Source organism: Ramlibacter sp. G4-7 (genome assembly GCF_057784995.1).
In genome coordinates this window covers 110,240-164,399 of sequence record NZ_JBYNTT010000007.1, presented here as the reverse complement: position 1 = coordinate 164,399, position 54,160 = coordinate 110,240, and the positions used below count along the sequence as shown (strand labels likewise).

General features: G+C 70.6%; 54 protein-coding genes (2 of these 54 cut by a window edge). 25 read left to right on the top strand and 29 right to left on the bottom strand.

Features of this window, described 5'->3' with window-relative positions:
- Together AC3EGR_RS11785 and AC3EGR_RS11780 are read left to right on the top strand one after the other, a co-directional pair.
- Positions 1-333, top strand: the final stretch of a protein-coding gene (locus AC3EGR_RS11785) for a prohibitin family protein (RefSeq protein WP_488546767.1). Its footprint begins 864 nt before the window's first position; the window shows 333 of its 1,197 coding nt (coding positions 865-1,197); the start codon falls outside the window, past its left edge; its stop codon occupies positions 331-333.
- 2 nt (positions 334-335) lie between these two features.
- Positions 336-1,781: an SH3 domain-containing protein gene (locus AC3EGR_RS11780; protein WP_488546662.1), complete on the top strand. Its 1,446-nt coding sequence runs from the start codon at positions 336-338 to the stop codon at positions 1,779-1,781.
- Between the two features lie 21 nt (positions 1,782-1,802).
- Here the strand turns inward: AC3EGR_RS11780 and AC3EGR_RS11775 are convergent, their stop codons facing one another.
- Complete coding sequence (locus AC3EGR_RS11775) at positions 1,803-3,536, bottom strand: RecQ family ATP-dependent DNA helicase (protein WP_488546661.1); 1,734 nt, start codon at positions 3,534-3,536, stop codon at positions 1,803-1,805.
- A gap of 4 nt (positions 3,537-3,540) precedes the next feature.
- Positions 3,541-3,885 (bottom strand): hypothetical protein, encoded by a 345-nt coding sequence (locus AC3EGR_RS11770; protein WP_488546660.1) that lies wholly within the window; start codon positions 3,883-3,885, stop codon positions 3,541-3,543.
- Positions 3,886-4,019: 134 nt separating this feature from the next.
- Between AC3EGR_RS11770 and AC3EGR_RS11765 the strand changes: the two genes are divergently transcribed.
- The 7 genes from AC3EGR_RS11765 (at position 4,020) to AC3EGR_RS11735 (ending at position 11,470) form a co-directional block, all read left to right on the top strand.
- A complete protein-coding gene (locus AC3EGR_RS11765) occupies positions 4,020-5,549 on the top strand; it encodes a class I adenylate-forming enzyme family protein (protein WP_488546659.1) in 1,530 nt (509 codons plus the stop codon).
- Positions 5,550-5,620: 71 nt separating this feature from the next.
- Complete coding sequence (locus AC3EGR_RS11760; RefSeq protein WP_488546658.1) at positions 5,621-6,115, top strand: MarR family winged helix-turn-helix transcriptional regulator; 495 nt, start codon at positions 5,621-5,623, stop codon at positions 6,113-6,115.
- Complete coding sequence (locus tag AC3EGR_RS11755) at positions 6,112-7,536, top strand: efflux transporter outer membrane subunit (protein WP_488546657.1); 1,425 nt, start codon at positions 6,112-6,114, stop codon at positions 7,534-7,536. Before AC3EGR_RS11760 ends, AC3EGR_RS11755 begins: the two co-directional genes overlap by 4 nt.
- 25 nt (positions 7,537-7,561) lie before the next feature.
- Positions 7,562-8,818 carry an EmrA/EmrK family multidrug efflux transporter periplasmic adaptor subunit gene (locus AC3EGR_RS11750; protein ID WP_488546656.1) on the top strand — a complete coding sequence of 419 codons (1,257 nt, stop codon included), beginning with the start codon at positions 7,562-7,564 and terminating at the stop codon, positions 8,816-8,818.
- A gap of 8 nt (positions 8,819-8,826) precedes the next feature.
- Complete coding sequence (locus AC3EGR_RS11745) at positions 8,827-10,395, top strand: DHA2 family efflux MFS transporter permease subunit (RefSeq protein ID WP_488546655.1); 1,569 nt, start codon at positions 8,827-8,829, stop codon at positions 10,393-10,395.
- A gap of 174 nt (positions 10,396-10,569) precedes the next feature.
- Positions 10,570-10,827 carry a hypothetical protein gene (locus AC3EGR_RS11740; RefSeq protein WP_488546654.1) on the top strand — a complete coding sequence of 86 codons (258 nt, stop codon included), beginning with the start codon at positions 10,570-10,572 and terminating at the stop codon, positions 10,825-10,827.
- A 103-nt stretch (positions 10,828-10,930) separates the two neighbouring features.
- Positions 10,931-11,470 (top strand): DUF3617 domain-containing protein, encoded by a 540-nt coding sequence (locus AC3EGR_RS11735; protein WP_488546653.1) that lies wholly within the window; start codon positions 10,931-10,933, stop codon positions 11,468-11,470.
- An 82-nt stretch (positions 11,471-11,552) separates the two neighbouring features.
- Here the strand turns inward: AC3EGR_RS11735 and AC3EGR_RS11730 are convergent, their stop codons facing one another.
- On the bottom strand, positions 11,553-12,257 hold the full coding sequence (locus tag AC3EGR_RS11730; protein ID WP_488546652.1) for a YggS family pyridoxal phosphate-dependent enzyme: 705 nt from the start codon (positions 12,255-12,257) through the stop codon (positions 11,553-11,555).
- A gap of 62 nt (positions 12,258-12,319) precedes the next feature.
- Here AC3EGR_RS11730 and AC3EGR_RS11725 point away from each other — a divergent pair, with 62 nt between their 5' ends.
- From AC3EGR_RS11725 to AC3EGR_RS11715, 3 genes are all read left to right on the top strand, one after another.
- Positions 12,320-13,363, top strand: coding sequence for a type IV pilus twitching motility protein PilT (locus AC3EGR_RS11725; RefSeq protein WP_488546651.1), 1,044 nt, complete (start codon positions 12,320-12,322; stop codon positions 13,361-13,363).
- Positions 13,364-13,375: 12 nt separating this feature from the next.
- Positions 13,376-14,512 carry a PilT/PilU family type 4a pilus ATPase gene (locus AC3EGR_RS11720; protein WP_488546650.1) on the top strand — a complete coding sequence of 379 codons (1,137 nt, stop codon included), beginning with the start codon at positions 13,376-13,378 and terminating at the stop codon, positions 14,510-14,512.
- A 132-nt stretch (positions 14,513-14,644) separates the two neighbouring features.
- On the top strand, positions 14,645-15,547 hold the full coding sequence (locus AC3EGR_RS11715; protein WP_488546649.1) for an NAD(P)-dependent oxidoreductase: 903 nt from the start codon (positions 14,645-14,647) through the stop codon (positions 15,545-15,547).
- Between the two features lie 129 nt (positions 15,548-15,676).
- Here AC3EGR_RS11715 and AC3EGR_RS11710 read toward each other — a convergent pair whose 3' ends face one another.
- A complete protein-coding gene (locus AC3EGR_RS11710; RefSeq protein WP_488546648.1) occupies positions 15,677-16,411 on the bottom strand; it encodes a BON domain-containing protein in 735 nt (244 codons plus the stop codon).
- Positions 16,408-17,007, bottom strand: a complete 600-nt coding sequence (locus AC3EGR_RS11705; protein WP_488546647.1) for a phosphoheptose isomerase — start codon at positions 17,005-17,007, stop codon at positions 16,408-16,410. The genes AC3EGR_RS11710 and AC3EGR_RS11705 overlap by 4 nt, the downstream gene beginning before the upstream one ends.
- Positions 17,008-17,299: 292 nt before the next feature.
- Between AC3EGR_RS11705 and AC3EGR_RS11700 the strand changes: the two genes are divergently transcribed.
- Entirely contained in the window at positions 17,300-17,653 is a 354-nt protein-coding gene (locus AC3EGR_RS11700) for a hypothetical protein (protein ID WP_488546646.1), read from the top strand.
- A 39-nt stretch (positions 17,654-17,692) separates the two neighbouring features.
- Here the strand turns inward: AC3EGR_RS11700 and AC3EGR_RS11695 are convergent, their stop codons facing one another.
- Positions 17,693-18,049 (bottom strand): YraN family protein, encoded by a 357-nt coding sequence (locus tag AC3EGR_RS11695; protein ID WP_488546645.1) that lies wholly within the window; start codon positions 18,047-18,049, stop codon positions 17,693-17,695.
- A 13-nt stretch (positions 18,050-18,062) separates the two neighbouring features.
- Here AC3EGR_RS11695 and rsmI point away from each other — a divergent pair, with 13 nt between their 5' ends.
- Positions 18,063-18,959: a 16S rRNA (cytidine(1402)-2'-O)-methyltransferase gene (rsmI, locus tag AC3EGR_RS11690; RefSeq protein WP_488546644.1), complete on the top strand. Its 897-nt coding sequence runs from the start codon at positions 18,063-18,065 to the stop codon at positions 18,957-18,959.
- A 27-nt stretch (positions 18,960-18,986) separates the two neighbouring features.
- Here rsmI and AC3EGR_RS11685 read toward each other — a convergent pair whose 3' ends face one another.
- Both AC3EGR_RS11685 and hemE read right to left on the bottom strand, forming a co-directional pair.
- Positions 18,987-21,032, bottom strand: a complete 2,046-nt coding sequence (locus tag AC3EGR_RS11685) for a primosomal protein N' (RefSeq protein WP_488546643.1) — start codon at positions 21,030-21,032, stop codon at positions 18,987-18,989.
- Between the two features lie 358 nt (positions 21,033-21,390).
- On the bottom strand, positions 21,391-22,494 hold the full coding sequence (gene hemE, locus AC3EGR_RS11680; protein WP_488546642.1) for a uroporphyrinogen decarboxylase: 1,104 nt from the start codon (positions 22,492-22,494) through the stop codon (positions 21,391-21,393).
- Between the two features lie 37 nt (positions 22,495-22,531).
- Between hemE and AC3EGR_RS11675 the strand changes: the two genes are divergently transcribed.
- Positions 22,532-23,620 (top strand): tetratricopeptide repeat protein, encoded by a 1,089-nt coding sequence (locus AC3EGR_RS11675; RefSeq protein WP_488546641.1) that lies wholly within the window; start codon positions 22,532-22,534, stop codon positions 23,618-23,620.
- A gap of 16 nt (positions 23,621-23,636) precedes the next feature.
- Here AC3EGR_RS11675 and AC3EGR_RS11670 read toward each other — a convergent pair whose 3' ends face one another.
- From AC3EGR_RS11670 to AC3EGR_RS11650, 5 genes are all read right to left on the bottom strand, one after another.
- Positions 23,637-25,001, bottom strand: a complete 1,365-nt coding sequence (locus AC3EGR_RS11670; protein ID WP_488546640.1) for an O-acetylhomoserine aminocarboxypropyltransferase/cysteine synthase family protein — start codon at positions 24,999-25,001, stop codon at positions 23,637-23,639.
- 5 nt (positions 25,002-25,006) lie between these two features.
- Positions 25,007-25,486: a CoA-binding protein gene (locus AC3EGR_RS11665; protein WP_488546639.1), complete on the bottom strand. Its 480-nt coding sequence runs from the start codon at positions 25,484-25,486 to the stop codon at positions 25,007-25,009.
- A gap of 86 nt (positions 25,487-25,572) precedes the next feature.
- Positions 25,573-26,178: a thioredoxin family protein gene (locus tag AC3EGR_RS11660; RefSeq protein WP_488546638.1), complete on the bottom strand. Its 606-nt coding sequence runs from the start codon at positions 26,176-26,178 to the stop codon at positions 25,573-25,575.
- A gap of 12 nt (positions 26,179-26,190) precedes the next feature.
- On the bottom strand, positions 26,191-28,326 hold the full coding sequence (locus tag AC3EGR_RS11655; RefSeq protein ID WP_488546637.1) for a protein-disulfide reductase DsbD family protein: 2,136 nt from the start codon (positions 28,324-28,326) through the stop codon (positions 26,191-26,193).
- A 41-nt stretch (positions 28,327-28,367) separates the two neighbouring features.
- The gene (locus tag AC3EGR_RS11650) at positions 28,368-29,111 is read right to left on the bottom strand and encodes an alanyl-tRNA editing protein (RefSeq protein WP_488546636.1); all 744 of its coding nucleotides are present in this window, start codon (positions 29,109-29,111) and stop codon (positions 28,368-28,370) included.
- Between the two features lie 61 nt (positions 29,112-29,172).
- Between AC3EGR_RS11650 and AC3EGR_RS11645 the strand changes: the two genes are divergently transcribed.
- Positions 29,173-30,465, top strand: a complete 1,293-nt coding sequence (locus AC3EGR_RS11645) for a PQQ-dependent sugar dehydrogenase (protein ID WP_488546635.1) — start codon at positions 29,173-29,175, stop codon at positions 30,463-30,465.
- Here AC3EGR_RS11645 and AC3EGR_RS11640 read toward each other — a convergent pair.
- Complete coding sequence (locus tag AC3EGR_RS11640; protein ID WP_488546634.1) at positions 30,450-30,605, bottom strand: hypothetical protein; 156 nt, start codon at positions 30,603-30,605, stop codon at positions 30,450-30,452. The two genes, AC3EGR_RS11645 and AC3EGR_RS11640, sit on opposite strands and share 16 nt — an antisense overlap.
- 126 nt (positions 30,606-30,731) lie before the next feature.
- Positions 30,732-31,202 (bottom strand): Lrp/AsnC family transcriptional regulator, encoded by a 471-nt coding sequence (locus AC3EGR_RS11635; protein WP_488546633.1) that lies wholly within the window; start codon positions 31,200-31,202, stop codon positions 30,732-30,734.
- Positions 31,203-31,286: 84 nt separating this feature from the next.
- Between AC3EGR_RS11635 and mdeB the strand changes: the two genes are divergently transcribed.
- From mdeB to AC3EGR_RS11615, 4 genes are all read left to right on the top strand, one after another.
- Entirely contained in the window at positions 31,287-33,851 is a 2,565-nt protein-coding gene (gene mdeB / locus AC3EGR_RS11630; RefSeq protein ID WP_488546632.1) for an alpha-ketoglutarate dehydrogenase, read from the top strand.
- Positions 33,852-33,950: 99 nt separating this feature from the next.
- On the top strand, positions 33,951-34,763 hold the full coding sequence (locus tag AC3EGR_RS11625) for a creatininase family protein (RefSeq protein WP_488546631.1): 813 nt from the start codon (positions 33,951-33,953) through the stop codon (positions 34,761-34,763).
- Between the two features lie 85 nt (positions 34,764-34,848).
- On the top strand, positions 34,849-35,340 hold the full coding sequence (locus AC3EGR_RS11620) for a CBS domain-containing protein (RefSeq protein WP_488546630.1): 492 nt from the start codon (positions 34,849-34,851) through the stop codon (positions 35,338-35,340).
- 146 nt (positions 35,341-35,486) lie between these two features.
- A complete protein-coding gene (locus tag AC3EGR_RS11615) occupies positions 35,487-35,654 on the top strand; it encodes a hypothetical protein (RefSeq protein ID WP_488546629.1) in 168 nt (55 codons plus the stop codon).
- A gap of 91 nt (positions 35,655-35,745) precedes the next feature.
- Here the strand turns inward: AC3EGR_RS11615 and AC3EGR_RS11610 are convergent, their stop codons facing one another.
- From AC3EGR_RS11610 to AC3EGR_RS11595, 4 genes are all read right to left on the bottom strand, one after another.
- Complete coding sequence (locus tag AC3EGR_RS11610) at positions 35,746-36,036, bottom strand: KGG domain-containing protein (protein ID WP_488546628.1); 291 nt, start codon at positions 36,034-36,036, stop codon at positions 35,746-35,748.
- Positions 36,037-36,172: 136 nt separating this feature from the next.
- Positions 36,173-36,556, bottom strand: a complete 384-nt coding sequence (locus tag AC3EGR_RS11605) for a thioredoxin family protein (protein WP_488546627.1) — start codon at positions 36,554-36,556, stop codon at positions 36,173-36,175.
- A gap of 31 nt (positions 36,557-36,587) precedes the next feature.
- The gene (locus AC3EGR_RS11600; RefSeq protein ID WP_488546626.1) at positions 36,588-38,216 is read right to left on the bottom strand and encodes a phosphoethanolamine transferase; all 1,629 of its coding nucleotides are present in this window, start codon (positions 38,214-38,216) and stop codon (positions 36,588-36,590) included.
- A gap of 4 nt (positions 38,217-38,220) precedes the next feature.
- Positions 38,221-38,904, bottom strand: coding sequence for a phosphatase PAP2 family protein (locus AC3EGR_RS11595; protein WP_488546625.1), 684 nt, complete (start codon positions 38,902-38,904; stop codon positions 38,221-38,223).
- 56 nt (positions 38,905-38,960) lie between these two features.
- Between AC3EGR_RS11595 and AC3EGR_RS11590 the strand changes: the two genes are divergently transcribed.
- On the top strand, positions 38,961-39,647 hold the full coding sequence (locus AC3EGR_RS11590) for a response regulator transcription factor (RefSeq protein ID WP_488546624.1): 687 nt from the start codon (positions 38,961-38,963) through the stop codon (positions 39,645-39,647).
- Positions 39,644-41,014 carry an ATP-binding protein gene (locus tag AC3EGR_RS11585; RefSeq protein WP_488546623.1) on the top strand — a complete coding sequence of 457 codons (1,371 nt, stop codon included), beginning with the start codon at positions 39,644-39,646 and terminating at the stop codon, positions 41,012-41,014. Before AC3EGR_RS11590 ends, AC3EGR_RS11585 begins: the two co-directional genes overlap by 4 nt.
- On the opposite strand, the gene AC3EGR_RS11580 is transcribed toward AC3EGR_RS11585, so the two are convergent.
- From AC3EGR_RS11580 to AC3EGR_RS11545, 8 genes are read right to left on the bottom strand one after another with little or no spacing between them, the layout of a single operon-like run.
- Positions 41,005-41,676, bottom strand: a complete 672-nt coding sequence (locus AC3EGR_RS11580) for a histidine phosphatase family protein (RefSeq protein WP_488546622.1) — start codon at positions 41,674-41,676, stop codon at positions 41,005-41,007. The genes AC3EGR_RS11585 and AC3EGR_RS11580 overlap by 10 nt on opposite strands.
- Positions 41,677-41,725: 49 nt before the next feature.
- A complete protein-coding gene (locus AC3EGR_RS11575) occupies positions 41,726-42,703 on the bottom strand; it encodes a threonine dehydratase (RefSeq protein ID WP_488546766.1) in 978 nt (325 codons plus the stop codon).
- Positions 42,704-42,735: 32 nt separating this feature from the next.
- Positions 42,736-43,413 carry a VOC family protein gene (locus AC3EGR_RS11570; RefSeq protein ID WP_488546621.1) on the bottom strand — a complete coding sequence of 226 codons (678 nt, stop codon included), beginning with the start codon at positions 43,411-43,413 and terminating at the stop codon, positions 42,736-42,738.
- A gap of 1 nt (position 43,414) precedes the next feature.
- Entirely contained in the window at positions 43,415-44,281 is an 867-nt protein-coding gene (locus AC3EGR_RS11565) for a PhzF family phenazine biosynthesis protein (RefSeq protein ID WP_488546620.1), read from the bottom strand.
- A gap of 4 nt (positions 44,282-44,285) precedes the next feature.
- Entirely contained in the window at positions 44,286-44,906 is a 621-nt protein-coding gene (locus tag AC3EGR_RS11560; RefSeq protein WP_488546619.1) for a glutathione S-transferase family protein, read from the bottom strand.
- Positions 44,900-46,108 (bottom strand): aminotransferase-like domain-containing protein, encoded by a 1,209-nt coding sequence (locus AC3EGR_RS11555; RefSeq protein ID WP_488546618.1) that lies wholly within the window; start codon positions 46,106-46,108, stop codon positions 44,900-44,902. The genes AC3EGR_RS11560 and AC3EGR_RS11555 overlap by 7 nt, the downstream gene beginning before the upstream one ends.
- Entirely contained in the window at positions 46,105-47,037 is a 933-nt protein-coding gene (locus AC3EGR_RS11550) for a DMT family transporter (protein ID WP_488546617.1), read from the bottom strand. Before AC3EGR_RS11550 ends, AC3EGR_RS11555 begins: the two co-directional genes overlap by 4 nt.
- Complete coding sequence (locus AC3EGR_RS11545) at positions 47,034-47,648, bottom strand: LysE family translocator (RefSeq protein WP_488546616.1); 615 nt, start codon at positions 47,646-47,648, stop codon at positions 47,034-47,036. The genes AC3EGR_RS11550 and AC3EGR_RS11545 overlap by 4 nt, the downstream gene beginning before the upstream one ends.
- A 127-nt stretch (positions 47,649-47,775) precedes the next feature.
- Here AC3EGR_RS11545 and AC3EGR_RS11540 point away from each other — a divergent pair, with 127 nt between their 5' ends.
- Positions 47,776-49,218 (top strand): aminotransferase-like domain-containing protein, encoded by a 1,443-nt coding sequence (locus tag AC3EGR_RS11540; protein WP_488546615.1) that lies wholly within the window; start codon positions 47,776-47,778, stop codon positions 49,216-49,218.
- Positions 49,219-49,221: 3 nt separating this feature from the next.
- Here AC3EGR_RS11540 and AC3EGR_RS11535 read toward each other — a convergent pair whose 3' ends face one another.
- Positions 49,222-50,943 (bottom strand): phospholipase D-like domain-containing protein, encoded by a 1,722-nt coding sequence (locus tag AC3EGR_RS11535; protein ID WP_488546614.1) that lies wholly within the window; start codon positions 50,941-50,943, stop codon positions 49,222-49,224.
- Between the two features lie 85 nt (positions 50,944-51,028).
- A complete protein-coding gene (locus AC3EGR_RS11530) occupies positions 51,029-52,900 on the bottom strand; it encodes an ATP-binding cassette domain-containing protein (RefSeq protein ID WP_488546613.1) in 1,872 nt (623 codons plus the stop codon).
- 112 nt (positions 52,901-53,012) lie between these two features.
- Between AC3EGR_RS11530 and AC3EGR_RS11525 the strand changes: the two genes are divergently transcribed.
- Positions 53,013-53,465: a (2Fe-2S)-binding protein gene (locus AC3EGR_RS11525; protein ID WP_488546612.1), complete on the top strand. Its 453-nt coding sequence runs from the start codon at positions 53,013-53,015 to the stop codon at positions 53,463-53,465.
- Positions 53,462-54,160, top strand: the 5' end (the start) of a protein-coding gene (locus tag AC3EGR_RS11520) for a xanthine dehydrogenase family protein molybdopterin-binding subunit (protein ID WP_488546611.1). It continues 1,578 nt past the right edge of the window; 699 of the gene's 2,277 nt are visible here — the first part of the coding sequence; its start codon is at positions 53,462-53,464; the stop codon falls past the right edge of the window. Before AC3EGR_RS11525 ends, AC3EGR_RS11520 begins: the two co-directional genes overlap by 4 nt.

Below are 54,160 nucleotides of genomic sequence, written 5' to 3'. Positions count from 1 at the left end.
GTCGCCGAAGGCAATGCGCAGGCGCGGCGCATCGAGGCGGGCGGCGAGGCGGATGCGCGCAAGCGCCTGGCCGAGGCCGAAGCCTTCCGCATGGAGAAGGTGGGCCAGGCCAACGCGGAGCAGATGGCGCGCGAAGGCGCGCTGCTGTCACGCCATCCGCTCCTGATCCAGAAGACCCTGGCCGACAAGCTCTCGGACAAGGTGCAGGTGATCATCGCGCCGCCGGGTTCCGGCGGTGGCTTCCTGGCCGCGAACCTGCTGGGCGGCGGTGCCGGCGCGCGCGAAGCGGGGCCGCAGCCCGCTTCGGCGCAGGCCAGGGGCGAGGAGGACTGAGCATGCTCGCCACCGTTCTGGCGGCGGCGAGCCTGGGCACGGCGATCGTCGCCACCGACCAGGCCGGGCTGCGCGCCGCGCCCCGCGACTCCGCGCCGGCGCAGGTCCAGCTCTGGCAGGGCGAGGCGCTGGAAGTGCGCGGCGAGCGCCTGGGCTACCTGCAGGTGTGGGACCACCAGCGCGAGCGCGGCGGCTACGTGCGCGCCAGCCAGGTGCGCAGCCTGGCGCTCACGCCCGCCGAAGCGCCCGACCTGCTGGCGGTGCTGCGCTTCCTGCGGGAAGCGCCGGGCGCGGAGTCGCTGGGCATCGGGCTCGCGGCGGCGTGGCTGCGCGCGGCGCCGGCGGAGTCGGTGCGCGGCCCAGCGGGCGCGGATGCGCTCGATGCGCTGGGCGGCTTTGCCGAGCGGCTCGCGCGGCGTGCGTCGGCCCCGGGCCTTGCCGGCCAGCACGCGCAGCTCGCCTTGTCCGCGCACCTGGAGGTGGCCGCCCGCTATGGCCTGAAGTTCTCCAGCTACGAGTCCGAAGGCCGGGTGCGCGTCTGCTACGACGGCGACGCCTTCCGGCGCGTGCTCGCCTTGCCGGCGCAGGCCGAGCAGAAGGCGCGCGCCGCGCTCGCCTTGACGCAGCCGGAGTGCCTGGACCCGGCCTTGCAGCCGCTGCAGCGCCACCAGCGCAACCTGTGGCGCGCCGAGGTGCTGGACGGCGTGGAGCTCGCCAACCTGCCGGCGCACGTGCGCAACCGGATGCTGCTGCGGCGCGCGGCGGTGTGGAGCACGCTCGCCTACGAGCACGCGCGCCTTGGCGAGCCTGCGCAGCGCGCGGCGCAACGCGCGCTGGACGAACTGGCCAGCGCCCGCAAGGAGGACCTGGCGGAGGAGGATGCTGCCGACTGGAACGACGCGGCGATGCGCGTCAACGCCTCGCGCTGGGCGGCGATGCCGGCGGCGCCGGCGGCTGGCGACGGCAAGCTGCCCTGGGTCGTGACGCAACCCGGGCAGGCCGGCGAGACCTGCGTGCTGCTGGTGGACGCGCAGCACGGGCCCGCGCAGCCGCTGGCGCGCCGCTGCACCTATGGCCTGGTGTGGGCGCAGTCCGCCAGCCTCAACCGCGAAGGCAATGCGCTGGCGCTGGCGGTGCAGCCGCTGGAAGCCTGGCGCGAGCTGTGGCTGTTGCGCCGCCAGGGCCGGCAGTGGGCGATCGACGTGCTGCCGCCAGCCGGCTTCTCGCCGCAACTCGGTTACGCGGAGTTCGCCGGCTGGGTGCCGGGCGGGCAGCAGGTGCTGGTGGCCCGGGAGGCGCGCGGGGAAGGCCGGTACCGGCGCAGCTACGAGGTGGTGAGCCTGGCCTCGCTGGCCACGCAGAGGCAAGCCCCCGAAGCCAGCGCATTGGGGCCGTTCCAGCGCTGGCAGGATGCGCAGTGGAAGAGGATGACAGTGTCGCTGCGGTGACGCAGTGTGTCCGTCACGCCGTCACGCCGCCGCGCTGGCCTCGGTCGCCTTCGCCCGTGCCGCCTTCGCCCGCCGCACGTACTCGGGCAGGAAGCTGCGGCGGCTGCGGTCGGCAAACACGACGGTGACCTGGGTCGCGGTCGCTTCTTCCACCACGCCGCGCCCGTAGCGCCGCACCTCCACCAGGTCGCCGCGCGCGAACACCGGGGTGTCGTTCTCCTGCGGCGCTTCTTCTTCCACCTCGGCTTCCTTGCGCCGCAGCAGGTCTTCCACCACGGCCTCGTGCGCAGCGATGCGCCGGCAGTTGTCGCAGTGCTCGCAGCGCTCGAAGCTCGCCTCGTCTTCCAGGTGCTCGAGCACCACGCGCCACCTGCACTGCCCCGTCTGGGCATAGAAGACCATGCGCTCCAGGGCCTGCCGGTCGAGGTCGCGCTTGCGGCCGTAGCCTTCGGTGAGCGCGCGCAGGCGCGAGCCGTCGGCAGCCTTGCCCAGCAGGCGCAAGGTTCCGTCGCGCGCCATGGCAACCATCCGGTCCTTGCGCAACAGGCCGAGCGCGACCTGCAGCTTGGCCTTGGCGCGGCCGATGCGCGCCTGCAGCAGCGGCAGCGTCCACGCGCCGCTCTCCGCGGGCGTGTCGCGCAGCGCCTGCACGATGGCCAGTGCATCTTCCTCGCCGGGATAGCGCCCCGCCATGAAGAACTGCTGGATGGCCTTGTCACCGCGCAGGAACAGCAGCGTGCAGCGGGCGCGCTCGCCGTCGCGGCCGGCGCGGCCCGCTTCCTGGTAGTAAGCCTCCAGCGTGGCGGGCAGCTGGTAGTGCAGCACGAAGCGGATGTCGGGCTTGTCGATGCCGAGCCCGAAGGCGTTGGTGGCGACCATGACGCGGCGCTCGCCGCTCATGAACGCTTCCTGCACGCGCGCGCGCTCGGCCGCCGGCAGCTTGCCGTGGTACAGGCCCACGGATTCGTCCGCGGCGACCAGGGCCTCGTGCACTGCCTGCGCCGCCTTCACGGTGGCGGTGTAGACGATGCCGCTGCCTTCGGACCCCTTCACCAGCTTGAGCACCTGCGCCAGCTTGTCCGCCTCGCGTGCGACCGGCACGACGCGCAGGTCCAGGTTGGGCCGGTAGGCGCTGGTGTTGACGACGCCGTCCGGCGCGATGCGCAACTGCTGGCAGATATCCTGGGCGATCTCGTCGGTCGCCGTCGCCGTCAGGGCCAGGACCACGGGGTTGCCGAGCCGGGGCAGGACGTGGGCGATCTCCAGGAAGGCGGGCCGGAAGTCGTGGCCCCACTGCGAGATGCAATGCGCCTCGTCCACGGCCAGCAGCGCCACCGGATGCGCGGTCAGTTTCTCCAGGAAGTCCGGGTCGGCGAAGCGCTCCGGCGTGGTCATGATGATGCGCGCGCTGCCGTCGGCGACCGCGGCCTCGGCTGCGTGCACCGCCTCGCTGTCGATGGCGCTGTTGACCTGCACGGCCGCAATGCCCAGCTCGCGCAGGGACTCGCACTGGTCCTTCATCAGCGCGATCAGCGGCGAGACGACGACCGTGCGGCCCTGCAGGATCAGCGCGGGGAGCTGGTAGCACAGCGACTTGCCGGCCCCGGTGGGCATGACGGCCAGCGTCGACTGGTGCGCCAGCACGCGATCGATGACCGCTGCCTGGCCCGGGCGCAGGCGCGACAGGCCGAAGGTGTCGCGCAGCAGGGTACGAACCTGCCGCATGGAGGCGGCCGGTGGCGCGCTGCGGGGCATGGGCTCAGCGGTCCTGGTCCGACGTATCGTCGTCGGCCATGGCCTGGACATCCTCGTTGTCCAGGTCGGTCATCTCCATGCCGTCGGGGTCGGCCTCGGGGAAGCCTTCGCCGTCGGCCAGGTTGACAATGCGGTCGGGCTTGATGTCGCCGCCGATCTCCGCGTCGGCGCCGGCGACGGCACCGCGCTCGCCGGTGTGGCCCGAATCGATCGTGTCCTCGCTCGCCTCGCGGGTGCCGATGGTGTCGCTGCCGCTGTCCGAGTTGTCGCTCGGACCCAGCAATTCGGCTTCGCGGCCCTTGGGTTCCATCGGTGCCGGGTCGCCGCCCAGGATGCTGCTGAATGCCATCTCGTTCTCCTTCCGGGATCTGAAGCACACAGTCTCCTGCGCGCCCGGGCAGCACGGCGTCGGCTCTCGCACCGCGGCCGTGTCGGACGCAGCCGTCGCGCCGGCCTCGCGTACAGTGCGCGAAAGGAGACGAGATGACCGCCGTCGCTTCCGAAGCCCCCGCGGGCCTGCCGCCGTTTCGCGCCATCCCCGACCTCATCCGCGAGCATGCGAAGGCGCGGCCGCGCCAGCCGGCGCTGCGGCAGGGCGCCTCCTGCCTCAGCTGGTCCGAACTCGATGCGCGCATGGACCGGATCGCTGCGCGGCTGCAGGCGCTGGGCGTGCAGCCGCGCGACAGCATCGCGATCTGCGGCGCCAATTCGATCGCCTACGCGGCCTTGTTCCTGGGCGGCCTGCGTGCGGGGCTTGCCGTCGCCCCACTTCCCACCGGCACCACCACGCAGCAGCTGGCCGGCATGGTGCGCGACAGCGGGGCGCGGCTCTTCTTCACGGACGCAAGCGTGCCGGCGCTGGACGTGCAGGTGCCCTGCATCCGCATGGACGCGGGCGGACTCGACGCCTGGTTGGAGGCCGGCGCGGCGGCACCCCGTCCGGTGGACATCCAGCCGGACTGGGCTTTCAACATCATCTACTCCTCCGGCACCACGGGCACGCCCAAGGGCATCGTGCAGCCGCACGGCATGCGCTGGGCGCACGTGGCCCGCGGCGAGAACTACGGCTACGGCGCGGACACCGTGGCGCTGGTCGCCACCTCCCTGTGCTCCAACACGACGCTGGTGTCCGTGTTCCCCGCGCTCGCCAAGGGCGGCACCGTGGTGCTCGCCGAAGGCCGCTTCGATCCGCAGCGCTACCTCACCCTGGCGCAGGAGGTGCGCGCCACGCACGCGATGCTGGTGCCCGTGCAGTACCAGCGCCTGATGGCCGTGCCCGACTTCGACCGGCACGACCTGGGCTCCTTCCGCATGAAGTTCTGCACCAGCGCGCCGTTCCCGGCGAAGCTCAAGGCAGACGTGCTCGCGCGCTGGCCGGGCGGGCTGGTCGAGTACTACGGCATGACCGAAGGCGGCGGCACCTGCATCCTGGAAGCGCACAAGTTTCCGGAGAAGCTGCACACCGTGGGCAAGCCCGCGGAAGGCCACGACATCCGGCTGGTCGACGAGGAAGGGCGGGAACTGCCCGCCGGCGCGATCGGCGAGGTGGTCGGCCGCTCCGGGGCGATGATGACCGGCTACCACCAGCAGCCGGGCAAGACGCGCGAGGCGGAGTGGTACGACGCCGAGGGCAACCGCTTCATCCGCACCGGCGACGTCGGCCGCTTCGACGAGGACGGCTTCCTCACGCTGATGGACCGGCGCAAGGACATGATCATCAGCGGCGGCTTCAACATCTACCCGAGCGACCTCGAGGCGGTGCTGCGCGGCCATCCCGCGGTGCAGGAGGCGGCGGTGGTGGGCGTCCCCTCCGAGGCCTGGGGCGAGTCGCCGGTGGCCTTCGTGGTGCCGGCCGCCGATGCGCCGGCGCCGGAGCTGCTGCGCGCCTGGGCCAACGAGCGCCTGGGCAAGACGCAGCGCCTGGTGGACTTGCGCTACCTCGCCGAGCTGCCGCGCAGCGACATCGGCAAGGTCCTCAAGCGCCAGCTGCGCGACGCCTGGCCCCCCGCCTGACTCCCCCAGGAAGCTGCCGGAGCAATCACAGCCTTGACAGTATTTGCCTAGGCAAGTATATTTGCCGGCTCATGACCCGACCCAGCAAAGCGCTCGCCTTCTACAAGGCGGAGAACTACCAGCCCGACGAGAGCGCGGTGTACCTGATGCGGCAGATCCTCAACCTGGTCGCTTCCGAAGTGGACCAGGCCCTGGAGCCCGCCGACCTCACGAGTGCCCAGTGGGTGCCGCTGCTGAAGCTGCACATGGGGCACGCCTCCACCGTGGCGGAGCTGGCGCGCGAGTGCAAGCTGGACGCCGGCGCGATGACGCGCATGCTCGACCGGCTCGAGGCCAAGGGCCTGGTCGCCCGCGTTCGCTCCTCCGAGGACCGCCGCGTCGTGAACCTGGAGCTGACGCGCGAGGGCAAGCTCGCCGCGAAGGAAATCCCCGCCGTCCTGTGCAAGGTGCAGAACGCCTTCCTCGAGGGCTTCTCGGTCGCCGAGTGGCAGCAGCTCAAGGACCTGCTGCGCCGCGTGCTCGCCAACGGCCTCGCGCTGCAGGGCACAACCCAAGGACAGGAATGATCAAGCCATCCCATGGCCGGTCGCTCGCCGGCCTCGCTGCCGCCCTGCTGCTCGCGGGCTGCGCCAACATGAAGGGCATAGACCCGCAAGCCTCGCTGCGCACGCCGGCGCCGCCCCAGGCGTCCGCCCAGGAAGTGGCGCCGCTCGCCGCCGAGTGGTGGAAGGACTTCGGCGATGCGCAGCTGGACCGCCTGGTGGAGCAGGCCCTGCGTGACAGTCCCAACCTGGGCGTCGCGCGCGCCCGCCTGCGCCGCGCGCAGGCCGCCACCGAAACGGCCGACGCGAGCCGCTACCCGCAGGTCAGCGGCCAGGTGGACATCCAGCGCCAGCGCTTCAGCGAGAACGGCCTCGTGCCGCCGCCGCTGGGCGGGACCATCCAGAACACGGGCACCGTGCAGGCCAACGCGAGCTGGGAGATCGACTTCTTCGGCAAGCATGCAGCGGCCCTGCAGGCGGCGCTGGGCAACGCGCGCGCCTCCGCCGCGGACGTGGCCGCCGCCCGCGTGGTGCTGGCCAGCAACGTGGCGCGCACCTATTTCCAGTTGCTGCGGGTGCAGGAGCAGCTGGTCGTCGCCCGCCGCACGCTGCAGCAGCGCGAGCAGCAGTTGCAGTTGGTGCAACAGCGCGTGAGCGCCGGCCTGGACACCACGCTGCAGCAGCGCCAGAGCGAAGGGGCGATTCCCGAGGCACGCCAGCAGATCGAGGCGCTCGAGGAGCAGGCCCAGACCACGCGCAATGCGCTGGCGGCGCTGGTCGGCTCGCAGGACGTGCCTTCCGCGGGGCAGTTGCCCGCGCTGCGCACCGTGCGCGCCGCCGCCACGCTGCCCGCCTTGCCGGCCGACCTGCTCGCCCGCCGTCCCGACGTCAACGCGGCGCTCTGGCGGGTCGAGGCGGCGGGCCAGGACGTGAAGACCGCGCAGGCGGAGTTCTATCCGAACGTCAACCTCACCGCCTTCATCGGCCTGTCCACGCTGGGCCTGGGCAAGCTGGTGGACCTGGGCAGCGCCCAATGGGGCGTGGGTCCGGCGATCCGGCTGCCGATCTTCGACGCCGGCCGCCTGCGCGCCAACCTGAAGGGCCGCACCGCCGACCTGGACGCCGCCGTGGAAAGCTACAACGCCGCCGTCCTGGAAGCCTTCCACGAGGCGGGCGATGCGGTCGCGGCCGTGCAGTCGGTGGTGCGCCAGCAGGTCGAGCAGCGCCAGGCGGAAGCCGCCGCCGAAGGCGCCTACGACATCGCCGTGCAGCGTTACCGCGCCGGCCTGGGCACCTTCCTGGACGTTCTCAGCGCGGAGAACGCCGTGCTGGCCCAGCGCCGCCTGGGCGTGGATCTCGCCGCGCGTGCGCTCGACGCCCGCGTCGCCCTGTACCGCGCCCTCGGCGGCGGCTATGCCGCCGGCACCGACATGGCCGCGCACTGAATCACGCAAGCAAAGACAAGACACCATGAGTGAACAACAACAGCCCGCAACCATCGCCCCGCTGGAGGGGCGCAACAGCAAGCGCCGCAAGGCGCTCGCGGCCCTGGCCGCCGTCGTCGTGGTCGGCGGCGTCGCCTGGGGCGCGTGGGAATGGCTGGTCGCCAGCCACTACGAGAGCACCGACAACGCCTACGTGCAAGGCAACGTCATCCAGATCACGCCGCAGGTGGGCGGCACGGTGATGTCCATCCATGCCGACGACACCGACTTCGTGAAGGCCGGCCAGCCGCTGGTCAAGCTCGACCCCGCCGATGCCAAGGTGGCCCTGGAGCAGGCCGAAGCCGGGCTGGGCCAGAGCGTGCGCCAGGTGCGCACCCTGTACGCGAACAACGGCTCGCTCGCCGCCCAGATCGCGCTGCGCGAGGCCGACGTGGCCAAGGCGCAGGCCGAAGTGACGCGCGCGACCGACGACTACAACCGCCGCGCGTCGCTGGTGGGCAATGGCGCGGTCTCGCGCGAGGAACTGAACCACGCGCAGTCGCAGTTGAACAGTGCGCGCAGCACGCTGAGCGCGGCGCAGGCCGCCGTGATCGGCGCGCGCGAGCAGCTGGCCAGCAACCAGGCGATGACCGCGGGCACCGATGTGGAGCAGCACCCGCAGGTGCAGGCCGCCGCCGCCAAGGTGCGCGAGGCCTGGCTCGCCTCGCAGCGCGCCGTGCTGGTCGCGCCGGTGGACGGCTACGTCGCCAAGCGCACCGTGCAGCTGGGCCAGCGCATCGCCGCCGGTGCGCCGCTGCTGTCCATCATTCCGCTCAACCAGGTGTGGGTGGACGCGAACTTCAAGGAAGTGCAGCTGCGCAAGATCCGCCTCGGCCAGCCGGTGACGCTGACCGCCGACGTGTACGGCAAGCGGGTGGAATACAAGGGCACGGTCGCCGGACTGGGCGTCGGCACGGGCGCCGCCTTCTCGCTGCTGCCGGCGCAGAACGCCACCGGCAACTGGATCAAGGTGGTGCAGCGCGTGCCGGTGCGGGTGGCGCTGGACGCGCAGCAACTGAAGGAACATCCGCTGCGCGTGGGCCTCTCGATGGAAGCCACGGTGGACGTGAGCCGGCAGGAGGGCAAGACCTTGGCGGACGCGCCGCGCGCCGCCGCCATGACGCAGACCCAGGTGTTCGACACGCAGGACGACGGCGCCGAGGCCGAGGTGCGCCGCGTCATCGCGCAGAACACCGGTGCCAGCAACCTGCGCGCCCACGGCGCGGCCGCCTCGCGGCCTTGACGCGCGCCATGGCCAACGCCCATCCGCAGCTGCCGCTGCCGCCGCTGGAGGGATCCGCGCGGCTGTGGGGCACGATCGCGCTGTCCGCCGCCACGTTCATGAACGTGCTGGACACCTCGATCGCCAACGTCTCGCTGCCGGCCATCGCCGGCGACCTGGGCGTCAGCCCCAACCAGGGCACCTGGGTCATCACCAGCTTCGCGGTGGCCAACGCCATCGCGGTGCCGCTCACCGGCTGGCTGGCGCAGCGCATCGGGCAGGTGCGCCTGTTCGTGGCGAGCGTGATCCTGTTCGTGATCGCCTCCTGGCTGTGCGGCCTGGCGCCCAACATGACGGCGCTGATCGCCTTCCGCGCGCTGCAGGGCTTCGTCGCCGGTCCCATGATCCCGCTGTCGCAGACGCTGCTGCTGGCGAGCTACCCGCGCGCGCAGGCAGGGCTGGCGATGGCGATGTGGTCGATGACGACGCTGGTCGCCCCGGTGATGGGGCCGCTGCTGGGCGGCTGGATCACGGACAACATCGCCTGGTCCTGGATCTTCTACATCAACATCCCGGTGGGCATCGCCGCCGCCTTCGCCTCGCTGGCGATCTACCGCAAGCGCGAGAGCCAGACGCGGCAGCTTCCCATCGACAAGGTCGGCCTGGCGGTGCTGGTGCTGTGGATCGGCTGCCTGCAGGTGATGCTGGACCTGGGCAAGGAGCACGACTGGTTCTCCTCGCCGATCATCGTCGGCCTGGCGGTGACCGCCGCCGTGGGCTTCGCCTTCTTCCTCGCCTGGGAACTCACCGAGCAGCATCCGGTGGTGGACCTGCGCCTGTTCGCGCGGCGCAACTTCTGGGGCGGCACCATCAGCCTGTCCGTCGCCTACGGCCTGTTCTTCGGCAATGTGGTGATCCTGCCGCTGTGGCTGCAGCAGTTCATGGGCTACACCTCCACCGAGGCCGGGATGGTGATGGCGCCCGTCGGCATCATGGCCCTGATCCTCTCGCCGGTGGTGGGCAAGACGCTGGCCAAGGTGGACCCGCGCAAGTACGCGACCTTCGCCTTCATCGTGTTCGCGCTGGTGCTTTGGATGCGCTCGCGCTTCAACACGCAGGCCGATTTCGGCACGCTGATGGTGCCTACCGTGATCCAGGGGGTGGCCATGGCCTTCTTCTTCATCCCGCTGACCACGATCACCCTGTCGGGGCTGACGCCGGACCGCATCCCGGCGGCTTCGGGCCTGAGCAACTTCGTGCGCATCAGCGCAGGCGCCATGGGCACCTCGATCTTCACGACGCTGTGGGAGAGCCGGGCTGCGTTGCACCACGCGCAACTGGCGGAGTCGGTCTCCGCCGGCAGCGCGGTGGCGCAAGCCACCTTGTCGGGACTCACCGCCAGCGGCATGACGCAGGAGCAGGCGCTGGCGCAGGTGAACCGCCTGGTGGACCAGCAGGCCTTCATGCTCGCGGCCAACGACCTGTTCTACCTGTCGGCCGCCCTGTTCCTGCTGCTCATTCCGCTGGTCTGGCTGACCCGTCCGCAGCGCGCCGGCGCCGGCCCGGGCGCGGGCGAGGCGGCTGCGGGCGCGCACTGATGAACCAGCCGATGCGGCACTGTCCGACAAGGCGTTGCCGCCGCTTCGACGGCCAAGGCTGTGCTTGTCGCTGACGCCAGCAGAAGAACACGACGCTCACGGACTCTCCCCGCGCGCCCACAGGCTGGCCGCCGCGCGCCGCGCATTCTCTTGGCCATACCCAGGAGATGCTCCATGAAATACATGCACAAGGCCATCTGGCAATGCGACGGCAACCTCGTGATCCGTGGCAACACCCGGGCGCTGCTGTTCCGTGCGCTGGAGGATGTGCGTGCGGACCTCGGCAAGCGCCAGGACGCCGACCAGCTCAAGCGCACGCTGGCCGCGCTGCAGGAAGTCCTCGGTGAGTACGACGGCAAGCTGCCCAGCGCCGTCGAACTGCTCGGCGACCCCGAGAAGGAGCGCATCTCGCGCAACCTGCTGAAGGTCTGACCCACAGCAACCCGGATCGAGATCCTGCACGTTCGCCCTTCCGGGCGATGGGCAGGCGCGGTGCCTGGCGCCAGAATCCTCCTTTTGGATGGAGGAGATCACCATGCACCGCAAGCTCCTGGCCGCCGCGGCGGCCCTGGCCCTCGCCCTCCCCGCCGGCGCGCAGACCATGAAGCCCGGTCTGTGGGAAATGAACAACAAGACCAGCGGCGGCCAGATGGACCAGGCCATGGCCGAAATGCAGAAGCACCTGGCCGACATGTCGCCCGAGCAGCGCAAGCAGATGCAGGCCGCGATGGCGGGGCAGGGCGTGAAGATGATGCCGGGCGCGGGCGGCGGCATGGCGGTCCAGATGTGCCTGACCAAGGACATGGTGGAGCGCAACGACGTGCCCATGGAAAAGGGCTGCACCACGACGCGCAACGAACGCAGCGGCGGCAAGGTGAAATTCGCCTTCACCTGCAGCAACCCGCCTTCCAGCGGCGAAGGCGAGGCGAGCTTCACGCCCGACACCTACACCAGCCGCATGACACTGAAGACCGTCGTCGACGGCAAGCCCGAGACCATGACCATGGAAGGCAAGGGCCGCTGGCTCAAGGCGGACTGCGGCGAGGTCAAGCCGATGCCGCAGCCGAAGAAGTAGGGCGCCACCCGCCGCTGCATGGCATCGCGGCCCCGAGCCGCGAATAGGCGGCGCCTGGAGCCGACGCCCCGGGGATTGCGGGTCAGGCCCGCGGTGCCACGGGTTTCAGGCGGGTGCCGAAGATGGCCGTCCCCACGCGCACCATCGTGCTGCCCGCGTGGATCGCCGCCTCGAGATCGGCCGTCATTCCCATCGACAAGGTGTCCAGCGCCAGTCCTGCGGCGCGCAGTTCCTCGTACAGCGCGCGGGCACGCCGGTGCACCGCCAGCTGCGCTTCGAAGTCCTCCGCCGGCTCCGGGATCGTCATGAGCCCGCGCAAGGACAGGCGCGGCAGCTGCGCCACCTCCTGTGCGAGCGCGAGCGCCTCGCCGGGCGCCACGCCGGACTTGCCCGGCCCGCCGTCGATGTTCACCTGGATGCACACCTGCAGCGGCGGCTGGTCCGCGGACCTTTGCTCGGACAGGCGCTGCGCGATCTTCAGGCGGTCCACGGTGTGCGCCCACGCGAAGTGCGCCGCGACCAGCCGCGTCTTGTTGCTCTGGATCGGCCCGATGCAATGCCACGCGAGCGGCAGGTCGGCGAGCAGGGCCTGCTTCTCCACCGCCTCCTGGATGTAGTTCTCGCCGAAAGCTGTTGCGCCGGCGCCGTACGCTTCGCGCACCGCGTCGGGTCCAAACGTCTTCGAAACGGGTAGCAGCGTGACTTCGTTCACGTCGCGTCCGGCGGCCGCACAGGCCCCCGCGATCCGCTCGCGCACGCTCTGGAGGTTCAAAGCAATCGTCGTCATAATGGATCAGTCCTTCGCACGCATCGCGCTGCCTGGGACGGATCACAAGGAAGAGGGGATTCGTGGATATTACCCAGCTGCTGGCATTCAGCGTCAAGAACAAGGCGTCGGACCTGCACCTCTCGGCGGGCCTGCCGCCCATGATCCGCGTGCACGGCGACGTGCGCCGCATCAACGTCGACCCCATGGACCACAAGCAGGTGCATGCCATGGTGTACGACATCATGAACGACACCCAGCGCAAGGCCTACGAAGAGTTCCTGGAGTGCGACTTCTCCTTCGAGATCGAGGGGCTGGCGCGCTTTCGCGTCAACGCCTTCAACCAGAACCGCGGCGCCGGCGCCGTGTTCCGGACCATCCCTTCCAAGATCCTCACGCTGGAACAGCTGAACGCGCCCAAGATCTTCCAGGACCTGGCGCTCAAGCCGCGCGGCATGGTGCTGGTGACGGGCCCCACGGGCTCGGGCAAGTCCACGACGCTTGCCGCGATGATCAACCACCTGAACGAAACCGAGTACGGCCACATCCTGACGGTGGAGGATCCGATCGAATTCGTGCACGAGTCCAAGAAGTGCCTGGTGAACCAGCGTGAAGTGGGCCCGATGACGCTGTCCTTCTCCAACGCGCTGCGCTCGGCGCTGCGGGAAGACCCGGACTGCATCCTGGTGGGCGAAATGCGCGACCTGGAAACCATCCGGCTGGCGATGACCGCGGCGGAAACGGGCCACCTGGTGTTCGGCACCCTGCACACCTCCAGCGCCGCCAAGACCATCGACCGGATCATCGACGTGTTCCCCGCCGAGGAAAAGGAAATGGTCCGCGCGATGCTGTCGGAATCGCTGCAGGCCGTGGTGTCGCAGACGCTGTGCAAGACCAAGGACGGCAACGGCCGGGTGGCGGCCCACGAGATCATGATCGGCACCCCCGCGATCCGCAACCTGATCCGCGAGGCGAAGGTGGCGCAGATGTATTCCTCCATCCAGACCGGCAACAGCGCGGGCATGCAGACGCTGGACCAGAACCTCACCGAACTCGTTCGCCGCAACGTGATCAGCCCGGCGGAAGCTCGCGGGAAAGCCAAGATCCCCGAGAACTTCCCAGGATAAGGAGCGGGCACCATGGAACGCGATCAGGCATCGAAATTCATCAACGACCTGCTGAAGCTGATGGTCGGGCGCAACGGCTCGGACCTCTTCATCACGGCCGATTTCCCGCCCGCCATCAAGGTGGACGGCAAGGTCACCAAGGTCTCGCCGCAGCCGCTCAATGGCGCCCACACGCTGGCGTTGGCGCGGTCGATCATGAGCGACAAGCAGGCGGCGGAGTTCGAGCGCACCAAGGAGTGCAACTTCGCGATCTCGCCGCCCGGCGTCGGCCGCTTCCGCGTGAATGCCTTCGTGCAGCAGGCCAAGGTGGGCATGGTGCTGCGGGTGATCCCGCAGACGCTGCCGACCATCGACGGCCTGGGCGTGCCGCAGGTGCTCAAGGAAGTGGTGATGTCCAAGCGCGGCCTGTGCGTGCTGGTGGGCGCCACCGGCTCGGGCAAGTCGACGACGCTCGCGGCCATGATCGACTGGCGCAACGAGCAGAGCTACGGCCACATCATCACGATCGAGGACCCGGTCGAATTCGTGCACCCGCACAAGAACTGCGTGGTGACGCAGCGCGAGGTGGGGCTGGACACCGACAGCTGGGAGGCGGCGCTGAAGAACACGCTGCGCCAGGCGCCGGACGTGATCCTGATGGGCGAAATCCGCGACCGCGAGACGATGGAGCACGCCATCGCCTTTGCCGAAACGGGCCACCTGTGCATGGCGACGCTGCACGCCAACAGCGCCAACCAGGCGCTGGACCGCGTGATCAACTTCTTCCCGGAAGAGCGCCGGCCGCAGCTGCTGATGGACCTGTCGCTGAACCTGAAGGCCTTCGTCTCGCAGCGCCTGGTGCCCAAGCAGGACGGCAAGGGGCGCGCGGCGGCGGTGGAGATCATGCTGAACTCCCCGCTGATCTCCGACCTGATCTTCAAGGGCGAAGTCTCCGAGATCAAGGAGATCATGAAGAAGAGCCGCAACCTGGGCATGCAGACCTTCGACCAGGCGCTGTTCGACCTGTACGAGAACAACGTCATCAGCTACGAGGACGCGCTTCGCAACGCCGACTCCGTCAACGACCTGCGCCTGCAGATCAAGCTGAACAGCCAACGCGCCAAGACGCAGGACCTGGCCGCGGGCACGGAGCACCTGGCGATCGTCTAGATCCCGGCACGGCAGGGGCACAGGGGGCGCGGAGGACCGCAGGGATCCTTGGCTCCCTTGCCCTGCGCTTGCTCTGCCTCCTCCGCGCCTGTGGGGTGAATGCCTTTCGCGTGCGCTGCTAAAGTCGCGCGGATGCCCAGTATCAACCCCAAGACATACGAATCCGTTCCCGCGCGCAAGGTCGCCTTCCTCGGCCTGGGCGTGATGGGTTTTCCGATGGCGGGCCACCTTGCGCTGGCCGGGCATCGCGTCACCGTCTACAACCGCAGCGCCGACAAGCGCCTGGCCTGGTGCCAGGAGTTCACCGGCGCGGCCGCGCCCACGCCGCGCGAGGCGGTGGCGGATTGCGACTTCGTGTTCTGCTGCGTCGGCAACGACGACGACCTGCGTTCCGTCGTGCTGGGCGAGCAGGGCGCCTTCGGCGGCATGAAGGCAGGCGCCGTGTTCGTGGACCACACCACCGCCTCGGCGAACGTGGCGCGCGAGCTGGCGGCCGAAGCCGGCAGGCGCGGCCTGCAGTTCGTCGATGCGCCCGTCTCCGGCGGCCAGGCGGGCGCGCAGAACGGCATGTTGACCGTGATGTGCGGCGGCGAGCAGGCGGCCTTCGATGCGGTGCGCCCCATCGCGATGTGCTTTGCGCGCGCCTTCACGCTGCTCGGAGCGAGCGGCGCCGGGCAGCTGACCAAGATGGTGAACCAGGTTGCCATCGCCGGCCTCGTGCAGGGCCTGTCCGAGGCGATCGCCTTCGGCCTGAAGGCGGGGCTCGACATGGAGCAGGTCCTGGAGGTGATCGGCAAGGGCGCGGCCCAGAGCTGGCAGATGGACAACCGCGGCAAGACCATGATCGCCGACAAGTTCGACTTCGGCTTCGCCGTGGACTGGATGCGCAAGGACCTGGGCCTCGTGCTGGACGAGGCCAGGCGCAATGGCGCCCGGGTGCCGGTGACCGCGCTGGTCGACCAGTTCTACGCCGACATCCAGGCCATGGGCGGGAACCGCTGGGACACCTCCAGCCTCGTCAAGCGGCTGCGGTAAGGGCGTTCGCGCCTCCCGTCAGCCCCGCTTCCCGGTCCTGCCCGCGCAGGGGGCGACCAGTGCCTGCACGAAAAAGCCCCGCGGCGCGGGGCTTTTTTCTTCTTTGGGTCCTACCTGCGCGGGATGCGTTCAGCGCACCGGCGTCGCCACCGCCCCGCCACCGGCCGGGGGAGCCTCGCCGGTCGGGGCGGGTGCCGCAGCCGGAGCCGCCGGCGCCACCGTGGCGGGCGCCGCGTTGCCGCCCGGCACCGACACGCCGGCCTGCCGCAGTTCTTCGGGCGACATCACCTCGAAGATGCGCACGACGCGCTGCACGCCGGGGATCTGGCGCGCGATGTTGGTGCCGCGCTCCGCCTCGCGCGGCGAGACCCGCCCCATCAGGTACACGGTGCTGCGCTCGGTGACGACGCGGAAGGCCTGCGCCTGCAGGTCGGACGCATCGACGAAGGAGGCGCGCACCTTGCCCGTGATGAAGGTGTCGTTGGAGCGCTGCGTAAGCGAGCTCGCGGGCATGACGGCCAGCTCGTTGACCACGCCGCGCACCGTGTCCACGCGCGAGACGATCTGCTCGGCTTGCTGCTTGGCCGCCTCGCTGGGGACCTCGCCCGTGAGCAGGACCTGGCGGTTGTAGCTGGACACGTTCACGTGGGCGCGGTCGCCGAGCGCCTCCGTCAGGCGCGAGGCCGCGCGCATCTCGATCGTCTCGTCGTCGATCTGCGCGCCGGAGCTGCGCCGGTCGTTCATCAGGATCGCAGCGCCCCCGGCAGCCGCGCCGATCATCAGCGGCGCGCAGCCGGCCAGGCTGGTGGCCAGCAGCGCAGCGGCGAGCGAGGCTGTGGGGAAGGAGAAGGTCTTGCGGTTCATGCGGGGGTGTCCTGGTCGCCTAGCAGTTGCGCGTCCACGCCGTCGCAGATGCAGTGCAGTGCGAGGATGTGGACTTCCTGGATGCGCGCGGTGCGCTCGTGCGGCACGCAGATGTGCACGTCGGTTTCGCGCAGCACGCCCGTCATCTTGCCGCCGCCGCGCCCGGTGAGTGCGACGACGGTCATCTCGCGTTCGTGCGCAGCCTCGATGGCCGCGAGCACGTTGGCGGAATTGCCGCTGGTGGAGAGCGCCAGCAGCACGTCGCCCGCCTGGCCCAGCGCGCGCACCTGCTTGGAGAAGATGCGGTTGTAGTCGTAGTCGTTGGCGATCGCCGTGAGGATGGAGCTGTCCGTGGTCAGCGCGATCGCGCCCAGCTCGGGGCGCTCGCGTTCGAAACGTCCGACGAACTCCGCCGAGAAGTGCTGGGCGTCGGCCGCCGAGCCGCCATTGCCGCAGGCCAGCACCTTGCCGCCGCTCGTGACACACGCGAGCACCGCCTGCACCGCCTGCGCGATGGGCTTGCTCAGGACCTGCGCCGCCTGGTACTTCAGGTCCGCGCTCTCGATGAAGTTCTGCTGTATGCGTTGCTCGAGCATGTTGCCTCCATGATAACGCTGTGCCTGCGCGTGAAAAATGTCTGGGACATGAGCCCCGTGTGAACACGCGGTTACCCGTTTTGTCCCGTTGTTTCGCGTGACGCGGCAGGTGTAGTCCTCATCGCACGGGTGCGGGAAGGAATGGCCGACGCGGCGGCGGACGCGACCCGACACGAGCTCACGCGCGGAACTGACTTCGCCGCCGCTGGGGCTCACTAATCTTGCGTTGCTGGCCAACCAATTCGGCTCGCAGGTTCTGAGTTCCACAAATCAAGTTCTAGGAGAAGTTGCAATGGCTGTTCTGAAAAAAATTGCCGGTCTGGTTGCCGGTGCTTCCGCTGTCGCCGTGATCGGTGTTGCCCTGGCCCAGGGTGTTCCCCCGAACCCGTTCGTGTCCAACCCCGCCCTGGGTGCCGGCCAGCAAAGCTCGCACCTGACCTCCATGGGTGAGACCGGCGTTCCCGGCCTGATCGACCAGGTCCAGACCGCCCAGATCACCACGGTGCGCGAAGTGGCGGTGGTGGAGCAGCCTGCCCAGGTTGCGCAGGCCCCGGCCCCGATCGTCGAAGAGCGCCAGTCCATGGGCGCGGCTCCGGCGCCCGCCGAGCCGGCTCCCGTGATGGCTCCGAAGCGCGACCGCAACTAAGCAGGCGCGTTCTGCTGGGGTTGGACCTGCGGGCCGGCCTCAGCCAGCATCGAAGGCGGCACGCATCCACTGGATGCTGCCGCCTTCCATGCTGATGACGTCGAAGCGGCAGGGCGGCGGTTCCGGCAGGCGCATGAGGTAGTGGCGCGCCGCGAACACGATGCGCCGCCGCTTCTGCCAGCCCACGCTGGCCGCGGCGCCGCCGAAGGCGTGGTGGGCGCGCTGGCGCACCTCCACGAACACCAGCGTACCGTCGGGGTCGCGCAGGATCAGGTCGATCTCGCCGCCGCCGCGCCCCGGCGTCCGATAATTGCGCGCGACCAGCCGCAGGCCGCGCGCGAGCAGGTGCGCCAGCGCCCGGTCCTCCGCCGCATCGCCTTGCTGCTTGGTCGTCATCGCAGGAGTCCCCTTGAGCGCTTCCTTCGCCGCCGCACTGGCGGCCGCGCGTGACGCGGCCGGTGCGCAGCACTATCCGCCGGCCGCCCTTTATATCGTCGCCACCCCCATCGGGAACCTGGCGGACATCAGCCTGCGGGCCCTGCACGTCCTGCAATTGGTGGACGCGGTGGCCTGCGAAGACACCCGTCACACGCAGGCCTTGCTGCGCGCGTATGGCATCGACAAGAGTGCGTGGCTCAGCGTGCACAGGCACAACGAGGCCGAAGCGGCGCAGCTGGTGCTGGCGCGGCTGCAGCAGGGCCAGCGCGTGGCCTATGCCAGCGATGCGGGCACGCCGGGCGTCAGCGACCCGGGCGCCCGCCTGGTGGCGGCCGTGCGCGCGGCCGGCCTGCCGGTCGTGCCGCTGCCGGGACCCAGCAGCGTGACCACCCTGCTGTCGGCGGTGCCGGCGCAGCAGGAAGACAGCGCTTTCGTGTTCTTCGGCTTCCTGCCCGCCAAGGGCGGGGAGCGCCAGCAGGCGGTCGAAGCGCTGCGGACGGAGCCGCGCGCGGTGGTGCTGCTCGAAGCGCCGCACCGCATGGGAGCGCTGGCGGACACCCTGGCCAGCCTGGGGCCGCGCGGGATCACCGTGGGCCGCGAGCTCACCAAGCAGTTCGAGGAGATCGCATCGCTTGCCTGCGCGGAGCTGCCGGCCTGGATGCAGGCGTCCCCCCAGCGCAGCCGCGGCGAGTTCGCGCTGGTCCTGCATCCGCAGCCGCTGGAACGGGACGACGCGCAGGGCCAGCGGGTGCTGAAGCTGCTGCTGGCGGAATTGCCCGTGAAGACAGCGGTGAAGCTGGCGGCGGAGATCACGGGTGGGTCGCGCAACGAGCTCTATCAGCTGGCGTTGCAGTTGAAGGGGGAGTGACGCGGGGCTTGCACGGCCCCCACTCCCTCAGATCGCCAACGGATCCACATCCACCGCCCACCGGATCAGCCCCTTGATCCGCAGCCCGTGCAGCACCGGCTGCCAGGCGGCCAGGAAGGCCTGCAGCGCCGGCCGCGAGCCGCTTTCCAGCAGCAGTTGCGCCCGCTCGACGTTCGCGACGCGCTGCACCGTCATCGGCACCGGGGCGTAGACCACCACGCGGTCGCTGCCGTCCAGGCCTTCGCTCGCATCGGCCGCCGCCTGCAGGAACGCCTGCGCGACCTCCTGCGTGCGCGCTTCGGCGCGCAGCAGGGCCTGGAAAGCGAAAGGCGGCATGGCCGCCTGCTGGCGCTCCTTCAACTGCTGCCCGGCGAAGGCGGGAAAGTCGTGGCGCTTCAGGGCGACGAACAGCGGGTGCTCCGGGTTCCAGGTCTGCACCCACATCTCGCTGGCGGCGGCGTGCGCGGCATCGCGCCCGGCGCGGCCGGCCGCCTGCATCAACAGGCTGAACAGGCGCTCCGGCGCGCGGAAGTCGCTGGAAAACAGTGCCGCGTCGGGGTTCACCGCTGCCACCAGGGTGATGCGGCGAAAGTCGTGGCCCTTGGTGACCATCTGGGTGCCCACCAGCACGTCCACCTCGCCCGCGTGCACCTGCGCAAGCTGCTCCTGCAGCGCCCCCTTCAGCCGCGTGCTGTCCGCATCCATGCGCGCGATGCGCACGGGCTCGCCGTCGGGCCGGCGCGTGTCGGCGAGCAGCTGGGCCAGCTGCTCCTCCAGCATCTCCGTGCCGCGGCCCAGGGGCTGGATGTCCACGTTGCCGCACTTGGGGCAGGCGCGCGGCACCCGCTCGGTGTAGCCGCAATGGTGGCAGCGCAGCGTGCGGTCGATCTTGTGGAAGACGCGGAAGGCGCTGCAGTGGCTGCATTCGCTGCGCCAGTCGCACGCCGTGCAGGCGAGGACGGGCGCGTAGCCGCGGCGGTTCAGGAAGACCAGCGACTGCTCGCCGCGGCCGATGCGCTGCGCGATCGCGGCCAGCAGGGGCGGGGAGAACAGGGTCGCGCGCGGCTGGTGGTTCATGTTGACGATGCGCACCGCCGGCAGCGTGCCCTCGCCCACGCGCGTAGGCATCTCCAGGCAGCGGTAGCGGCCGCGGTCGCAGGCCTGCCAGCTCTCCAGCGAGGGGGTCGCGGAGCCGAGGATCACCTTGGCGCCTTCCAGCCGGCCGCGGTAGACCGCCAGGTCGCGGGCGGAGTAGCGCGCGCCTTCCTGCTGCTTGTAGCTCGGGTCGTGCTCCTCGTCGACCACGATCAGCCCCAGGCGGGGCAGCGAGGCGAAGATGGCCATGCGGGTGCCGAGCACGATCCGGGCGCGTCCCAGGTGCGCCGCGATCCAGCTGCGCAGGCGCTGCGGGTTCGTCATGCCGCTGTGCAGGGCCACCACCGCGTCGGCGCCGAAGCGCTGCTCGAAGCGGGATTGCAGCTGCGGCGTGAGGTTGATCTCGGGCACCAGCACCAGCGCTTGCGCCGACGGGTCGCTTTCCAGCAACGAAGCCACCGCGCGCAGGTAGACCTCGGTCTTGCCGCTGCCGGTGGCCCCGAACAGCAGGAAGGGGCCGGGCTCCCGCGCCACCGCCTCCAGCGCCTGCTGCTGGTCGGCCGTGAGCGGCGGCAGCGGGTCCGGCTGGATCTTGGCCGCCGCTTTCGGGCTGCGCGCCAGGCGCCGGGCGAGTTGCGCGGCATCCAGCGCGCGCAGTTGCGGCGGCAAGGCCGCCAGCGCGACCTCGCCCAGGCTGCGCTGGTAGTAGCTGGCCGCGAACCCGACGAGCTCGCGCCACGCGGCCGACAGCGGCGGCAGCCCCTCCAGCGGTCCGAGCACCGACTTGAGCTGCCCGGGTGCGGGCCCATGCGCATCGTCGGCTGGCGGATCCCAGGCGACGCCGCACACTTCCCGCCGCCCCAGCGGCACGCGCAGCAAGGTGCCGGGCGTGAGTGGAAGCTCACTGCGGTAGCTCAGTGGCTCCACCAGCGCGCTGTGCGCGGGGGCGGCCACGATGACGTGTGCGATCTCGCTCATCGACACCCTGTCTTAGGTCCCATGCTTAAGACGAGCTCGCGAAGTCCGGGGTAAGTGCTTGATTCCAATGAACTTTGCCGCTGGGGTCGCCGTGCTGTGGATAACTTTGTTGATACCAGCCGCCCGGGCCGCCCGAACCGCCCGGAAAATCAAGGGCTTGGGTGGCCGGTGCGTAATTTTGCTGCACCGCGGAGTCCAACAAAATCAAGGACTTACGCGCGCTAGCGAATTGGAAGCAGCGCATCTGCCCGCAGGGCGGCTTGGCTGCGCCGCAACACAGTTTTTGTGCATAAGTCAAGGCGCGTGCTGCGGTGCTTCGTGCTTCCTGTCAGCTAGGGAACTCCCTGATGCACGAAGTTCACGCTGTCGTGGCAGCGCGCACGCGGGCCGAATGCGCGTGGACCGCCTCCACCAGCGCCTGGACGCGATCGGGCGGCGTGTGCTGGCTGATGCCGTGCCCGAGGTTGAAGATGTGCGTCGGCCCGGTGCCCGCGCCCTGGTGCGGCGCGCCGAAGTCGTCCAGCACGCGGCACGCCTCCCTCGCGACCTGTTCGGGCGCAGCGAAGAGAGCCGCCGGATCCATGTTGCCTTGCAGGGCCTTGCTGCCGCCGACCAGCGCGCGTGCGCGGCCGAGGTTGACGGTCCAGTCCACGCCCAGGACTTCGCAGTCCAGTTTCTCCATTTCCTGCAACCACAGGCCACCGCCCTTGGTGAAGACGATGCGGGGGATGACGGCGCCGTCGCGGCTGCGGTCCAGCCTGGCCAGCACCTGCTGCGTGTAGCGCAGGCTGAACTGCTGGAAGGCGCCGTCGGCCAGGGCGCCGCCCCAGCTGTCGAAGACCATCACCGCCTGCGCTCCCGCGGCGATCTGGGCATTGAGGTACCCGGCCACGGCCTCGGCGTTGACCGCGAGGATGCGGTGCATCAGGTCGGGGCGGCTGTACAGCATGCTCTTCACCCCGCGCCAGTCGTCGGCGGAGCCGCCGCCTTCGACCATGTAGCAGGCCAGCGTCCACGGGCTGCCGGAAAAGCCGATCAGGGGGACCCGGCCGTTGAGTGCGCGCCGGATGGAAGTGACCGCGTCGAACACGTAGCGCAGCTTGTCCAGGTCCGGCACCTGCAGCGCGGCCACGGAGGCTTCGTCGCGCAGCGGCCGGGCGAGCTTCGGGCCTTCGCCTTCCGCGAAGCTCAGGCCCAGGCCCATGGCGTCGGGCACGGTGAGGATGTCGGAGAACAGGATCGCCGCGTCCAGCGCGAAGCGGTCCAGCGGCTGCAGCGTCACCTCGGTCGCATACTGCACGTTGGTGGCCAGGCCCATGAAGCTGCCGGCGCGCGCGCGGGTCGCCTTGTACTCCGGCAGGTAACGGCCCGCCTGCCGCATCAGCCACACGGGGGTGTATGCGGTGGCTTGCCGCAGGCAGGCGCGCAGGAAGGTGTCGTTGGCGAGCGGCGCGAAGGTCATCCCGCGATTGTCGCAGGGCCTATGATCCCGACCCGACATGGACAAGACCCTGGAACAGGCACGCACGCTCTTCATGGAGGGCGTTGCGCATTACGAGGCGGGACGGCTGCAACAGGCGGAGCGCCGGTTCGACGCCGCGCTGGCGCTGGCACCCGGCAGGCCTTCGGTCCTGACCAACCTGGGCGCCGTGCGCTTGCGGCTGCACCGGCCGGCCGACGCGCTGCCCTTGCTGCAGGAGGCCCTGGCGCAGGAGCCCGGCAATGGGGAGGCGCTGGCCTATTGCGCGACGGCGCTGGCCGAACTCGGCCAGATGCAGGAGGCGCTCGCGATGTTCGACCGCGCCCTGGCCACCGGCCCGCAGCCTGGCGCCGTCTGGATGTTCCGCGGCAACGTGCTGCGGGAGGTGGGCCGGGCACAGGACGCCGCCGCCTCGTACCGCGAGGCGCTGGCGCGCGGCGGCGACGCGGAACTGCTGAACTACTACCTCGCCGGCCTGGAAGGCGGTCCGGCGCCCGCGCGGCCTCCGCGCCAGTACGTGCAAGGCCTGTTCGACGGCTACGCCGAGAGCTTCGACACGCACCTCGTGACGCTGCGCTACGACGCGCCGCGGGTGCTCGTGCAGCGGCTCGCCGACACCGGGCGCCGCTTCGCCCATGCCCTGGACCTGGGCTGCGGCACGGGCTTGTGCGGTCCGCTGCTGCGGCCGCTGGCGGCGCGCCTGTCCGGCGTGGACCTCTCCCCGCTGATGCTGGAGAAGGCCCGGGCCTTGGGTGTGTACGACGAGCTCCAGCAAATCGATGCGGTGGAATACCTCGCTTCCGGCGCCGGCAGCCTGGACGCGGTCGTCGCCGCCGACGTGTTCATCTACGTCGGGGCGCTCGACGAGGTGTTCCGGCTGCTCGCCGCGCGCATGGCGGCCGGCGGGATCTTCGCCTTCACCGTGGAAGAAAACACCGGCGCGGACGTGGTGCTGCGCGGCAGCCTGCGCTACGCCCACTCCGAAGCCGGCATCCGCCGGCTGGCGCAGCAACATGGCTTCCGCGTGCAGGAGATGGAGCGCCGTCCCGTGCGCGAGGAGCAGCGCCAGCCCATCCCGGGCCTCTTCGTCTGGCTGGAAAAGTCGTAGCCCCCGGCCCCGGGGTTCACGCGAGCGCCTTGCGCAAGGCCTGGTCGACGTCCCAGAGGATGTCTTCCACGTCCTCGATCCCGACCGAGAGCCGGATCATGTCCGGCCGGACCCCGGCGCGGGCGAGTTCCTCTTCGTCCAGTTGCCGGTGGGTGGTCGACGCCGGATGGATCACCAGCGTCTTGGCATCGCCGATGTTCGCCAGGTGGCTCATGAACTCGCAGGCGTCGATGAAGCGTTCGCCGGCCCGGGCCGGGTCGTCGGCGCGGATGCCGAAGGTGAGGATGCCCGAAGCGCCCGGCCGGCCGTCGATCGCGCGGAACTGTTTTTTCGCCAGCGCATGGTGCGGCGAGCTCTCCAGTCCCGGATAGTTCACCCAGCCCACCAGCGGATGGTCCGCCAGGAACTCCGCGACGCGCTGCGCATTGCGGCAGTGCGCCTGCATGCGCAGGTGCAGCGTCTCGATGCCTTGCAGGATCAGCCACGCGTTCAGCGGCGACAGCGCGGCGCCGAAGGTGCGGTTCACCTCCATGCGCGCCTTCATCGTGTAGCCGAAGTCGCCGAAGGTCTCGTAGAACTTCACGCCGTGGTAGGCGCGGCTGGGCTGCAGCATCTCGGGAAACTTCTGCGCCGCCAGGCCGCTGCCCCAGTCGAACTTGCCCGACTCCACCAGCACGCCGGCCATGGTGGTGCCGTGCCCGCCCAGGTACTTGGTGGCGCTGTGCACGATGATGTCGGCGCCGAAGTCGAAGGGGTTGCACAGGTAGGGGCTTGGCACCGTGTTGTCCACGATGAGCGGCAGCCCATGGTCGTGCGCGATGCGCGCGACCGCCTCGATGTCGAACACGTTGACCAGCGGATTGCCCAGGGTCTCGCCGTAGACCGCGCGCGTGTTCGGCCGGATCGCGCGGCGGAAGTTCTCCGGGTCCTGCGGATCGACGAAGGTCGTCTCGATGCCGAGGCGGCCGAAGCCGGTCCCGAGCTGCCCTACGGTGCCGCCATAGAGCGTCGAGGCGGCGACGATGTGGTCGCCCGCCTTGAGGATGGTCAGGATGGCCGTCATCTGCGCCGCCATGCCGGTGGCGCAGGCGAGCGCCGCGCGGCCGCCTTCCAGCGACGCGACCCGCTCCTCCAGCACCGCCACCGTCGGATTGCTGATGCGGCTGTAGACGTTGCCGAAGGTCTGCAGGTTGAACAGGCTCGCGGCGTGCTCGGCGGAGTCGAACACGAAGCTGGTCGTCTGGTGGATGGGCGTGGCGCGCGCGCCGGTGACCGGGTCGGGGATGGCGCCGGCGTGGATGGCGCGGGTGCCGAAGGCGTACTCGCGGTCGGCGCCCGCTTGCTGTTTCCTGCCGGCGTCGTCGTCGTGGTCCTGGCTCATGGCGATCAGTAGAAAAGTTGCTGGGGACGGCGCGCCGAGATGACCCGGGTGTTCACGCCCGCCCAGTTCAGGCCGCCGAACAGGCGCGCGTGCTCGATCTTCACGCAGCGGTCCATCACCACGTCCAGCCCGGCGGCGCGCGCCTTGGCCGCTGCCGCCTCGTTCACCACGCCGATCTGCAGCCACAGGCACTTCGCGCCGGCGGCGATCGCCTCGTCGGCCAGCGGCGGGATGTCGGCGCTCTTGCGGAAGCAATCGACCATGTCGACGGCGATCCCGGCCTCGACTGCCGCGGTCACGCTGGGATAGCTGCGCTGGCCCAGGATCTCGGGAGCGGACGGATTGATCGGCACGATGCGGTAGCCATGCTCCTGCATGTACTTGGCCGCGAAGAAGCTGGGGCGGTGCCATTGCGGCGACAGGCCCACCACCGCGATCGTGCGGCAGCTGCCCAGGATGCGGCGCAGTTCGTGGATCGTGCTCATCGCGCCAGTGTAAGGACTGGCGCGGGCCGGGGAAGGGGTGGATGCCCGCCCGCGCGGGAGCCTTCGCGTCCCGCTGCGCGCACCTGCTAGGACTTGTACTTGATCGAGCAGCCGTACGCCCGGGTCGTGGCGGCGCTGATCGGCTTGCCCGCCGTCGCCTCCGACAGGCCTTGCTTCACGTAGTTCACCGCCCGGGCGATGTCGTCCTTGCTGCTGGAGGGGATGCTGTCGATGCCGCCCGCGTAGACCAGCCGCCCCTGCGGATCGACGATGTACATGTGCGGCGTGGTGCGCGCGCCGTACGCGCGGCCGACCGTGCCTTCCTCGTCCAGCAGCGTGGCCGTGGGTTGCACCTTGCGGTCCTTCTGCCACGCCACCAGCTTCGCGGGCTCGAGCCAGTCGAAGCTCGCCTTTTCGGTCGAATTGATCGACAGCCAGACGGCGCCGCGTGCCAGCGCGTCCTGCTGCGTGGCCGCCATGTTGCCGCTGTCGTAGTGTTTTCGCACGTAGGGGCAGCCGGGGTTGGTCCACTCGAGCACGACGTACTTGCCGCGGAAGTCGGCGAGCTGCACGGCGCGGCCATTCGCGTCCTGCAGCGTGAAGGCGGGCGCCGGCTGGCCGACGACCGGGGCGGATTGCGCGGCCGCGGCAAGGAGCAGCGCGGGCAGCGCGAGGATGGCACGACGCAACATGGCGGATACCTCCTAGAGATCGGACAGCGCGGCGCGCACTTCGTCCACTCCGAGCACTTCGGAGAGCACGACCGGGGCGCGCCCGGGCCGGTACACCACGTACACGGGAACGCCGCTGCGTCCCAGCTGCGTGATCGCCGCGGTGATGGCGGGATCGCGGCGGGTCCAGTCGGCGCGCAGCAGCGCGAAGCGGCCCGCGTCGAACGCGGCCAGCACGGCGGGATGCGACAAGGTGGTCTTCTTGTTGTACTGGCAGGTCACGCACCAGGCGGCCGTGAAGTCGACGAACACCGGCCGTCCCCCGGCAACCAGCTGCTGCACGCGGTCGGCGGACCACGCTTGCCAGCGCGCGTCCGCCGAGGCCAGGGTGCCGGCCGGCGCGGGGCGGGTGATGGAGCCGCCGGCGGACCAGGCGACGCCGAACAGCGCGGCCAGCGCCAGCGCGCCGAGGGCGAGACGCGTGCGCCCGCGCAGCGTCAGCGCCCAGACGAACATGCTCAGCGCGACCAGCAGCGCAAGCAGCGCGCCGGCGCCGTCGATGCCGCTCTGCTGGCCCAGCACCCACACCAGCCATGCGACGGCGGCGAACATGGGGAAGGCCATCAGGCGCCGGAAGGTCTCCATCCAGGCGCCGGGACGCGGCAGCCGACGCGCGACGGCCGGCACCCAGCCGGCGGCCAGGTAAGGCAGCGCCAGCCCCACGCCGAGCACCGCGAAGATGGCCAGCGCCTGCACCGCGGGCAGGCTGATCGCCAGCCCGAGCGAGGCGCCCATGAACGGCGCCGTGCACGGCGAGGCGACGGCCACGGCGAGCACGCCCGTGAGGAAGGCGTCCAGCACCGGGTGCCTGGCCTGCAGGCTCGCCACGCTGCTCGGGAGCATCGAGCCGAACTCGAACACGCCGGCGAAGTTGAGCGCCACCAGCGTGAACAGTGCGGCCAGGCTGGCCACCACGGCCGGCGACTGCAGCTGGAAGCCCCAGCCGAGCTGCTCGCCGGCGGCGCGCAGGGCCAGCATCACGCCACCGAGGGCGAGGAAGGAAACGACCACGCCGGCGGTGTAGGCGAGTGCGCTGGCGCGGTGGCGCCGCGTGTCATCGGCGTGGCGCGTGAAGCCCACGACCTTGATCGCGAGCACCGGGAACACGCAAGGCATGAGGTTGAGGATGAGGCCGCCGACCAGCGCGAAGAGCAGGGCGGTGGCCAGGCCGATGGCAGGCGCCGTGGGCCGCGCGGCGTTCTCGCGCAGCGCCTGCTCCAGCGCCGGCGAGACGGTGGCCGGCGGCGCCGTCGCCGGCCAGGTGCCCGCCACCTGCAGTTCCGAACGCCAGCCCTGCCCGTCGGCGGCGAGCACCACCGGGAACACGCCGGGACTGGCGCTGCGCTGGGGCGAGAGCGGGACGCGCGCGGTCCAGGCCGCGCCGTTCCAGGACTGCGTCCAGCGCGCGCCGTTGTCGATCACCTCCCCGAGTTCCGGAAAGAAATCCAGCGTCTTGCCGCGCAGCGCCACGGGCAGGCCCTGCACGATCAGCGCCAGGGCATCGCCTTCGATGCGCGCCGTGCTCGCGGGCAGGATGTGCGTGTCCGGCAGCACGGGCCGGGGCTGGGCGGCCAGGGCCGCATCGAAGGCCGGCGCGTTCAGCGCCGTGGTGCTGCGCAGGGGCAGCTTGAGCAGGAACTCGCCTTCCTCGGGGATGCATTCCTTCTTGCACACCAGCCAGGTCGCCTTGAGCTTGACCGGCAGTTCGTTGGCGAAGGGCGAGGGCTTGAAGTCCGGCAGCACCGTCAGCGGCACGGGCAGCAGCACCGTGCCTTCGTAGCCGTAGTTGACCAGCGTGCCGATCGGGATGCGCCTGGGCGTCGGCCAGGCGATGTCGCCGGCGACGACGCCGGCCGGCAGCGTCCACGTGAGTTCGGTGGGCAGGCCCGAGTCGCCGGGATTGCGCCAGTAGGTGTGCCACTCGGGCTGGTGGGTCAGTTGCAGGCCCACCCACACCTTCTTGCCGGCCTGCACCCCATCGGGCGCGTGCGCGAGCAACTCGGCACGCACCTGCGGCGTGGCGACCGTGGGGCCGGCGGCGGGCTGCGCCAGCGACAGCAGGGGCGCCGCGAAGGCGAGGCAGGCGGCGATCAGGCGAGCGAAGCTCATCGGATCATGGGAGCGGGCCGGGCGGTCCAAGTTCCGGCGGCTCAGGCGAAGCCGAGCACCACCCGTCGGGTGGTGGCGCTCTTCTTCTCGATCTTGGTCACGACCACGCCGCCGATCTCGGCGGTGTTGGCCACGTGGGTGCCGCCGCAGGGCTGGTAATCGATGGCGGTGTCGCCCGCGCCGATGCGGATGGTGCGCACGCGTCCCGTGCCCCGGGGCGGCTGCACGGACATGCTCTTGACGAGGGCCGGGTTGGCGTCCAGCTCCTCCTCGCTGATGGAGGCGACCGCGACGCCGTGCGCGGCCGCGACGAGACTGCGGATGCCTTCCGTGAGCGCGTCCTTGTCCAGCGGGTCCGTCATGTTGAAGTCCAGCCGCGCGTACTCGGGCGTGATGGAGCAGCCGTTCACCAGCTGCGGCACCAGGTGGCACAGGAGGTGCGTGGTCGTGTGGAAGCGCATCAGCTTGTGCCGGCGGTCCCAGGCGATGCGGGCGACGACCGGGTCGCCGGCGCGCAGGCGCGCGAGCAAGGCGTCCTGGCCAGGAGCGGGCACGTGGGCGATCCGGGCCGTGGGCCGACCTTCGGCGTCCTTGAGCTTGCGGGTATCGACGACCTCCAGCGCACTGCCGTCCGCCAGCACCAGCACGCCGCTGTCGCCGGCCTGGCCGCCGCCCAGCGGATAGAACACGGTGCGATCCAGGACCACGCCCTGCTCGTCCACGGCGACGACGGCGGCCGGTGTCTCGCGGAGGTAGGCGTCCTGGCGGAACAGCTCTTGCGTCATGGGCGCATTGTCCCGCTTTCGCACGGAACACGCCGGCGCGGGGAAGATGCACACTGGGCAGATGGTACGAGCCCGTTCCCTGTCCCTGGTGGTGGTGGCGCTGCTGGTTGGCTGCGGCGACATGTCCAAGCTGCCGGAATCCGCCGCCTGGGGCCCGCAGCCGCAGTTGCCCGCGCCCTCGCACAGCCTCCTGCCCACGGTGCACATCGCGCCCGCGGAAGGCTGGCCGGCGGACGGCAAGCCGGTCGCCGCCAATGGCGCCGCGGTCACCCCCTTTGCCCGCGGCCTGGAGCACCCCCGCTGGCTGCTGGTGCTGCCCAACGGGGACGTGCTCGTCGCCGAATCGAACGCGCCCGCCCCGCCGCCCGGGCAGGAGGAAAAGGGCCTGAAGGCCTGGGCGATGAAGCTGGTGATGAAACGGGCCGGCGCCGGCGTGCCCAGCCCGGACCGCATCGTGCTGCTGCGCGACGCCGACGGCGACGGCGCCGCGGAACAGCGCACCGTGCTGCGTGAGGGCCTGCACTCACCTTTCGGCATGGCGCTCGTGGGGCCGTACCTGTACGTCGCCAACGCCGATGCGCTGGTGCGCTTTGCCTTCAGCCCGGGGCAGACGCAGCTGGCGGGCACGCCCGAAAAGGTCACCGACCTGCCCGCCGGCACCAATCACCACTGGACCAAGGGCCTGGCGGCGAGCCCCGATGGCCGCAAGCTGTATGTCTCCGTCGGCTCGAACAGCAACGTCGCCGAGCGCGGCATGGAAGTGGAGGAAGGCCGGGCGGCCGTCTGGGAAGTGGACGTGGCGACCGGTGCCAAGCGCCTGTATGCCGGCGGCCTGCGCAATCCGGTCGGCCTCGCCTTCGAGCCGCGCAGCCGGCAGCTCTGGGCCGTGGTGAACGAGCGCGACGAACTTGGCAGCGACCTGGTGCCGGACTACCTCAGCTCCGTGCGCGAGGGCGCTTTCTATGGCTGGCCCTGGAGTTACTGGGGGGCGAACGTGGATGCGCGCGTGCAGCCGCCCCGGCCCGACATGGTGGCCAAGGCCATCGCGCCGGACTTCGCCCTGGGCAACCACGTGGCGCCCCTGGGGCTCGCGTTCTCGGACGGCGGCGCGTACGTGGGCGAGCACGGCTCCTGGAATCGCAAGCCGCGCAGTGGTTACAAGGTGGTGTTCGTTCCCTTCGCGGAAGGGAAACCGGCCGGACCGCCGCGGGAGGTGCTCACGGGATTCGTGAGCCCGGAAGGCAAGGCCTGGGGCCGTCCCGTGGGCGTGGCGCTGGATCGCTCCGGTGCGCTGCTGGTGGCGGACGACGTCGGCGGCGTGGTGTGGCGCGTGGCGCCTCAGCTGCAGAAGTAGGTCAGCGCCATCGCCGTGAGGGACGGGCCGCGGGTGCACTGGTCCAGCGACGCGACGACCATGAGCGCCAGCGAAGGCCAGAAGGCGCGGTTCCAGCTCTCGCGCCAGGCCCAGTCAGTGATCGTGTGCAGCGTTTCCATGAAGACATGGTCGCTGCGCGGGCGGGGCTTGTGATTCGGAGCAAGCCGCGTCTGAATGGTCGCGCACGGCTACGCGCCGGTCAGTCCCGCGCGCGCCGGTTAGGCGCCAGGTACTACAGGTGTCGGTCAGGGCCGCACGGGCAGCGGGAGAGCCGTCTTGTAGCGGACCTGCTTGAGCGCGAAGCTCGACCGGATCTTCTCGATGCCGGGAATCGGCGTCAGCTGCTCCAGGATGAAGCGCTCCAGGGCCGCGATATCCGGAACCGCCACGCGGATGAGGTAGTCGCTGTCGCCGGTCATGAGATAGCACTCCATCACCTGCTCGTGTTCCGCGATGCGCTGCTCGAACTCGGCCAGGGACTGCTTGGACTGCGTCTTCAGGCTGATGCTGATGAAGACGTTCAGGCCCAGGCCCAGCAGCTTGGCGCTGGCCAGCGCCACGTAGCGCTCGATCACGCCGGCCTGCTCGAGCGCCTTGACCCGGGCCAGGCAGGGCGACGGCGACAGGTGCACGCGGCGCGCGAGCTCCACGTTGCTGAGTGCGCCGTCCTGCTGCAGCTCGGCCAGGATGCGTAGGTCGATGGCGTCCAGAAGCATGATCGCGGCATTTTATGCTGCTGCTCGGCGGTTCGCGGACGTTTTCGGTAGCCCATGCGGCCTCTCGCGGCCTAGAGTGCCGGCATGGCCGATGACAGCATCACCCGTTACCTGGCGGACGAAACCGGAGACGCCGACCCGATCGAGACGGCGGAATGGCGCGACGCCTTCCAATCCCTCGTTGCGACGCAGGGGGCTGCGCGGGCGCGTTTCATCCTCGACCAGCTCGCCGTGCTGGCCCGCCACCCCGGCGTCGCCTGGTCGCCCGAACTGGTCACGCCGTACGTGAACACGGTGCCGGTGGACAAGCAGCCGGTGTTCCCGGGCGACCTGGCGATCGAGGAGAAGCTCGCGTCCCTCATGCGCTGGAATGCGTTGGCCATGGTGGTGCGCGCGAACACCGCGTACGGCGAGCTGGGCGGGCACATCGCCAGCTATGCGAGCGCCGCCGACCTGTTCGAGGTGGGCTTCAACCACTTCTTCCGGGCCCGGAACCAGGCGCAAGGCGGTGACCTCGTGTTCTTCCAGCCGCACAGCGCGCCCGGCGTGTATGCGCGCGCCTTCCTCGAGGGGCGCCTCACCGAGGACGACCTCGCCCACTACCGCCAGGAGATCACGGCCCCGGGCGATGGCGCGCGCGGCCTCTCCAGTTATCCGCATCCCTGGCTGATGCCGGACTTCTGGCAGTTCCCGACCGGCTCCATGGGCATCGGCCCCATCAGCTCGATCTACCACGCGCGCTTCATGCGCTACCTCACGCACCGGCAGCTGGTGGACTGCGAAGGGCGCAAGGTGTGGGGCGTGTTCGGCGACGGCGAGATGGACGAGCCCGAGAGCATGAGCGCGCTCACGCTGGCGTCGCGCGAGAAGCTGGACAACCTGGTGTGGGTGGTGAACTGCAACCTGCAGCGCCTGGACGGCCCGGTCCGCGGCAACGGCCGCATCGTTGACGAGCTGGAGAAGCTGTTCCGCGGGGCCGGCTGGAACGTGATCAAGCTGCTGTGGGGCAGCGACTGGGACGGCCTGTTCGCGCGCGACACGAGCGGCGCGCTGGTGCGGGCCTTCGCGCATACGGTCGACGGCCAGATGCAGACCTTCGCCGCCAAGGACGGGCGCTTCAACCGCGAGCACTTCTTCGGCCAGGACGACGAACTCAAGCGCCTGGCGCAGGGCATGACCGACGAACAGATCGACCGGCTGAAACGAGGCGGGCACGACCTGGTGAAGATCCATGCGGCCTATGACGCGGCCGCGAAGCACCGCGGGCAACCGACGGTGATCCTCGCCCACACCAAGAAGGGCTACGGCATGGGCACGGCCGGCCAGGGCCGCATGACCACGCACAGCCAGAAGAAGCTGGACGACGCGGCGCTGCTGGAATTCCGCAACCGCTTCAACCTGCCGGTGTCCGACGAGCAGGCCCGCACGCTCGCCTTCCACAAGCCGGCCGAGGACAGCCCCGAGATGCGCTACCTGCACGCCAGGCGCACCGCGCTGGGCGGCTACCTGCCCCGGCGCGAGACCGCCTGCGAGGTGGTGCCTGTGCCCGAGGCGGCGTCGTACGCGCAGTTCGCGCTGCAGGCCGACGGCAAGGAGATGTCCACCACCATGGCCTTCGTGCGCATGCTGGGCGGGCTCCTGAAGGACCTGCGCCTGGGGCCGCGCATCGTGCCGATCGTGGCCGACGAGGCGCGCACCTTCGGCATGGCCAACCTGTTCAAGCAGGTGGGCATCTATTCCAGTGCGGGCCAGAGCTACGAGCCCGAGGACATCGGCTCGGTGCTCTCGTACCGCGAGGCGCTGGACGGCCAGATCCTGGAGGAGGGCATCAGCGAGGCCGGCGCCATCGCGAGCTGGACGGCCGCGGCCACCAGCTACAGCGTGCATGGCGTCGCCATGCTGCCGTTCTACATCTACTACTCCATGTTCGGCTTCCAGCGCGTGGGCGACGCGATCTGGGCCGCGGCCGACCAGCGCGCGCGCGGCTTCCTGCTGGGGGCGACATCGGGCCGCACCACGCTGGGCGGCGAAGGCCTGCAGCACCAGGACGGCAGCAGCCACCTGGTCGCCGCCACCATCCCCAACTGCAAGGCCTACGACCCCGCCTTCGCCGGCGAGCTGGCGGTGATCGTCGACCGCGGCATGCGCGAGATGCTGGTGGACCAGCGCGACGTCTTCTACTACGTCACGCTCATGAACGAGAACTACGCGATGCCCGACCTGCCGCCGCAGGCGCGGGAGGGCGTGATCCGCGGGGGCTACCGGCTCGGGCGTTACGGCCAGGGCGAGCCGCGGGTGACGCTGCTCGGATCCGGGGCCATCCTCACCGAGGTGGTGCGCGCGGCGCAGCAGCTCGCGCAGGAAGGCATCACCAGCGAGGTCCTGAGTATCACCAGCTGGAGCGAACTCGCGCGGGACGGCGCCTACGCCTCGGAACTGCTGGCCGGCACGCGCGGGCCCCTCGTCGCCGCCAGCGACTACGTGTGCATGGTGCCGGAAGCGATCCGGCGCTTCGTTGCGCCGGGGCGCGGCTACACCACCCTGGGCACCGACGGCTTCGGCCGCAGCGACACGCGCGCGGCGCTGCGCGGGTTCTTCGGCGTGGATTCGGGCAGCATCGTGCGGGCGGCACAGCACGCGCTCGCGTGATGCGGTAGGGTTCGCTTCGCCCACCAGGGCCGCTAGGGCGGCCCGTCGTGGGGTGGTGGTGAGGCGGCGCAGCGCCGGACCCCACCGTAAACTCCCCCCATGGCACTTCCCTCCCGCTACTGGGCCGACCTCGCCACCACCGATTTCGCCGGCCTGGACCCGGCGACCACGGTGGCCGTCCTGCCGCTGGGCGCCACCGAGCAGCACGGCCCGCACTTGCCGCTGGCCGTGGACCAGTGCCTGGTCGACGGCATCGTGCAGCGCGCGTTGCCGCACCTGCCCGAGCAATCGCGGGTGCTGGTGCTGCCGACCCAGCAGGTCGGCTACAGCCCCGAGCACGCCGACTTCCCCGGCACGCTCACCCTGCCGATCGAGACGGTGATAGCGACCTGGGTGGCGCTGGGCGCTTGCGTGGCCCGTGCCGGCGTGCGCAAGCTGCTGCTGTTCAACGCCCACGGCGGCCAGGTGAGCGTGATGGACATCGTGGCGCGCGAGCTGCGCATGCGGCACGACCTGATCGTGTACAGCGCCAGCTGGTGGAACCTGCCGCTGGGCGACGCGGTGAACGGCCTGTTCCCCCCGGACGAACATCGCTTTGGCGTGCACGGCGGCGACATGGAGACCTCGCTGATGCTGGCGCTCGCGGCCGGCCGGGTGCGCATGGCGCAGGCGCGCGATTTCCCGTCCAGCTCGCGCGAGCGGGCTGCGCAGTACGCGGTCCTGGGCAACGGCCGCAGCGCCAAGCTCGGATGGGCCATGCAGGACTACAACGGGCAGGGCGCCGCCGGCGATGCCGCCGCGGCGACGGTGGAGAAAGGGCAGGCCGTGCTCGACGCGGCAGCCCGCCAGCTCGCGCTGCTGCTGCAGGAGATTGCGCTGCTGCCGCTGGCCACGCTGGTCAGGCGCAGCTAGCGCGTCCTACACCAGCTTGCGAAGGGGCCGACAGCGCGCTCCCGGCGCGTCGCTAGATTCGGGGGATCCCTTCAAGGAGCTGGCAATGACGACGGTGGCTGATGTCATGACGCGCGACGTGCGCACCCTGGGCCCGGACGACTCGGTGGTCGATGCGGCGCGCTGCATGGACGAACTCAACGTGGGCGTGATCCCCGTGTGCGAGGGCGAGAAGCTCGTGGGCATGGTCACGGACCGCGACATCGTCGTGCGCGGGGTGGCGGTGCAAGGCGAACTGCGCAACATGAAGCTGGCCGACGTGATGAGCGGCCACGTGCGTTGTGCCCACGAAGGCGACGACGTGGACAAGGTGCTGGCCGAGATGGCCGAAGCGCAGATCCGCCGCCTGCCGGTGGTGGACGGCAACGACCGCCTGGTGGGCATCGTGTCGCTGGGCGACATCGCCGCCAAGAACCCGGAGGACGAGGTGGACGTGGCCATGTCGCTGGGCGACATCTCCACGCCGGCGGAACCGGACCGGTCGGAGACTGGCAGCCAGCAGTCGCAATCCCAGACCCAGTCCCGGTCGCAGCACTGAGCGCCCGTGCCGCCTGTCGGCGGCAGCGTCCGCCTGCGGGCGGGAGAGTTGGCGCGCGGCCACAAGGGCGCGCAGCAAGTCGCGCTCCCCCGAACGGGTCACGCCGCTGTCATGCGCCCTGCCTACACTGCAAGGCAGGTCCACCCATGCGCTTCTCCTCCGCCATCAAGCCAGCGTCGCCGCCGATCGAAGCGCGGCGCGAGGAGCCGGTGCGGGACCTGCCGCAACCCGCGGTCGCGCCCGGCCAGGACCTCCCCGAGGACCTGGACGCGCGCGTGCGACTGATCGGCGAGTGGCAGCTCGGCGAAGACTGAGCCCGGCCGCCGCCTGAAAACAAGGCCGCTTTGCGCGGCCTTGGAGCTGGACAGGATGGCCGTTGCGGGCCATCCGTGGGGCTGCCACGCCTTACTGCGAACTGCCGCTGCCGCCGTGCGAACCGCCGCTGTTGCCGCCGCCCGCGTGCGAGCTGCCGCTGCCGCTGGACTGGTTCACGGCGTTGCGGCGGTTGGCGCTGCGTGCCATGCCGCCCTTGCGGCCGGCTTCACGCGCCTCTTCGGACGTGAACTCGTGCGCCGTGCCCTTTTCGTGGGCTGCGCGACCACCTTCGCTGGCAATTTCCCGTTGACGCTGCGGGTCCATGGAAGCGAAGCCGCGGTTGGATTTGCCGCCCTGGTTGCCCTGATTATTGGAAGCCATGATGAGGATCTCCTTGCAAACTGAATGTTGGAACTGCATGACCGGTCTGCGCCAGCCATGCTGTGATTGAGCTTGCAAGTGCGCACTCCGCTCGTCAGGCGTCCATGGAGCCGCTTGTAGGAGCTTTCCTGCCTCGTCAGAGCACGGTGCGCGGCAGGACCTCGGTGCGCAGCCGCGCGAGGAGCGCGTTGGCTTCGGCCGGAACCCCCGGATCGGGGGCCGGTTGAGCGCGCAGGCGCGCCAGCAGCCGGGTGAACTGGGTGCCCAGGGGCGGGATGGGTGCGAGGTACATCACCTCGTCGCCGCGAGCGACCAGCAGGGTGGGGAAGGTCTCGATGTCGACTTCGCCCATCGTCTCGTCCTCGTCCTCGACGTCGACCCAGGCGAAGCGCATGGCCGGATGCGCGCGCGCCTGCGCGGTGAACTGCGGCAGCCATTCGCGGCACACGCCGCACCAGGCGGCGCACAGGCACGCGACCCACCAGGTGGCTGGTTCTGCGTCTCCCGGGCTGCTGTCCATGCGGGCAGTTTATCCGGGCCGCGCGCTGCCCTCAGGAAGGTGCGCAGTCGGCGTACGGATCGAGGGGACGGCGGTAGGCCGACGTGGCGACCTGCATCAGTCCCAGCACCGAGTGGAACAAGGCATCGTGCGTGATGCGCGTCTGCGCCGCTGCGCGCAGGCAGGTGGTGGCGATGCCGCTGGCTCGCTCGAAGCCGGGAGACAGCCACGTGATCCACGGGACGTGCTTCTGCACGTCGGGGGCCAGGGCGTAGGGCAGCCCGTGCAGGTACAGGTTGTTCTCGCCCAGGGACTCGCCGTGGTCCGCCACGTACAACAAGGCGGTGTCGTAGTCGGCGCGTTGGCGCAGCCAGCCGATCGTCGAACCCAGCACGTGGTCGGTGTACGCGATCGTGTTGTCGTAGGCATTGCGCAGCGCCGCCGGGTCGCAGTCCGGCAGGTGGCTGCTGGTGCACTCGGGCAGGAAACGCTTGAAGGCGGGCGGCGTGCGTTCGGCGTAGGCCGGGCCGTGGCTACCCATCTGGTGCATGACCAGGACCACGCCCTTCTGGCGCCGTTGCGCCGGCAAGGCCGCGAGGCGCTCGTCGAGGCCGGAGAGCAGGATTTCGTCCCGGCATTCGCCGCCTGCACAGAGCTTGGGGTCGTTCAGGCCGGAGGTGTTCACGTTCGGCACCCGGTCGCACACCCCCTTGCAGCCGCCCGCCTGGTTGTCGATCCACAGGACCGCCAGGCCAGCGTGTTGCAGGACGTCCATCAGGTTCTCGCTGTCGCGGTCGCGCGCGAGGAAGCCCTCGCGACCGAGCGGCGAGAACATGCAGGGCACCGAAGCCGCCGTGTTGGTGCCGCAAGCCCACGCGTTGCGGAAGCTCGCGACGCCCGCGCGCGCGAGTTCCGGCGTGGTGTCGCGGGGATAGCCGTTGATGCCGAAATTGCCGCTGCGGCCCGTCTCCCCCAGCACCAGCACCAGCAGCCTGGGCTTTCCCGCCGAAGGAAGCAGCCTGGCGTCGCGGCCGGTGGGAAGCAGCGGGCCCTGGATGCGGCGGTCCCCGACCGCGGTCTGGCCGAAGGCCCACACGCTGTTGAGCGGGTTGATCAGGTAGCGCAGTTGCTTGTGGTTGCGCATGGTCGACGCGAGCGGCTGGAAGCTCAGCAGGACGAAGACGACCACCGCGGCCAGCCCCGCGAAGGTGCCCAGCACATTGCGCCACGCCTGCTGCTTCCAGGGCCGGTGCGCCAGCGGCGCACGCCACAGGATCCATGCCGGCAAGGCGGCCCCGAGCAGCATGACCGTCGCCAGCGGCCACGTCAGCAGGCCCCGCACCTCGCGCCAGTCCGTCTGCAGCGTGTTGGTCGCCATCGTGCTGTCGATGACGATGTGGAAGGTCCACATGTAGTACGCACCGCCGGCGGAGACGAACAGCAGCAGGGTGACCATTGGCTTGAGCAGCGGCCGCCAGTTCGCGAGGCTCAGGAGGGCGAACAGCGCCGCCGCCACCATGCCGGCGAGGGTGAGCACGAGCAGCCAGCCGCCACGCGCGTCGACCAGGCCGAGCGCCTGCAGTTCGCGCCACAGGGCGGCGTTGCCCACGGTGCCCATCCAGACGCTGGCGGCGCCCACGACGGCGGCGGGCGGAACGCCCCGCCGCTCCCGGTCACTCACGTTCTCAAGCTCCTTCTACATTCCAGGTGCGCGGCCATGCGACCTGCAGCAGGCAGGCAACGGCCCAGCACACGAAGGCGGACCAGAGAGTATGGCTCATGAAATGCGCGCCGCGCCACTGCTGGACCAGGCCCAGCAGCAGTCCGGCGCAGAGCGCGCCGGCCAGCCAGCGGCGGGCGAGGGCGGGGTGCGAGACACGGAACGCGAAGAAACCGCCGACGAAGGTGAAGCCGGATGCCGCGTGGCCGGCGGGAAAGCAATGCCCGCTGCCGCCGTCGGTGGCCGGGTACCAGTGCGACACGTAGCGTGCGAACCCGCCGAATTCCGCCAGGTCCCAGGGGCAGCTGGTCAGGCTGCCACTCTTGAGCACGGCCACCGCAAGAGCGCCGAAGAGGCAGGACAGGGCGAGCTGCAGGCGTTCGCGCTGGCCGATGCCGGCCAGCGGACCCAGGGGCCACCACACCGCGAGGCACAGGGCCAGGGCCAGGGCCCAGGCCAGGAGGCGGCCGCCTTCGTGGAACGCGACCGCGAGCAGCCAGCTGTCACGCCAGGGAAAGCCGCCGGCACCGCCGGCCAGCCGGGCGAGCGCCAGGTCCAGGCCGCTCGCATCCCAGGCGAGCGCCAGGCCAGCGAGCGCAAGCGTGATCCCACTGGCCGCGGCCAGCCCCTCCGACGTTCTCGTTGTCATGGGCGCGGATGTTGCGGGGGGCGCCTTAAGTCGTCCTTAACGGCACAATCGGCCCCATGCGCGTGCTGGTGGTGGAGGACGACCGGGGCATCGCGGACGGCCTGGCGGCCCACCTGGGTCGCGCCGGCCACGCGGTGGACTGCACGCCGGGCCTGGCGCCGGCGTGGCGTGCCCTGCTGTCCGAGTCCTATGACGTGGTCCTGCTGGACCTGGGGCTGCAGGACGGCGACGGCACCGACTTGCTGCGGCGCTTGCGGCGCGCGCCCGCCGGGCGGCTGCCCGATCCGGCCACGCCCGTGTTGATCATGACGGCCCGCGACCAGGTCGCCTCCCGCATCGAGGGCCTGGACCTGGGCGCCGACGACTACATCACCAAGCCGTTCGACCCCGACGAACTCGCCGCCCGCATCCGCGCTCTCACGCGCCGGCTGGCGGGGCGGGCCCAGACCACGCTGCGCTATGGCGAGCTGGAGATCGACCCCGCGGCGCGCACGGTGCTCCGGGCGGGCGAGCCGGTGGAGCTTTCGGCCCGCGAGTTCTCGGTGTTGCTCGCGCTGATGGAGTCGCGCCCGCGCGTGCTGTCGCGCGCGCAGATCGAGGGCAAGCTCTACAACTTCGAAAGCGCGCTCGAAAGCAATGCGATCGAAGTGCACGTGCACCGCTTGCGGCGCAAGCTGGGCGAAGGCGTGGTGCGCACCGTGCGCGGTGTCGGCTACTACGTTCCCGCGGAGCCGACGGCGTGAGAGGGTTCGGGCAGCCGACCCTGTCGCGCCACCTGCTCGCCTGGGCGCTCGGCGCGCTCACGGTCGTGTGGGCGACCTTCATCGTGTTCGCCCACATGACCGGCGAGCACGAGGCCGACGAACTGACCGACGGGCACCTGGCCAGCGTCAGCTCGCTGCTGTTGCCGCTCGCCCCCGAGGGCCTGGAGCCGGAGGGGAACCCGCCGGTGCGGCCCGGCCCGAACCCGAACGGCAAGGACCTGCGCACGCACGACTACCAGCGCTCGCTGACGGTGCTGGTGTGGGACGCGAAGGGACGCCTGCTCTCCCATACCGGCGATGCGCCGGCCCCGCCCTTCGACGCGGGCGAGGGCTTTGCCACCTTGCAACTGGGCGATCCGCCGCAGGGCTGGCGCACCTTCTCCCGCTGGGACGCGCAGCACGCCTTCAAGCTGACCGTGATGCTGTCGATCGCGGAACGCGAGGAGCTGGCGGCCGACATCGCCGGCCAGGTGACCCAGCCGGGGCTGTGGCTGCTGCCCGTGGTGGCGCTGCTGCTCGGACTGGCCATCCACCGCGGGCTGCGGCCCATGCGCGAGCTGGCCGCGCAAGTCCACGCCCTGGACACCCACGCGGCGCAGAAGATCGAGGCGAAGGTGCGCTTCCGGGAGTTGGCCGCCACGGTGGACGCGATCAACCGCCTGGTCGAGCGTTACCACGGCGCGCTGACGCGCGAGCGCGCCCTGGCCAACGAGTTCGCGCACGAACTGCGCACGCCGCTGGCCTCGATCGCGCTGCAGGCGCGCGCCGTGCAGGAGGCGCCGCCCGGCCCGGCGCAGCACGCCGCACTCGCGCAGCTGAGTGCGGGCGCGCTGCGGGCGGGCGATGTGCTGGCGCACCTGCTGGCGCTGGCGCGCGCGAGCCGCGCGGAACTGGACGAGTCCGCCGAGTCCGTGGACCTCGATGAAGTCGCCCGCCACGTCGTCGCGGACTTTGCGCCGGACGCGCACGCCGGCGGCCGCGAGCTGGGGCTGTCCAGCCCCGGACCCTTTCCGCTTTCCGGGCACCCCGTCCTGCTGGAGCTCGCACTGCGCAACCTGGTGCAGAACGCGCTGGCGCACACGCCGCGCGGCACCCGGGTGGAGGTGGAGCTGGACCCGTCGCAGCACTGGGTGCAGGTCAGCGACGATGGCCAGCGGCACCAGGACCAGCGGGACGTCGGTGCATCGCCGGGCATGCAGCCCCTGCGCCTGGGCCTGGGGCACCGCGTGGTGGAGAAGGTCGCGGCGCTGCACGGAGCCCGCTTCGAGCCCAACGTTCCGCTCGCGGGCGAACGCCGGGGCTGGCGCATCCGGTTCGGCGAGCCGGCGCCCGGCCTTCAGGTGTAGGTGACCCAGTCCCGCCAGGCCGGCCCATCCAGGTGCGGGATGGCGTTGAAGCACACCAGCATGTGGCGTTTCGGCGTGAAGACGAATTCGGTGACCGCGGTGTTGCGGATGCGCATGTTCAGGTCGATCGTCGCCTCGGGCCTGGCGCCGAGGACGTGTGCGACGGCGGTGGAGATCGGGCCGCCGCTGGTGACCACCAGCACGTTCTGCCCGTAGTGGTTGGCGCGCACGTGGTCGAGTGCGCCCGCCACGCCGGCGACGAAGTCGACATAGCTGGGCATGCCCGCGGGGCTGGCCGTGCCGGCCATCCAGCGCGCCAGGCCGTCGCGCAGCAGCCGGAAGTGGTGGCGCACCATCTCCGGGGAGGTCGGCTTCTGCAGCTTGTGCGGGTGCACGGTGGCGATCACCGCCTCGCTGTCGTATTCGTTCAGCCCCTCCCAGGACAGGTGCTCGCCCGCGTGGTCCATGCCTTGCAGGATGCCTTCCAGGGTCTGCTTGTGGCGGCGCAGCGTCCCTGCGATCAGGCCGTCGAAGCGCACGCCGCGTTCGGCGAAGTACTCGCCCAGGCGCACGCTCTGGCGCTGGCCGAGCTCGCTCAGCTGGTCGTAGTCGTCGGCGCCGAAGGAGGCCTGACCGTGGCGGACGAGATAGAGGGTACCCATGCGGGCATTCTGGCAAAGCGGGACGCGCGCGGGCGTCCCAGCGGCGACTTCAGCGCGCCCACGCGCCGCCGAGTACCCGGGCGAACACCTCGCTGTCGACGTTGCCGCCGGTGAGCGCGAAGCCCACGCTGCGGCCGCCGGCACGCGCCCGGTCGCGGATCGCGGCGGCAAGTCCGGCCGCGCCCGCGCCTTCGGCCACGTTGTGCGTGTCCGTGAACAGGATGCGCATGGCTTCGGCCACTTCCTCGTCGTCGACGGCGACGATGTCCTCGGCTTCGCGCAGGACGATCTCCAGTGCTTCCGCGTCGGCGATGCGGCAGGCCATGCCGTCGGCCAGCTGCGTGGCCACCGGCGACTCCACGACGCGTCCGGTGCGAAACGACTCCAGGTAGGTGGTCGCATGGGCGGAGACCACGCCGACCAGGCGGCTGCCGCGTCCGGTATAGGCGCGTGCCGCCGCGGCGGCGCAGAAGCCCGAGCCCTGGCCGATGGGAACGTAGACGACCGCCGGCTCCTCGCCCGGCGGGAAGCTCTCGAAGAATTCCACCCAGTAGCTCATCACGCCCAGCACCAGGTCGCGGTGGAAGGAGGGCACCATGTGCAGCCCGCGCTCGGCGGCAAGCGCCATGGCATGCTCGCGCGCCGCCTGGAAGTCCTCGCCGTGCTCCAGCAGCGTGACGCCCAGCGCGCGCATCGCGGCGTTCTTCTCCACCGAGTTGCCGTGCGGCACCACGATGGTCGCCTGCAGGCCGAAGCGGCGGGCGCCCCAGCCCACCGACTGGCCGTGGTTGCCGCGCGTGGCGCAGATCACGCCGCGCACGGCCGGCTCGCGGCGCACCAGGGCGTCGAAGTAGGTCATGCCGCCGCGCACCTTGAAGGCGCCGGCCGGCGTGTGGTTCTCGTGCTTCACCCAGACCGTGCCGCGCAGGCGCTCGCGCAGCAAGGGCCAGGCGTATTGCGGCGTGGGCGGCACGAAGCGATGCACGGTGGTGCGGGCCTGTTCGACCTCCTCGCGGCGAAAGTCCATCGCGGCGCCATCGTGGGAATGCAGGGTCATCGTCACAGTCCTTGCGAGGCCAGCTTCACCCGGCCCCGGGGGGTGTCGAACACGGCGCACAGGCCGGCGTCGCCTTGCTTGATGGCCACGCCTTGCATGCCGACGGCCTCGTAAGCGGTGCGCAGCCTGGCGGCCTGCGGGTGGCAGGCGGTGAGCGCTTGCAGGGTCACGCCCGACTCCGGCAGGGCGGACGCCGGATGCGTGTCGCCCCACTCGATCAGCGTGGGCAAGGCGCCTTGCAGCAGGCGCTGGCCGTCTTCGCGCAGGGTGATCTGCCAGGACAGCAGCCCCCGCGCCGTCATGCGCGAAGCGGCCACCGGCTCGCCGCGTTCCAGCCCCAGCTTGCGCCAGGCCGCGACCGCGGCGCTGGCGTCCGCAACGCTGGCGACGAAGTGCAGCAGCCGCGGGCCCTGGCGCGCGAGCGTGTCGCGCACCGTCTCGTCGTCCAGGTCGAACCAGCGCCGCCCGCGCTGCGGATGGCGCCCGGGCTGCACGGCGATGATCTCGAAGTAGGCCCGCGGATAGTCCACGGTGGCAACGCGCAGCAGGCGGTTGTGCGTTCCCATGAGCGCGTGCTCGCCGCCGGGGCCGGGCACCACGCCCAGCGTGGCTTCGCACCAGGCCGCGCCCTGTTCCAGGTTCGCGGCCCCGACGACGAGGTGGTCGACCCGCGCATTCATTTCAGAGCCTCACTTGCCCTTGCACGCAGGTGACCGAAGCGCCACCGATCCAGGTCTCGCCGCCGTCGTCCCGTTCGACGTGCACGCGGCCGGCGCGGCCCAAGGCCGTCCCCTGGCTGGCCACGTAGCGGCGCGGGGCGATGCCTGCGCCGATCAGCCATTGCGCGAGCGCCGCGTTCAGGCTGCCCGTGACCGGGTCTTCCGCCATGCCGTTGTTGCCGGGAAAGAAGGCGCGCACCTCGAAGGCGATTTCATCGCCCGCCGGGCGGGAACCCACGACACCGACCTTGCCGCGCGGACCCACCACGCCGATGTCCAGCCCGGCGAGGACGGCCGCGTCCGGCTTCAATGCCAGCACCTGATCGGCCGACTTCAGCAGCACGCCGCGCCAGTTGGGGCCGTTGTCGCACCATGCGTGGCCGACGATGTCGTCGCGCGCCACGCCGAGGCCACGCGCGATCAGCACCACGTCCTCCTCGGGCAGCGGCCCGCTCTTGCGCAGCGGCGGCGCGGCGAAGGCGAGGCGTTGCCCGTCGCGGCGCAGCTTGACGAGGCCCACGCCGCACTCCTGCACGACGACCTCGCCCCGGGGCTTGCCACCGGCCCGCAGCCAGGCATGGCAGCTGCCCAGCGTCGGGTGGCCGGCGAAGGGAAGTTCGCGGCCGGGACTGAAGATGCGCACGCGGTAGTCGGCCCCGGGCTGCGTCGGCGGCAGCAGGAAGGTGGCTTCGGACAGGTTGGTCCAGTTGGTGAAGTGCTGCATCTGCGCGTCGGACAGCCCTTCGCCATCGAGGACGACGGCGAGCGGGTTGCCGCGGTAAGGCAGCTCGGTGAACACGTCGACTTGCTGGAAGGGACGCAGGCGCATGGTGTCAGCTCAGGGGAACGTCGAGGGCGCCGCGGGCGGCGGGCGATTGCCGCAGGCCTTCGTACCAGCGGCGCAGGTGCGGGTGGCCGGGATGCTCCAGCGGCAGGCCCCACCAGCGGTGCATCTCGCAGGCGATGGGGAGGTCGGCCATGGTGAGGTGATCGCCGGCCATGTAGGGGCTTTGCGCAAGATGCGCATCGAGCACGCGAAGCAGGGGCTCGGTGGTCGCCACCGACGCGGCGATCGCCTGCGGATCGCGCTTGTCCTCGGGCGTGCGGATCCACTGGATGAAGGCGTCGCGGCCGGCGGGGTTGAGCGTGGTCTGCTGCCAGTCCATCCAGCGTTCCGCATCGAAGCGGGTGCGCAGGTCCTGCGGATAGAGGCCGCCCTGGGGATGCTTCGCGCACAGGTAGCGCACGATGACGTTGGACTCCCACAGCACGAAGCCGTCGTCCTCCAGTGTCGGCACCAGCGCGTTCGGGTTGCGCGCCAGGTACTCGGGCGTCTTCGTGATGCCGAAGGCGGCGCCGGCATCGATGCGCTCGAACGGCAGCCCCAGGACCTGCGCGGTGAACACCACCTTGCGCACGTTGATGGAGGAGATGCGGCCCCAGATCCTCAGCATGCCGAGGACCTCCCGAGCGCTGCGCGTATCGTGGCGGCCAGCGCCGCGATGCCCGTGTCAACCTGCTGCACGGAGGCCGTCACGAAGGACAGGCGCAGGGTGCGCGTGTCTGGCGCGCCGGCGTAGAAGGGCGCGCCCGGCACGAAGGCGACACCGCGCTCCACCGCCTCGGGCAGCAGCTGCACGGCGTCGACACCGGCGGGCAGGCGGGCCCACAGGAACATGCCGCCTTCGGGCGCGTTCCACTGCACGTCGAGGCCGCGCATCTCGCGCTCCAGCGCCGCCAGCATCGCGCCGCGCTGCGCCTTGTACAGCGCGCGGATGGTGGGCACGTGCCGATCGAGGAAGCCATCCTGCAGCACCTCGGCGACCATGCGCTGGTTGAAGCTGGGGCTGTGCAGGTCCGCGGCCTGCTTGGCCTGCAGCAGCTTGGGAAAGACGGCCGCCGGCGCGACCACGTAGCCCAGGCGCAGGCCAGGCGCCAGCACCTTGGAGAAGGAGCCCAGGTAGATCGTGCCTTGCGGGTGGCGCGAAGCGAGGCTGGCCGGCGGCGGCGCGTCGAACCAGAGTTCGCCGTAGGGGTTGTCCTCCACGATCGGCAAGGCCAGCTCGCGGGCGGTCTGCACCAGCGCCAGCCGGCGCGGCTCGCTCATCGTGCGGCCGGTGGGGTTCTGGAAGTTGGGCAGCACGTAGAGGAAGCGGGCGCCGTCGCGCTGGCGGGCCAGGTCGGCCACGTCGATGCCTTCGGCGTCGCTGGCGATGCCGACGGGTTCGGGCTCCATCGGCGCGAAGGCCTGCAGCGCGCCCAGGTAGGTCGGGGTCTCGACGAGCACGCGGCTGCCTTCGTCGAGCAGCACCTTGGCGACGAGGTCCAGGCCTTGCTGCGAGCCGGTGGTGATCAGCACCTGGTCGGCGTCGACCTTCCAGGGCAGCATCCGCGCGACCTGCTCGCGCAGCGGCCGGTAGCCTTCGCTGGCCGCGTACTGCAGGGCGCCGGCGCCATCGCTGCGCAGCACCTCGGCACAGGCCTGGCCGAAGGCGTCGACCGGGAAGGTGCGCGGGGAGGGCAGGCCGCCGGCGAAGCTGATGATGCCGGGCCGTTCGGTGACCTTGAGGATCTCGCGCAGGACGGACGGGTTCATGCGCTCGGCGCGGCGCGCCAGGATCCATTGCGAGGCGGACGGCAGGTCGTGGGGCTTCATCGGGGCTCCAGGGCAGGGGTCAGGGCAGAGGCGGGACGGACGGCGGGCCGCACGGGCATGCGCCGGCCCAGGAACACGGTGGCGATCACGCCGAGTGCGAAGCCGAGCGTGACGGCGTCCAGCCGCTCGCCGAGCAGCGGCACCGCGAACAGCATGCTGAGGAAGGGCTGCACCAGCTGGACCTGGCTCACGCGCACCGTGCCGCCCAGGGCGAGGCCGCGGTACCAGGCGAAGAAGCCGATCCACATCGAGAACAGCGAGACGTAGCCGAAGGCCCACCAGGCGCTGGCCGGCAGCGGCACGGTCGGGCGCGTCCACAGCGACAGGGGCAGCGTCAGCGGGCAGGCGATGACGAGCGCCCAGCAGATGACGTGCTCGGCGCGCATGCGTTGCGATAGGCGCGCGCCGTAGCCATAGCCGATCGCGGCGCAGGCCGTCGCGACGAGCAGCAGGCCGTCGGCGAGGTGCAGGCGCAGGCCCTGGCCGGATCGCAGCAGGGCGAAGGCGATGACGAGGCTGCTGCCCGCCAGCGCGCAGGCCCAGAAGCCCGCGGAGGGGCGCTGGCGGTGCAGCAGGGCGCCGACCAGCGCGGTCGCCAGCGGCAGCACGCCGATGATCACGCTCGCATGCACGGCCTCGACGTGGCGCATGGCCACCGAGGTGAAGAGCGGAAAGCCGAACACGACGCCGCCGGCCGTGAGCACCAGCGGCCACCAGTCCTCGCGTCGCGGCAAGGGTGCGCGGGTGGCGAGCAGGAAAACAGCCGACAGCGCCGCGGCGACGGCCGCGCGCCCCAGCGCGATGAACACGCCCGACATCAGCGGCGAGTGCGGCGTGCCGACCGCCAGCCGCGTCATGGGCAGCGTCAGCGCGAAGATCGCGACACCGAGGAACCCGAGCCAGAGGCCGCGCCGTTCCGCCGCGTTCATACCGTCACCATCCACGCCGCCGTGCCGGCAAGCACCAGCGCCAGCGCACGGTTGAACCAGAGCAGGCGGCGGCCGTGCGCCAGCCACTGGCGCAGCATCGAGCCCACCAGTGCGTAGGTGAAGTTGCTGGTGAAGGCGAACACCAGCATCACCGCGCAGATGATCGCGAGCCGCTCGCCCGGGTTGGGTGCGGGTTGGCCGCCGACGTTCACGACCCAGCCGGCGGTGAGCGTGAGCGCGAGCATCCAGGCCTTGATGTTGACGAACTGCAGGCCCACGCCTTGCCAGAAGGTGACGTTCAGGCGGCGCGCGTCCACCTCCGCCATCTGGCCGGCGCGTGCGACACGCCAGGCGAGCCAGAGCATGTAGCCGATCCCCGCGAACTTCAGCGCCCAGCGCAGCGCGGGCACCCCCAGCACCATGGCGCCCAGTCCGAGGCCGCTGACGGCCATCAGCAGCGTCCAGCCGGTGGGCACGGCGATGCAGAAGCGCATGGCGCGCCGCAGCCCGCCGTTGGCAGCCAGGGCCGTCGACAGGGTGGTGTTCGGGCCCGGCGAGAAACTCATCGCAGTGCAGAACACGAGCAAGGCAGTGATCTCGGTCGCGCTCACGGGTGGCAGTGGGATTGCAAGGACATGCGGCTCAATGTAATCTGCGGCACCAATACACGGCCCATACACTTTCCCAGCTCACCAGCGGAAGTGTATTGGCCGCCATGCCAGTACACGAGGAATCCCCATGCTGATGAAGGCGTCGTCGCAGTCACTCACCGAGCAGCTGGCCGGCCGCTTCTCGGAGCGTATCCGCACGCGCCTGCTGGCGCCCGGCGCGCGCCTGCCTTCCGTGCGGCAGTGCGCCGAGCAGCACGGCGTCAGCCCGTCGACCGTGGTCGCGGCGTATGACCAGCTGCTGGCGCAAGGGCTGGTGGAGGCGCGCAAGAACCGCGGCTTCTTCGTGCGCGAGGCCACGGTGCCGGCGGCCGAGGAAGCGGTCCAGCCGACGCCATCGTCTCCCCAGGACTGGAACGCCGCCCACTGGATCGTGGCGCGCCGCGGGCCGGCGCCCGTGAATGCCACCTCGCTGATCCGCGGCATGTTCCACAAGATCAGCAACAAGCCGCAGCCTGGCATGGGCGTGTTCCCGTCGGACTGGCTGGAGACCACCTTCATGCCCGCGGCGGTGCGCAAGGTGACGGGCACGCGCATGCTGCACGACTTCTCGCTGCAGTACGGCGAGCCGCTGGGCGATTCGGGCCTGCGGCGTGCGCTCGCGACCAAGCTCGCCGGCCTGGACGTGCCGGCATCGCCGGAACACATCATCACGACGGTGGGCGCGACGCATGCGCTGGACATCGTCAGCCGCACGCTGCTGCGCCCCGGCGACCCCGTGATGGTGGAAGAGCCGGGCTGGGCGGTGGAGTTCGCCCGCCTCACCGCGCTGGGCATGCACCTGCTGCCGGTGCCGCGGCGCGCCGACGGGCCCGACCTGGACGTGATGGCGAAGTACTGCGCGGTGCACAAGCCCAAGCTGTACGTCAGCGTGAGCGTCTTCCACAACCCGACCAGCTACTGCCTGTCGCCCGGCAGCGCCCACCGCCTGCTGCAGCTGGCCAACCAGCACGACTTCCACATCGTCGAGGACGACACCTACAGCCACATCGCGCCGCCGCACGCCACGCGGCTGTCCTCGCTGGACGGCTTGCGCCGCACGATCTACGTCGGCGGCTTCGCCAAGATCCTCGCGCCCAACTGGCGCATCGGCTTCCTCGCGGCGCCACCGGCGCTGGTGGAGCAGCTGCTCGATACCAAGCTGCTGGCCACGCTGACGACGCCTGCCCTGCTGGAAAAGGCCCTCGCCTTGTGCATCGAGCAAGGGCAGCTGCGGCGCCACTGCGAACGCATCCGGACGCGGCTGGACCTCGCGCGTGCGCGCAGCGTCAAGCTGGCGCTGGGCGCGGGCTGCCGGTTCGCGGCGGAGCCGGCTGGCCTGTTCGGCTGGGTGGATACCGGCGTGGACACCGATGCGCTGTCGCAGCGCATGCTGGACGAGGGATATCTGCTCGCGCCAGGCGCGCTCTTCCACGCCGAACGCAAGCCGAGCACGCTGATGCGCATCAACTTCACGACGGCGCAGGATGCGGCGTTCTGGAAGAAATACGTGGAGATCACCCGCAAGCTCTGAGGCTCAGAGCATTTCGTCCGGCGCGAAGGGGCCGATCAGCTTCACCATGAGCTTCAGTTTGGTGCTCGCGCCCGGCTCGCTGGTCTCGTTGCCGAAGGTGGCGCCCGGCGGCGCGTGCCAGAAGAACTTGCCGTCCTGCCGCTCCAGCCGGTAAGCGGCGGTGGCGAGCGTGTTGTCGACCTGCCGGATCGCCTGCTGCGCCAGCGCCGTACTGCGCACCAGCAGACCGACCTCGCTGTTCTTCAGCTGCGAGCGCAGGTCCAGGTTCATGGAGCCGATCACCGACAGGTGCTGGTCGATGAACACCGCCTTGGAATGCAGGCTGGCGCGCGAGTGCGGCGTCGCGGCCTTGGAGCCGCCGGCGGCGCTGCCGAACCAGCCGCCGCTTCCCTTGCTCTTCTCCTTGCCCGAGCCGGAGCCCCCGAGAAGCTCGGCAGCCGTCTCCGGGTCGGAACGCATCTCGTACACCTCGATGCCCATGTTCAGCAGCCGCTCGCGATAGCGGGCATAACCGGCATGGGCGGCGGGCGCATCGTTGGACGCCATCGAGTTCGTGAGCACGCGGATGCGCACGTTGCGCCGCCGCAGTTCCTCGTACACGGCCATCATGCGCGGGCCCGGCACGAAGTACGGCGAGACGATCACCACCTCGCGCTGCGCGCCGCGCATCAGCTGCATGAGGCCGTCGACCACCGTCTCGCCCGCATTCACCTCGTCGTCGCCGGGGCCTACCTTGCCGGGCTGGTCCACGAGCAGGGTGGACGGCGCCCAGACGAGCGGAATCGTGCGCAAGTCCATCGGGGGCTTGTCGGCCTTCTGCGCCTCGCTCTGGTTCACGGAGGGCAGCACGGTGGGCGACGCCGTCACGGGCAGGACGGGTTTGACAGGCTGTGCCTGGCCGGCAACGGGCTGTCCGGCGGGTTCGGGTTTGCGCAACGCCTCGAGGTCCTCCGGATCGAGCAGCGTCTGCACCGGGTAGGCGAGCGGGTCGTTCCAGAAGCGGTCGAAGCTCGCCGCCATGTCGCGCACCACGCGGCCGGTGGCGAGCACGTCGAGGTCGACGAAGTTCTGCTTGTCGCCGCCGCCGAAATAGCGGTCGCCCAGGTTGCGCCCGCCGGTGATGCCCCAGGCGGTGTCGGCGAGGAAGAGCTTGTTGTGCATGCGCTTTTGCATGCGCTCCATGTCGTTGAGCGACGTGAAGAGGCGGCCCAGCATGTTGTCCCGTGGACCGGGCAGCGGGTTGAACAGGCGCATCTCCACGTTCGGCTCGAAGGCGAGGCGCAGCACCTGCGCGTCCTCGCCCACCGTGTTGAAGTCGTCGATGAGGACGCGAACACGCACGCCGCGGCGTGCGGCATCGCGCAGGCGCTGCAGGATCACCTCCGAACTGGCATCGGCATGGATCGCGTAGTACTGCAGGTCGAGCGAGCGCTGTGCGGCGTCGGCCAGGGCGAGACGGCTGGCGAGCGCCGCGTCGACGCTGTCCAGGAGGTAGAAGGCGGAATCGCTGCGCGTGACCGTCGCCGGCCGGCGCGCTTGCGACAGCTGGCCCAGCGCGGTCTGCTCGGGGTTTGCGAAGTAGGTGGAGTGGGTGCGGTTGGTGTTGGCCGGCAGGCTGGCGCAGCCGGTCGCCCATCCGAGGAAGAAGACCAGCACGGACCACCGCAGCAGCCGTGGCCAGGCGTGGGACGCAAGGGAGTCGGCGCGGGCGGCGGTCGTGTGCATGAGTGCAAGCGACTGTAGCCGCGACACTGCCGCGGCGGGCCTCTCGACAGGTCAGCTGGGGCCGTGACCGGTTGACGGTGGCAGCCTACAGCTGACCCAGCGTCTCCCAGCGCTCCAGCGCGGTCATGAGTTCTTCCTCGATCTTCTCGCTGCGCGTGACCAGCTGCGACGCGCGCTGCGGATCGTCGCGGTACACGGCGCCCAGGGCGAGTTCCTCCTGGATCGCCTTCTGCTCGCGCTCCAGCGCTTCGATCAGGCCGGGAAGCGCCTCGAGCTCGCGCTGCTCCTTGTAGCCCAGCTTGCGCCGCGCCGATGGTGCGGCAGCCGGTGGCGCCGCGGGCTTTTCGACCGGGGCCGCAGCGGCCGGAACCAGCGCGGCTTGCGCGAATTCGCGCGCGCGGCGGGACTGCACGAGCCAGTCCTCGACGCCGCCTTCGTACTCGCGCCAGCGCCCTTCGCCTTCGAAGGCGATCGTGCTGGTGACCACGTTGTCCAGGAAGGTGCGATCGTGGCTGACCAGGAACACGGTGCCCTCGTAGTCCTGCAACAGGTCCTCCAGCAGCTCCAGCGTGTCGATGTCCAGGTCGTTGGTCGGCTCGTCGAGCACCAGCACGTTCGCGGGCCGCGCGAACAAGCGCGCGAGCAGCAGGCGGTTGCGCTCGCCGCCCGAAAGGGAGCGCACGGGTGAGCCCGCGCGCGCCGGCGAGAACAGGAAGTCGCCGAGATAACTCTTCACGTGCTTGCGCTGCCGGCCGATCTCTATCCATTCGCTGCCGGGGCTGATGAAGTCCTCCAGCGTCGCATCGGGGTTCAAGGCCGTGCGCATCTGGTCGAAGTAGGCGACCTGCAGGTTGGTGCCGAGCCGCACGCGTCCTTCGTCCGGCGCGAGTTCGCCGAGGATCAGCTTCAGCAGGGTCGTCTTGCCCGCGCCGTTCGGGCCGACGACGCCGATCTTGTCGCCGCGCAGCAGCGTGGCGCTGAAGTCGCGCACCACGGGCTTGCCATCGAAGGACTTGGAGACACCGGCCAGTTCCGCGACCAGCTTTCCGCTCTGCTGGCCGGTGGCGACGTCCATGCTGACGCGGCCCACGGCGTCGCGTCGGGAAGCGCGGCGCTGCCGCAGCTGCTCGAGGCGGACGATGCGGCTTTGGGAGCGGGTACGGCGCGCCTCCACGCCCTTGCGCACCCAGACTTCCTCCTGCGCCAGCAGCTTGTCGGCTTTCGCATTGATCACCGCTTCCTGCGCCAGCTGCTCCTGCTTGAGCGTCTGGTATTGCGTGAAGTTGCCCGGATAGGTCAGCAGCTTGCCGCGGTCCAGTTCGACGATGCGCGTTGCGACCCGGTCCAGGAAGGCGCGGTCGTGCGTGATCAGGACCACGCTGCCGCGGAATTCCACCAGCAGGTTCTCCAGCCACTCGATGGAATCCAGGTCGAGGTGGTTGGTGGGTTCGTCCAGCAGCAGCACGTCGGGCCGGCGCACGAGGGCCTGCGCGAGCGCCACCCGCTTGCGGTTGCCGCCCGAAAGCGAACCGATGCGCGCCTGCGGATCCAGGTGCAGGCGGTGCAGTGTTTCGTCGACACGCTGGCTCCAGTTCCAGCCATCGTGCGCTTCGATGCGGCCTTGCAGCGCGTCGAGGTCGCCGCGCCCGTGGCTGTAGTCGTCGATCAGGGCGACCACGTCGGCGAGGCCGGACTGCACGGCCTCGAACACCGTGGCCTCGTCGGGCAGCTGCGGTTCCTGGGCGACGAACGCCGTGTGCAGGCCCTGCTGGCGCTGGATCTCGCCGTCGTCCGGACGTTCCAGTCCTGCAAGCATGCGCAGCAGCGAGGACTTGCCCGCGCCGTTGCGGCCGATCAGGCCCACGCGCTCCGTGCCTTCGAGCGAGAAGTCGGCGTGGTCCAGCAGCGGCACGTGTCCATAGGCCAGCTGCGCGTCGGCAAGGGTGATCAGAGCCATCGTGCGGGGGAAAAGCCAGCGAGCGTATCACCGCCGCCGCACTTGCAGTCACGGCGCTTCGCGTTACGGAAGGGCTTGGCTATAGTGGGACCAGCGTTGGAGGAGGGGTTTCGTGGAGCTGAATGTCAATGGCGCGCGCCTGCAGGTGCAGGCCGATCCCGCGATGCCCCTGCTGTGGGTGCTGCGCGACCTCCTCCAGCTGACGGGCACCAAGTTCGGCTGCGGCGTGGCCGCTTGCGGCGCCTGCACGGTGCGCGTGGACGGCCAGGCGGTGCGCTCGTGCGTGACGCCGGTGGGCAGCCTCGCGGGCAAGGCGATCCAGACGATCGAAGGCCTGGGCACGGACGCGAAGCCGCACGCGCTGCAGGTGGCCTGGATTGCGGAACAGGTGCCGCAGTGCGGCTACTGCCAGAGCGGCATGCTGATGGCCGCCGCGGCGCTGCTGGCGAAGAAGCCCAGACCGACCGACGCCGACATCGACGAGGCGATGACCAATATCTGCCGCTGCGGCACCTACCAGCGCGTGCGCGTGGCGATCAAGCGTGCGGCCGGGGTCAAGGCGTGATACGACGCACCTGGCTGCTGGGGACCACGGTTGGCGCAGGGGCGCTGCTGCTCGGGTGGGGCGCGTTGCCGCAACGGCCGCGGCTGGGGCTGGCATCCATGATGAGCGCGGGCGAGGGCGAGGGCGACATCGCACTCAATGGCTGGATCAAGATCCTCCCGGACAGCAGCGTGGTGTTGGCCATGCCCCGCAGCGAAATGGGCCAGGGCGTGCATACCGCGCTACCCCAGCTGGCCGCCGAGGAGCTCGACGTGCCGCTCACCAGTGTCCGCATCGAGCAGGCGGGCTGGGACACGGTCTACGGCAACGTCGCCATGCTGATCGGGAACCTGCCCTTCCACCCGATGGAGGCAGAACGCGAGGACGGCTTCGGGCGCGTGAAGGCGGGCCGGTGGCTGGTCGGCAAGGTCGCGCGCGAGCTGGGCCTGAATGCGACGGGGGGATCGTCGAGCGTGGCCGATGCCTGGGAAGTGGTGCGGCTCGCGGCGGCGACCGCGCGCGCTTCGCTGGTCGGCGCGGCGTCCTTGCAGTGGAAGTTGCCCGTGGAGGACCTGAAGGCGGAGCAAGGCGTGGTGTCGCACCCGTCCGGGTTGTCGCTGACTTATGGCGAGCTGGCGCGCGTCGCGGCTGCGACCCCGCCCGGGGACGTGAAGCTGAAGGATCGCAAGGACTGGCGCGTGATCGGGCAGCCCGCG

Excerpts from the sequence above, each read along its gene's own strand:
- AC3EGR_RS11780 (WP_488546662.1), top strand. The coding sequence starts at position 336 with ATGCTCGCCACCGTTCTGGCGGCGGCGAGCCTGGGCACGGCGATCGTC.
- AC3EGR_RS11775 (WP_488546661.1), bottom strand. The coding sequence starts at position 3,536 with ATGCCCCGCAGCGCGCCACCGGCCGCCTCCATGCGGCAGGTTCGTACC.
- AC3EGR_RS11770 (WP_488546660.1), bottom strand. The coding sequence starts at position 3,885 with ATGGCATTCAGCAGCATCCTGGGCGGCGACCCGGCACCGATGGAACCC.
- AC3EGR_RS11765 (WP_488546659.1), top strand. The coding sequence starts at position 4,020 with ATGACCGCCGTCGCTTCCGAAGCCCCCGCGGGCCTGCCGCCGTTTCGC.
- AC3EGR_RS11760 (WP_488546658.1), top strand. The coding sequence starts at position 5,621 with ATGACCCGACCCAGCAAAGCGCTCGCCTTCTACAAGGCGGAGAACTAC.
- AC3EGR_RS11755 (WP_488546657.1), top strand. The coding sequence starts at position 6,112 with ATGATCAAGCCATCCCATGGCCGGTCGCTCGCCGGCCTCGCTGCCGCC.
- AC3EGR_RS11750 (WP_488546656.1), top strand. The coding sequence starts at position 7,562 with ATGAGTGAACAACAACAGCCCGCAACCATCGCCCCGCTGGAGGGGCGC.
- AC3EGR_RS11745 (WP_488546655.1), top strand. The coding sequence starts at position 8,827 with ATGGCCAACGCCCATCCGCAGCTGCCGCTGCCGCCGCTGGAGGGATCC.
- AC3EGR_RS11740 (WP_488546654.1), top strand. The coding sequence starts at position 10,570 with ATGAAATACATGCACAAGGCCATCTGGCAATGCGACGGCAACCTCGTG.
- AC3EGR_RS11735 (WP_488546653.1), top strand. The coding sequence starts at position 10,931 with ATGCACCGCAAGCTCCTGGCCGCCGCGGCGGCCCTGGCCCTCGCCCTC.
- AC3EGR_RS11730 (WP_488546652.1), bottom strand. The coding sequence starts at position 12,257 with ATGACGACGATTGCTTTGAACCTCCAGAGCGTGCGCGAGCGGATCGCG.
- AC3EGR_RS11720 (WP_488546650.1), top strand. The coding sequence starts at position 13,376 with ATGGAACGCGATCAGGCATCGAAATTCATCAACGACCTGCTGAAGCTG.
- AC3EGR_RS11715 (WP_488546649.1), top strand. The coding sequence starts at position 14,645 with ATGCCCAGTATCAACCCCAAGACATACGAATCCGTTCCCGCGCGCAAG.
- AC3EGR_RS11710 (WP_488546648.1), bottom strand. The coding sequence starts at position 16,411 with ATGAACCGCAAGACCTTCTCCTTCCCCACAGCCTCGCTCGCCGCTGCG.
- AC3EGR_RS11705 (WP_488546647.1), bottom strand. The coding sequence starts at position 17,007 with ATGCTCGAGCAACGCATACAGCAGAACTTCATCGAGAGCGCGGACCTG.
- AC3EGR_RS11700 (WP_488546646.1), top strand. The coding sequence starts at position 17,300 with ATGGCTGTTCTGAAAAAAATTGCCGGTCTGGTTGCCGGTGCTTCCGCT.
- AC3EGR_RS11695 (WP_488546645.1), bottom strand. The coding sequence starts at position 18,049 with ATGACGACCAAGCAGCAAGGCGATGCGGCGGAGGACCGGGCGCTGGCG.
- AC3EGR_RS11685 (WP_488546643.1), bottom strand. The coding sequence starts at position 21,032 with ATGAGCGAGATCGCACACGTCATCGTGGCCGCCCCCGCGCACAGCGCG.
- hemE (WP_488546642.1), bottom strand. The coding sequence starts at position 22,494 with ATGACCTTCGCGCCGCTCGCCAACGACACCTTCCTGCGCGCCTGCCTG.
- AC3EGR_RS11675 (WP_488546641.1), top strand. The coding sequence starts at position 22,532 with ATGGACAAGACCCTGGAACAGGCACGCACGCTCTTCATGGAGGGCGTT.
- AC3EGR_RS11670 (WP_488546640.1), bottom strand. The coding sequence starts at position 25,001 with ATGAGCCAGGACCACGACGACGACGCCGGCAGGAAACAGCAAGCGGGC.
- AC3EGR_RS11665 (WP_488546639.1), bottom strand. The coding sequence starts at position 25,486 with ATGAGCACGATCCACGAACTGCGCCGCATCCTGGGCAGCTGCCGCACG.
- AC3EGR_RS11660 (WP_488546638.1), bottom strand. The coding sequence starts at position 26,178 with ATGTTGCGTCGTGCCATCCTCGCGCTGCCCGCGCTGCTCCTTGCCGCG.
- AC3EGR_RS11655 (WP_488546637.1), bottom strand. The coding sequence starts at position 28,326 with ATGAGCTTCGCTCGCCTGATCGCCGCCTGCCTCGCCTTCGCGGCGCCC.
- AC3EGR_RS11650 (WP_488546636.1), bottom strand. The coding sequence starts at position 29,111 with ATGACGCAAGAGCTGTTCCGCCAGGACGCCTACCTCCGCGAGACACCG.
- AC3EGR_RS11645 (WP_488546635.1), top strand. The coding sequence starts at position 29,173 with ATGGTACGAGCCCGTTCCCTGTCCCTGGTGGTGGTGGCGCTGCTGGTT.
- AC3EGR_RS11640 (WP_488546634.1), bottom strand. The coding sequence starts at position 30,605 with ATGGAAACGCTGCACACGATCACTGACTGGGCCTGGCGCGAGAGCTGG.
- AC3EGR_RS11635 (WP_488546633.1), bottom strand. The coding sequence starts at position 31,202 with ATGCTTCTGGACGCCATCGACCTACGCATCCTGGCCGAGCTGCAGCAG.
- mdeB (WP_488546632.1), top strand. The coding sequence starts at position 31,287 with ATGGCCGATGACAGCATCACCCGTTACCTGGCGGACGAAACCGGAGAC.
- AC3EGR_RS11625 (WP_488546631.1), top strand. The coding sequence starts at position 33,951 with ATGGCACTTCCCTCCCGCTACTGGGCCGACCTCGCCACCACCGATTTC.
- AC3EGR_RS11620 (WP_488546630.1), top strand. The coding sequence starts at position 34,849 with ATGACGACGGTGGCTGATGTCATGACGCGCGACGTGCGCACCCTGGGC.
- AC3EGR_RS11615 (WP_488546629.1), top strand. The coding sequence starts at position 35,487 with ATGCGCTTCTCCTCCGCCATCAAGCCAGCGTCGCCGCCGATCGAAGCG.
- AC3EGR_RS11610 (WP_488546628.1), bottom strand. The coding sequence starts at position 36,036 with ATGGCTTCCAATAATCAGGGCAACCAGGGCGGCAAATCCAACCGCGGC.
- AC3EGR_RS11605 (WP_488546627.1), bottom strand. The coding sequence starts at position 36,556 with ATGGACAGCAGCCCGGGAGACGCAGAACCAGCCACCTGGTGGGTCGCG.
- AC3EGR_RS11595 (WP_488546625.1), bottom strand. The coding sequence starts at position 38,904 with ATGACAACGAGAACGTCGGAGGGGCTGGCCGCGGCCAGTGGGATCACG.
- AC3EGR_RS11590 (WP_488546624.1), top strand. The coding sequence starts at position 38,961 with ATGCGCGTGCTGGTGGTGGAGGACGACCGGGGCATCGCGGACGGCCTG.
- AC3EGR_RS11580 (WP_488546622.1), bottom strand. The coding sequence starts at position 41,676 with ATGGGTACCCTCTATCTCGTCCGCCACGGTCAGGCCTCCTTCGGCGCC.
- AC3EGR_RS11575 (WP_488546766.1), bottom strand. The coding sequence starts at position 42,703 with ATGGACTTTCGCCGCGAGGAGGTCGAACAGGCCCGCACCACCGTGCAT.
- AC3EGR_RS11570 (WP_488546621.1), bottom strand. The coding sequence starts at position 43,413 with ATGAATGCGCGGGTCGACCACCTCGTCGTCGGGGCCGCGAACCTGGAA.
- AC3EGR_RS11565 (WP_488546620.1), bottom strand. The coding sequence starts at position 44,281 with ATGCGCCTGCGTCCCTTCCAGCAAGTCGACGTGTTCACCGAGCTGCCT.
- AC3EGR_RS11560 (WP_488546619.1), bottom strand. The coding sequence starts at position 44,906 with ATGCTGAGGATCTGGGGCCGCATCTCCTCCATCAACGTGCGCAAGGTG.
- AC3EGR_RS11555 (WP_488546618.1), bottom strand. The coding sequence starts at position 46,108 with ATGAAGCCCCACGACCTGCCGTCCGCCTCGCAATGGATCCTGGCGCGC.
- AC3EGR_RS11550 (WP_488546617.1), bottom strand. The coding sequence starts at position 47,037 with ATGAACGCGGCGGAACGGCGCGGCCTCTGGCTCGGGTTCCTCGGTGTC.
- AC3EGR_RS11540 (WP_488546615.1), top strand. The coding sequence starts at position 47,776 with ATGCTGATGAAGGCGTCGTCGCAGTCACTCACCGAGCAGCTGGCCGGC.
- AC3EGR_RS11535 (WP_488546614.1), bottom strand. The coding sequence starts at position 50,943 with ATGCACACGACCGCCGCCCGCGCCGACTCCCTTGCGTCCCACGCCTGG.
- AC3EGR_RS11530 (WP_488546613.1), bottom strand. The coding sequence starts at position 52,900 with ATGGCTCTGATCACCCTTGCCGACGCGCAGCTGGCCTATGGACACGTG.